Origin of the sequence: Gryllotalpicola koreensis, from assembly GCF_039538185.1 — a bacterium.
GTDB lineage: Bacteria > Actinomycetota > Actinomycetes > Actinomycetales > Microbacteriaceae > Gryllotalpicola > Gryllotalpicola koreensis.
Genome location: NZ_BAABBW010000001.1, coordinates 228853 through 283444, shown reverse-complemented (window position 1 = coordinate 283444; position 54592 = coordinate 228853). Strand labels below are relative to the sequence as shown.

Genomic DNA, 54592 nt, shown 5'->3' with positions numbered 1-54592 from the left:
CCGTCGACCGGGGCCGCGGGTGCGACCCACCGCATCGCGTAGCGCTCGTCGAAGGTCTCGGCCGCTCTCTGCTCCGTCACGCCTCCACGCTATCGGGGAGGTCTGACACCGCGCCCTCGCGGCGCAGCAGCGCCGCCTTGATCGGAAGTCCCCAGGCGAAGCCGCCGAGCGTGCCGTCGGAGCGCCGCACGCGGTGGCATGGCACGAACAGAGCGGGCGCGTTGCGACCGCACACCCCGCCGGCGACGCGCACGGCATGCGGATGCCCCATCGCCGCGGCCAGTTCGGTGTACGTCAGCACGGTGCCGGCGCGGATGCCCCGCAGCAGCCGCCAGCCCTCCTGCATCAGCGGGGTGCCGAAGTGGCGCACCGGCACGTTGAGGATTCCGTCGAGCTCGCCGGAGTAGTAGGCATCCACCCGCTCCGCCCAACGCGATGCGCCGGTCGTGATGTCGCCCGGCCGGGCGCGCACAGGAAGTCGCGCGATGAGCTGCGCGGCATCGTCGGTCCAGCCGGAGGACACCACACGATGCTCTTCGTCCTCGAGGATCATGAACGTCCCGTCCGGCGTCGCCTGCGTCGCGAGCGTGAACCCGTTCACCGCTCCTCCGTCACCCGCGCCATGCCCGCCACGCTACGCGAGGTCGCGTGACATGCCGGGCTCACCGGGCTCGTCGGCGGCTCGTCCACACGATGCCGAGAGCGGTCAGCGAGATCGCGACGGCGATGCCGACCACGTACCCGGCCACGCCGGCGTACCCGCCTGTCGTCGACGAATGCGGGTCGAGGAACGGATACGGATACCACCAGGGATCGCCGTTCAGCGGATTCGTCACGAGTGGTCCGCGGATGAGCGTGTAGACGACCCACAGGACCGGAAACCCGAGCACGGCGAGCACCGCCCGCCAGCCCAGGCCCCTGTTCCATGGTGCGAAGAGCACGTCAACGAGCAAGAACAGCGGTCCGATCACGTGCAACACCTCGTTCGACCACCACACGGTCGTCCCTTGTGGGAGCGGGATATTGCGCAGCAGGGCGTTGTAGACGATCCCGGTCAAGATCATGTAGGTGGACGCTGACGCCAGCGTGAGCGCGAGCGCCTGGGATGTGGGGTTCCGCGGTCGCCGGAGGCCGAACCGGGCCGCAGCCCACAGCAGCGCGATCACCGCGGCGATGTTCGAGAGGATCGTGAAGAAGCTGAAGAAGTTCGCGATCGTCGTCGAGACGTCCCGACCGTCTGAGACGGCCCCGCCGATCGTCACGACTGCCTGCGTGACGATCGCCGCGACGATCAGCAGCGCGACAACGGCGCGCACCCCAGCCCACACCCGCACCCGGCTGGGCACCAGGACCGCACCGGATGCCATGAGCCGATCATGGCAGATCGATGCCGCGGTTCTCAGTGCAGGTTTCGGTCGGAGACTCCATCGGCGTCGTTCCTTTCCCGCGGCACGGCCCGGTCGTCGCTCGTGCCATCAGGGCTCTGCGCCGCCCAGCTCAGCAGGAGGCGCAGCTTCTCTTCGGAGGGCGAGCCGGGGTCGGGGGTGTACGCGCACAGCGTCTGCCCGCCGGAATCCGGGATGTCGAGGCTGTCGTAGTTGAGCGTGAACGCGCCGACCGTCTCATGGAAGAACTTCTTGGTGCCGTGCGTGTGCTTGAAGAGCCGGTAGTCGGCCCAGTAGCGGGCGAACTCCGGCGAGGCGAGCGTCAACTCGCCGACGAGACGTTCGAGGGCCTCGTCGGGGTTGCGGGGGTCGTGCGCCGCGCGCAGCGACGCGACCGTCGTGGCGGCCACCGCCTCCCAGTCGGCGTAGCGCTCGCGCGCCTCAGGCGCGAGGAACAGCCAGCGGGCGATGTTGCGCTCGGCGGGCGGCATCGCGTTCCAGTCGGTGAGCAGGGTGCGCATGGCGGCATTGCTGGCCAGGATCTCCATGCGGGGTCCCTGGATCATCGCCGGATTCGGCATCTGGTCGATCAGCGCGCGGATGCTCGGTCGAGCGACCGCTCGCACCGCCCGCTTCCGGCTGGGGCGGCGGGACTTCGGCGCGACGAGCGCCCGCAGGTGTGCGCGCTCGAGTTCGTCCAACTGCAGGGCGTCCGAGAGAGCGTCGAGCACCTGGTCGGAGACGACTCCGACGCGCCCTTGCTCGAGCCGGGCGACGTAGTCGACGCTGACGCCGGCGAGCGCCGCGACGTCCTCGCGCCGCAGGCCCGGGGTGCGCCGCGGAACGAGCGAGCCGGGCAGGCCGACGGATGCCGGATCGATCGCCGCCCGTCGCGACGTGAGGAACTCGCGCAGTCCGGTCGGCATCGCCATGTCTCCAGTGTCCTCCCGCACCCTGTGACCGGCCCCGCCTACCGCGTACTGCCAGTACCAGGCACGCGGTGCGCGCTCAGCCCTGTGAGACCGGCCGCGGGCTTGTTGAAGTGGAGGAGAAGCATTCGGAATCGAAAGGAACCCCGCCATGACCCTGTCCTCCGACCTCAATGGCCGCGTCGCCGTCATCACCGGCGCCTCCTCCGGCATGGGCGAGGCCACCGCGCGCCTGCTGGCGACCCGCGGGGCATCCGTCGCCCTGCTCGCGCGCCGCGCTGACCGGCTCGATGCCATCGCTGCCGATATCCGCGCCGCGGGCGGCACCGCGATCGCCGTCCCCGTCGACGTGTCCGACCGTGATGCGCTGAAGGCGGCCGCGGCGCGCGTCAAGGACGAGCTCGGGCCGGCCGGGATCGTGTTCAACAACGCCGGGATCATGCTGCCGAATCCGATCCTCGACCACCGCGAGGCCGAGTGGGCCACGCAGATCGACATCAACGTGCGCGGGGCGGTCGCCACCATCGGCGCCTTCGTCGACCAGCTCGTCGAGACCGCCGCCGGGGGGCATCCGGCCGATCTCATCAGCACCTCGTCGATCGCCGCGCACAACCTCTTCCCCGAGTTCGCGGTGTATTCCGCCACCAAGGCCTTCGTCGCCCACCTCAGCCGCCACCTGCGCATGGAGCTCGGCGGCAAGGGCGTGCGCGTGGCCGACATCGCCCCGGGCGGCGTTGCGACCGAGCTCATCGAGCATGTCACCCACGACGCCGTGCGCGCGCACATGGCCGCCACCACCGAGGCCGCGGCCGACCTGCGCGGTGAGGACATCGCCGAGCTCGTCGGATTCCTCGTCGCGCTGCCGCCGCACGTGAACCTTCAGGAGGTCATCGTCATGCCGACCGCGCAGGCCAGTTAGCAGGGGCGGGGCCGGACCCTGTTGGGTGCTGCAGGTTCCGACCCGAGCCGGCGGCATGCGGCCCGCCGGTCACGAACCGGGAAGGAGCGGGGCGATCTCGGCGGCCGATCTGCCGGTGTGCAGGGCGAGGGTCTCCGCGATGAGCTGAGGGAGCGGCGGCCACGGCAGCCGACCGTGCTCGTTGTAGAGCGCGACGAGTCCGTGCAGTGCCATCCAGAGCAGCAGGCCGGCGCGCCATGCCGCGGCATCCGTCACGGCCTCGCCGTCGTGCGCTGCACGTGCGAGTGAATCGCTGACCGAGCCGAGCAGTTCCTCGCCGGCGCCGCGTGCGGAGAGCGGCACGATCTCGGCGGGCATGCCGCCGCCGAAAAGCGTGCGGTACTCGCCGGGATGCTGGATGCCCCAGTGCACGTAGGCCACACAGCGGGCGACGAGATCCGCGAGCGGCTCGGCCGCCGACTGGGCCGCCGACTGCATCGTCTCCGCGAGCTCGTCGTAGCGCTGCTGCAGCACGTGCTGGATGAGCGCGCCGAGGTCGGGGAAGTGGCCGTAGATGCTGGCCGGCGCGATGCCGACCTCGCGCGCAACCTGGCGCAGGGTCAGCGTCTCGGGTCGATCCATCGTGGCGAGCAGCCGGGCGGTGGCGGCGATGAGCTGCTCGCGCAGCATCGCGCCCTGGCCCCGGGGATTCCGGCGCCGCGGTTCCGGCTGAGCGCTCGACTCCATTTTGACAAGCATAGGCAACAGGTGTTCACTCACTTTAACCAACACCTGTTTAGTTAGGAGACGCGATGCGGATCGCAGTACTCGGTGCAACCGGCAAGGTCGGGCATCTGATCGTCGAGCAGGCCCTTGAGCGCGGGCATCAGGTCATTGCCCTGGTGCGGGCGCCGCAGAGCTATCGACAGCCGCCGCAGGGCCGGGTCGAGGTGCGAGGAGCCGATGTCACCAGGTCTGCGGAGTTCCCCGCGCTCGATGACGTCGAGGTGGTGATCTCGGCGCTCGGCATCAGCAAGGGAGATGGGCCGGGCACGCTCATCGCCGGGGCGCGGGTGCTCGCCGGCGTCCCGACCCGGGTGCTGTGGCTCGGCGCACTCGGCTCCGGAGCCTCGATCGGTGCGGGCGGCGGCCTGTACCAGGCGGTGATGCGGATGTTCGTCGGCAAAGAACTCGAAGAGAAGGGCGAGGCCGACGCGATCGCCCTCGGCGGCGGCGCGACCGTCTTCCACGCCCCCGATCTGTGGAACGGCGGCATCAGTGCGGCGCGGCGCAACGTGCCCCTGCGCGACTATCCGAAGCCGATGCTGCCGCCGCACGCCTCGCGCGCGACCGTCGCGGCGCTCATGCTCGACGAGGCAGAGAGGCCGTCGCGTGGCGCCCAGATCCTCGTGCCGGTGGCGGGTTCCTGATGCGCGGCTACGTCGCGCTCGAGGAGGCGATCGGGATCGCCGGGCTCGCCGCGCGCCGTCGACAAATGTAGGTTCCGGTCCCACTTGTCATGAGAGACCCGCGTGATTCCGCATATCCGCGCCTACAGTTGGCAGGTTTCCGTCCGGCTAACTTGTCGCGGTCTCCGCGGTCTCCGCGGTCTCCGCGGTCTTCACGGCCGTTGGGCGCCTTGGCGATTGCCCGCTTTTTGCCCGCGAACACTTCGACCTGAGCGCGCCCCAACCGCACGGCGAGGGCGGGTCCATCCCGGGCCGCGCTGTCCGACACCCAACAGCTCGTGAGGTTCAAGCGTCTTTCGCGCACAAACGGGAGGGACTGCGAGATTGCTTGTTCTCGGGCGCTCACTCTCAGGTTCTCGGCCGTACCTTTGTGCGGTTTGCAGCTCGGGGTCGAGGACCCCAATCCCGGTGCGCGCGCTGGGCGCTACCGGGAATGAGCCGGAACAGTAGCCGCGGAACCGCGCCGGCGAAGACGTAATCACGTCTGTCGAGGCGCGGCGCGTACCGGCTGTCGCCCTGGGACGCCTTGTCCGCGGAGCCGAGGCTGAGCGCGAATGCGCACCGAACGTCGAACTCGACGGTGTCGGTCTACGGTCTCGGCCTGACTTCCGGCATCACATCCCCGGTATCGGGAGAAACTCGATAGCCTCGATCGTGCCGACAGCGATGCCGCCGTCGATGACGGCGCTGAACTCGCGGGAGATCGCTACCCCGATGTATCGGTGCTGATTGCCGAACAGGCTGCGCAGTACGGCGTTCTGGGCGCCGAGCATGATGTTGACACCCACATCGTAGGTGATGACGAGCACCGGGATGATGGGCTACACGTGGCCGAGCGACAGCAGATACCAAGCGTGGACCGCGAAGACGAACTGCACGACGCAGCCGAACCGGTTCGAGAGCGCCCTGGCGATCGAGATCACCAAGATCCCGAGCCCGGCGCCGATCGCGCGTAGGTTACGGACGGAGTTGCCATTGGACTTCCGGGTGATTTCAGGACTCCGGCGACCCCGATCGTCCCATTCGTCACGCCTTGCCCGTTGCTAAGCCAGAAGCGCGAAATAGGTGCGCAGTGCGGTCGAGCTCCTCGACGTACGCGTGGTGTTCTCGGGGACGCCTGCCACGGCGCGTCCCGTTGTCGGGTGGAAGGCGCGCATGGTGATCGTGCCGCGCGTTGCTTCTTCCGAGCAGACCGAAATTGCCTTGCGCCCGCTTGATGCCGGGCTCGCCGCGCAGTAGACGTGACCTGCGTGAACAGTGCGGCGCCAATCGCGCCGCCGTCGGACGGCAGTCACCAGAGCGTTGCCGAAGTCGGCTGCGGAGGCGTAACGGGCGTCGGGGTCGGCGTTCATTCCGCGCCTCACAACGGTCGCGACGGTTCGCGGCACGTGAGGGGCAACTGCGGAGATATTGCGCAGCGCGCCCGAGGCGATCAACTTCTGCTGCTCCGCTCTGGGGAGCCTATGGTCAACCGGGTACTCACCGGACAACAAGTAGAACACCGTCGCCGCGAGCGAGTACACGTCGGACCGGATGGAGCAACGACCATCGTCCGGTGCCGTCTCCGGGGCCAGGGTGCACCAGCTGCCCTGTCGCGGTGCTTCGCCATTCGGGTCCAGGATGCTACAGAACGCGACGTCGGACACGAGGATCCTGTCCTCGTCTCTAAGCCCGTTGGCCGGTTTGATATCGCGGTGGACCATTCCGGCGGCATGGATCGCGTCGACACCGGCGGAGAGTTGATGTCCAAAGCGCACCGCCGTCAAAACGGAGAGCCCGACAGGTCGGGCGTCGGCCTCGAGGTCGCCGTGCGGAAGCAGCGGTGTGGTGATGAAGCGAAGGTCGCTGTTCGTGACGACGTCAGCGTTCAGCACCGGCACGATGAACCTACTTCGTAACTGCTCCAACCGCTTTGCCTCGTCCCACGACTGTGGTCTTCCGCCGTCTGGACGCAGCAGCTTGAGCGCGACTTTCTTGTCGAGGTACCGGTCATGCGCCTCATAGACATCGCCGTCCGAACCGAGCTTGCGGCTGAGCTCGTACCGGTCGTTGATCGTCGTTCCGGGCGGCAGGGCGGTTTTGGTCACCCAGCAACGCTAGTGTCGACCAGTGAGTGTTCTGGGCGTCGTCGTCGTTCCTGGTGGCAAGAATCCGCGCGTCCATGGCGTGGTCTTGGAAGGGACGGTCGCCGATCCCCGTGTGGTCGATACCTTCGAGCTCCGTACCGGGGCGACGGAGCCGTCCGAGCAGGCCGTGGATCTCGCGCGGCATCTCAGCCCGAAGCTCGACCGCGCAGGCTATGAGCGGGCAGGCATTCGGGTGGCGGGCACGACGCCTGTGCCGCGTCGGAGTAAAGCTGCGTTCTCGCGGGCTCACTGCGAGGGCGCGATTCTTTTTGTGCTGCGGGAAGTGTTGCGCGAGCCTGTTGTCATCGTCGAACCAGTTGCCGCGGCGCGCGTGATTGGCCTGACGAAAGCAGAATTGGAGACGCTGGTTGACCGGCTTGCGTCACAGGGCGTGAACGGCGACGCCGTTCTGGCTGGGCTCGCGGCCCTCGCAAGTCTCTGAGAAAGCGCTGCACACGAATAGCGAGTCCACGCCCTCAATGGTCCAGCGCATGTCGGCGTCCGTCAGCGAGTTGATGACGACGGCGACCAGCCATTCCGGTTGAAGAGTGTCCCTGATCCGCCGAGCGGCGTTGGCAACGAGGGTGCCGCTGGCGATGTTCACATCCAGGACGACGGTGCGAGACGAGCGGCCACCGCGAATGGTGGGGTCGAGCATCATCGCTGCGCCGAGGACGCGCTCGGCTGACGGGCTGGCGGCTTCAACCGTGAACCCGTGCCATCCAGCGACACAGTCGAGGAACAAGCGTGCGGAAGCGGAGAGCGCGTCGGGGCTGTTGAGCGCCAGGACATTCCTGTCGCCGGTACGCATCAGTTCAGCGAGATCCATCAGCCCTCCTTTCGCGCCACACTATCCGCCCTCGCCTGGACTCGTGGCATGGGCGGCGCCGTGACTGCGTTGGCGGCGTAAATGAAGGCAGCAAGGGCGTTGCCAGGGGTGACGCTCGCGCGGGTGCCGTGGCGGGTAGATTCGCCGGCGCGACGGCCGATACCTTCGTCAGCGATGAGAACCACGCGGCACGAGGCGAGCAGCCGGGCATCGCGGAACCGTCGTAGCCGCTTTCTGGTGTTGCCCGGCTTGCCCGGCGGAGTTCAGTGGTGCTCTTCGATCGCGGCGCTCAGCTGTTCTCTGGGCTTTCGACGATCTCCAGGGAAGTGAAGAGACCTTGGGAGACCCCGAACGTCCACTGCTCGCGGTCGTGCTGGATTCTGCCGGCGACAATGCCGGGGTGGATCCCGAAGCCGGCCGCGAGCGCGACGGCGTCTGCGGGCGTCTCTATTTCATCGAGTCGGCGGGCGGCAGACGCGGGGATGAGGGTTGTGGAGGCGAAGGTGTTTGCCTCTCTCTCCTCGTCCTGGCGCCCGGCACCTTCGCCCAGTTTGTCTTCGACGAAGACCTCCTTTTTGCCATGGAGCAGGACGTGGCCGAGCTCGTGGAATAGGGCGAACCAGAAGTGGTCGTTTCGCTTGTGGCGGGCACTGAGCTGGACGACGGCTTTCGTCGGGGACAGCCACCGGGTGGCGCCGCTGGCGTGTGCGCCTTTGACCGAGGGGATGAGCACGACCGCGACGCCGACCTGGGCACAGCGCTTCTGGATCTCGGGCCAGAATTCTTCCGGTTGCAGCACAGTCAGGTTCCGCAGCTCGGGGATGAGCCGGCGAAGCGCAGCTTTGTCGTAGGGCGCGGTGTCAATCTTGGCTGCCTCTAGCTCCCCGAGGCGCAGCCAGGCGGCAACTGCCGCAGCGTCGGCGGTGAATGCCGAGGACTGGAGGAATGACGCGGTCGGTTGTGCCCACGCCTCCTCCCACGCGCTCGGAGAGGAGACTCCGAAGAAGGTGAGTACCTCGCGAAGCTGGCGGGCGGGCTCGCGTGCGGTGACGGTGACGATGCCGCGGCGTCGCAGGTCTGCGATCGGCATGCGCTTGAGCCAGCTCGTGTTGGCGGCCAGCGCCTTCAGCTCCGTGTCGCGGCTGAGCCAGTCGCGGTATGCGGACTCCAGCGCGTTCCACAGGCTCGCGGGTACACCGGTGGCGCGCTCCAGTTTGATTGCCGTCTCATGCGTGAGCGCGGCGGTCCCGGCGACCAGCTGATTGACGTGCTTCACGGAAAGTCCGGTGCGGAGGGCGAGCTCGGTCTGGGACAGTGGGATGGCCTCAAGGGTTTCCCGCAGGGTGGCGCCGGGGCTGCTGACCTCGTCCGGCTCGTATGGCGCCCAGGCGTCGGTGCGGGCGGGTTCCTGCTTCATGGTTGTGGTCTTCTCTCGCGGCGATCGGCTAGTGATGGTCGGTGATCTCGAGGACCCGGACGGCTTTGACGGCCCCGAGATCGATGCCCCCGTCTTTGCGATGGGGAACCGGTTCGTCGGCTACTTCGAAGATCAGCCGGTACGTGCCGTCAAGGTCCGCCGAGAACCGCTTGTCGCGGTCGTCGACTTGACGGCAGTGCGCCTGCGGCAGGGCGCTGAACTCTCTCAGATTTCCCGCCGCTGACAGCTGATCGAGGCGGAGCTTCACCTTCAGAGCTCTCTGGGGTCCGAACTCCTTCACTTGCGCAGTGCGGGTGCTGCAGCGCTGCGCAAGCTTCGCGGAGGAGAAGCCAACTCTCATCGACCCCTCCTCGTTTGTTCCACTATACCAAATCGGTGTGTTAGATTGTTTTTTGAACCGATTCGGTTCATAAAATGTGTTTCATTTCCTTTATCGCGCCGTTGGCGCAGAGAGCGGGTTCCAGCAATGGCTACCACAGCAGACGAGCACCACCCGGGAGGCGCACCCGCCCATCCCGCCGGTCCCGGGGGCGAGCACCCGGGGCACGAATTCACTTTCATCGTCAACGGCCAAGAACAGCACGTGCGCGAGCCGCGCGTCTCGTTCGAGGGCGTGGTGAGGTTCGCGTTCCCCCAGCCGCCGTCGCCGCAGACGGTCTTCACGGTCTCCTACCGCGATGCTCAAAGCCACCCCAGCCAGGGCGACCTCTTCCCGGGCGAGGCAGTCACCATCAAGCAGCAGGGCACGGTCTTCGATGTCTTCCCAACTGGTAAGTCGTAGCCACGACCTGCAGCGCCTGGTCGATGAGGGGTACGGGGTGCGCATCCAGGGCGGCCACCTGCTGCTGGAGCACATCCCCTACCTCGAGTCCGACGGCACTGTGGCCCACGGCGTGCTCATCTCGGAGTTGAACGTGTCCGGTGATGAGACGCAGCCGCCGAGCCCCCACACGGCACACTTCACGGGGATCCCGCATGAGGGCCCCGGGCGGGAGATGGACCTGATCATCCATAGCGTCGTCGACCAGGAGATGGTCGGTGGTCTGCGGGTGCGCACCTACTTGTCCAGCAAGCCCCCCAGCGGGCAGTACAGCGACTACTACGCGAAGATGACCCAATACGCCAAGGTGATCAGCGCACCGGCTCGTGCCGTGGACGAGACCGCCACAGCACGCACCCACGCGCCCGTGATCGTGGATGAGGGGCCCTTCCGGTACATCGACTCCGCCTCCGGCCGCGCCGGGACGGCCGCTCTGGCAGACCGGCTCGCCGGCGGCCCGGTGGCGATCATCGGCCTGGGGGGCACCGGGTCCTACATCCTGGACCAGGTCGCCAAGACGCCGGTGCCGCAGATCCACCTCTGGGATGCCGACGTCTTCCACGCGCACAACGCGTTTCGCGCCCCCGGCGCCGCCTCTCTGGAGCAGCTGAACGCGGCGCCCCGGAAGGTCGACTACCTCGCCGAGATCTATGCGCGCATGCACCGGGGGCTCATCCCGCACCCGGTGTACGTCGACGCGGCGAACGTCGCGGAGTTGACCGGCATGTCGTTCGTGTTCATTGCGATGGATGCCAGCCCAGTCAAGCAGGTCATCATCCACGCCCTGCAGAGCGCGCAGACCCCGTTCATCGACGTCGGCGTGGGCCTGGCGGTGCGCGGCGATCGGCTGGCCGGCATGGCCCGGGTGACCTCGGGATTCCCGGGCCGGCACGAGCACCTGGAGAAGGCGATCACGTACGTCGATGAGGGCGAGAACGAGTACGACCGCAACATCCAGGTCGCCGAACTGAACATGCTCAACGCTGCCCTGGCGGTGATCCGGTGGAAGAAATACGCCGGGTTCTACGCCGATGGCGTCGGTGAAGCACACTCGACGTACACGGTGGCCGGGAACATGCTCACCAGTTCGTTCGGGCAGTCATGACGGCCAGTCACCTGCGTCCGCAATTCGTCGAGCTGATCCCGGCGCAGCTCGCTGAGGGCGTCCTCTACATCTCGACCCAGTACAAGACCGCCGTCCACTTATGCCCCTGCGGCTGCGGCAACAGGTCCGTCACACCTATCAGCCCCGCCCAGTGGGCGCTGAAGTGGGACGGCGCCGAGGTCAGCCTGTGGCCGTCGGTCGGCAACTGGGGGTTCCCGTGCAAGTCGCACTACGTGATCCGCGACGGGCGCGTCCACTGGGCTTCAAGGTGGACCGAAGCGCAGATCGAGCGCGGCGCGCAGCGCGACCGCGCCGATCGGCAGTCCTACTACCGCGCGGTCCGCCGCCCCGCCGAGCCGGACGCCTCCGGCTGGAGGAGGCACCTGCCGGGATTCCTGCGCACCGCTGCGCGCGCCATCCGCTCACACCCAGACGACAGCTGACCGCCCGTCGCGCCGCCTGCCGCGGACGGGGCATCCGTGATCACTCGGCACGTCTGCGGCGCTGCCCCCACAACCGGGAGCAGCGCCGCGACCGAGGAATGTCGGAGGCTGCTGCAAGGATCCGCGTGGCGCGTCCGCTCGGCGCCATGCCCGCGAAAGGAGCCCCATGCCTGCCAGCCGTGAGGACTTCGCTGACGCGCTGAAAACCCCGACGATCGCGCTGCTGGGCAGCTCCACCCGCCACTGGGTGCTGCCGCTGTTCGCCGAGCACCTCGAAGGCAACGCCAATGGCGTCTCCCCGGAATGGTTCCACGAGCGCGTCGAGGAGGCGGCACGGGCCGCCGTGCAAGCCGGCGACTGGGGCAACGACCGACGCGACCCGGCCGACCGCTGCCGCGAGTGGAAGGACAACAACTGGCTGGACACGACCGTCGACAGCGAGGGCCGGATCCGCTACGCCCTGTCGGAGCACGCGCTGAAGGCGATCGAGATCATCAGGGGCATCGCCGAAGGCCAGTCGGCAGTCACCGCCTCGCGCCTGGGCAGCATCGCACACGCCGTCCACGAGCTGGCCGCGAAGGTCAACCCCGACAAGCAGGCCCGCATCCGGCTGATCGAGGAGCGCATCCAGGAGCTCCAACGGCAGAAAGACGACATCGCCACCGACCGGATCCGAGCCGCGACCGTCGACGAGATGCAGCAAGCCCTCGACGAGGTCGTCTCGATGACCCGCAGCCTTCCAGCCGATTTCCGCCGTCTTCACGCGCTCGTCGAGCAGCGCCACCAGGCCGTCGCCCGCCGCGCTCTGTCCGACGCCCCGACCAAAGCCGAGATGGTCATCGACTACCTGCGCGAGCACGACCTGCTGGAGCAGACCGCCCAGGGCCGCGCCTATCTCGGGTTCACCGACATGCTCGCCAGCGGCCAAGCCCAGATCATCCGCTCCGACATGGATGAGATCCTCACGCAAGACTTCGCCCGCACCCACATGACCGCGGCGCAACGCACCCAGCTCGACACCCTCTTCTCAACGCTGCTCGCCGAGGACTTCAAAGTCCGCGACAGCTATCTGCGCTGGACCGCCACGCTGCGCCGGCTCATCACCCGCAACGTCGACGGCCGCAACCAGCGAGTACTCACCCTGATCGACCAGGCGCTGTCCGCCGGCACCCAATGGGCGCTCGCGGACCCCGGCAGGCGCACCCTTGATGAGGACATCCTTGGCATCGGCCAAGCCACTGTGCACGACGCCGGCGGCCTGCGCCCGTGGCGGGAGACCAGCAGGCAGACCGTCCACATCACGCCAGAGACGATCGACGAGCCGATTCCCATCGCCGACCGGGAGGCGCTGCGCCTGGCCGCCGGTACCTCCCGGCGAGCGGTGGCCCGCACCGTCAACCGCCTGATCCGCAAGAGGCGCCTCGTCACCGGCACGGACGCGTTCGAGGCGACCCGGCCCGAATTCCAGCGCTTGGGCACCCTCGTCAGCCTCCTCGACCTCGCCATCGACTACGGGCAGGTCCAGACCGAGCTCAGCGAGGCTGTACACCTGGAGCGACCCGACGAGCGAAGCCTGAAGGTCGTGCTGCCGCACCTCATCTTCGACCGCGAGATCCACCTCAATGACAAGGGGCGCCCATGAACGACGACAACAGCGACGACGCGCCCGCGGAGGAGCCCGCAGACAGCAGCCGCCAGCTGCCCGAGGAAGCCCGGCGGGTGCTCACCCGCATCCTCAGCCAGCGCTTCATCACGCGCACCCGCGCACACGACGACGAATGGGCGGCGCTCCTGGCCTGGCGCCCGGAGATCACCGACCGGCTCGCCGACCTCTACTTTCACCTGCACATCGACCCCGAGGCGGGCGTCGCGTTCAAGCGCCACACACGCCAGGAAGGCGCCCCCCGCTCGCTCCTGCGGCAGGAGCGGCCACTGTCCCGGGACGCATCCTTCCTCCTCCTCATGCTCCGGCAGGAGGCCGAGCTGTCCGACCCTGACGATGAACACCGCGTGGTCAGCCGCACCCAGTTCGAAGAATTCCTGCGCGCCTACCGCGAAGACGAGGGCCAGGACGAGGCGCGCTTCGCCACCCGCGTCGCCTCCGCTGCCAAAGAACTCGACGAGCTCGGTCTCATCCACCCGGACAAGGACGCCGACTACCTGTACCTCGTCTCCCCCGCCCTTGTCCCCCTGGTCGGGCTGGAGGAGATCGAAGGCCTGCGCGCCGCCTACGAACGCCGACTGCGCGCCGCCGACCCCGACAGCCTCGCCACTGTGGCCGCCACTCACGCGGGGCAGGCCGCCGAGGACGGTCGCGAGGATCCCAGCGGCATGGCCACTGCCGACCACCAGGAAGACGCTGACAAGGAGGACCAGGAGTGACCACCGACGAGGAGAGCGGCCAGTTCCGCATCACACAGGTGCAGATCCTGAACTGGGGGGCCTACCACGGCCGGAAGATCATGCACGTCTCCCGATCCGGCACCGCCATCCTCGGGCCCTCCGGCCGCGGCAAGTCCACCCTGCTGGACGCCATGGCCTCCGTCATCCTCCCCAATCCGCAGAAGTTCAACCAGGCCGCCCGCGACGACGCCAGTAGCCGATCAGAACGCACCGTCTACAGCTACGCCCGCGGCCTCACCGACCGCCGCAAAGACGGAGGAAAAGCCCGCACAGGCACCATCAGCTACCTGCGCCCGCAAGGCTCCCCCGGTTTCGCCAGCGGCGCCGCCATCACCTGGACTCACGACGACGGCCGCCAGGTCACCGCCCTGCGCCTGGCCTGGGTCTCCCCAGACGCCGCCGGACCCGAGCAGATCGCCAGCACCACGATCTACGGGCTCCTCCACCGACACTTCGACCTCAGCGCGCTGAACACCCTTTCCGGCAACCGCGCCGGATCCTCGCCGCTCTCCCTCGGCAACCTCGCCCCGTTCGCCAATGACAGCCGCGACGTGTTCGACCAATCCCAGAAGCGCATCCACGCCCGCATGCGCACCTCGCTCGGCCTCGGCCGTACCGAGGACTCGCAGAAGAACGCGCACGACCTGCTGCACCTCGCGCAGGCCTCCAAAGGCATCTTCAACATCGACACGCTGTTCAAAAACCATATGCTCACCACCCCGCAGGCACCCCGCCGGTGGGAGCACGCCCTCGCCTCCTACCGCGAGGCCTCCAAGCTCTACGACGAGTTCGAGCAGGCGCGCCGCCGCAAGGAGACCCTGGAGCCGCTGCCAAAATTCGCCGAGCAATACAACCACGCCCGCACCTCCTACAGCGCGAAACTGGCGATCGTGGCCGCACCGGACGACGGATCGCCCAGCCGGCTGCAGGTCTGGCATCGCAGCAAGACACTGGACTGGGCCGAGACCCAGGCCCGCACCGCCCGCGACGAGCTCACCCAACTGACGGCGAGCCTGCACGCCGCCCGCGACGCCGAAGCAGCCGCGAAGGACGAACTCGACGCCGCCCAGGCGGCGCTGCTCGCCGCCGGCGGCGACCCGACAGGCGAGCTGAAAGCCCGCCTGCAGGCCGCCCGCGAGGATCTGGAGCGCACCGACCGGCAGCGCGCCGTCGTCGCCGCCAAGCTCGCAGCGTTCAACCTTGCCCTGCCGGACGACAGCGACAGCGCGCTGCGCCTCACCCACGACGGCGGCGCCCTGCTGACCGAGCTGGAAGGCCACCGAGACGCCCTGGCCGCCGCAGCCAAGGACGCGGTCCTGGCCGCCGGGCAGCACGCCACCGCATACCGGACGGCCGAGAAAGAACTCGCCGGGCTGTCAGAAACCAGCAACGTCCCCGGCGAGGATGACAAGCTCCGCAACGACATCGCCGCGCGCACCGAGATCCCCACACACCGGCTGAAGTTCGCCGGCGAGCTCATCGAGATCCGGCCGAAATACCGAGACTGGGAGAAAGCCGTCCTGGCCGTTATCGGCGGCCTCGCCCAAGACCTGATCGTCGACCGCAGCGACCTGCCGGCCGTGCGCCGCGACGTCAACCGGAACGACCTGCGCCGGCGCATCTCACTGGCCGAAGCCATCCCCGACCTGCCCATCCTCCCTCCTCAGCCGGGCACCATCCCCGAGCTGCTGGAGATCGCCGACTCCCCCTATGCCGGATGGCTGTCCGCACAGCTCAACGACCGGTTCTCCTACCGCTACGTCGAGGACGACACGCAACTGGAAACCCCACGACCTGTCGGCATGACTGGCGCTGTCACCCGCGCGGGCCTGCGCACCGCAGCCCACGGCCGCTATGTCAAAGACGACTCCTACCGCCGCTACAAGTGGATCGGCTGGGACACCAGGCAGCTGCGCCACGAGATCGAGCAAGAACTCGCCCAGCGCAAAATAGACCTCGCCAGCGCCCGCACCCGCGAAGCCGACGCCCAGACCGCCTACGAACAGGCCCGCACGCGCGCACACACGCTCCGGAGCCTCCTCGAGGACACGAACTGGGAGGACCTAGACCGGCGGAAGGCCGAGCGCCGCACGAGCGCTCTTGCCGCCGAGCTTCAAGCCGCCGACACCCCCGAGAACGCCGCACGCGCCGCCCGGGTTCAAGACGCCCTGGCCGCTGCGATCCAGGCCGGCACCCGTGTGAACAAGATCGCCGAGGACCGGCAGGCGAAGGAGGCAGCCTGGGGGCTCCTAGAGACGGCCAAGGACCTCTGCGCGCGGCTCCTCGAGGCGGGCGCGCCGCTGACCGCGCACGAGCGGCACGAGCTGTCACCGCTGCCGTTCGCCGCCCCCACCTGGGCGCCCAGCGCCAGCGACGCCGCGATCGAGAAGGCGCTGGAGAGCAGTCTCGCCCAATCCGCCGCGGCGCTGCGTGCACAACTCGAGCAGCACCAGCGCGACGCCGACTATGCCGAGCGCTCACTGCTGTACGTCATCCGCACCTTCCGCAGCCTCGACGACCAGGCCGCCCGCATGATCGACGAGAGCATCAACGCCGTTCCCGCGCTCATGAGCATCCGCCAGCGGCTCATCAATGACGACCTGCCCAGCGCCAAGAACCGGTGGCTGAGCATGGCCAAGAAGGAGATGAACAAGGACCTGCGCAACCTCCTGACGGAGATCGAGGAGGATCGACGCACGATCCGCCGAGGCCTGGACCCCATCAACGCGGTCCTTGCCGGCATCCCCTTCCGCAACGGGTCAGTGCTTGCCATTGAAGCTGTCGAGCTGCCCACTCCAGAACTTACGCACCTGCGCGAGACCATCACCGCGCACACCAACAACACCGTGGGCGTCCTGGCTGCTCTCAGCGACGACGCGAAGACCGAGGCCGATTTCCTCACCATGCGCACCGAGCTCAAGCGCCTCGAAGACTCCTCCCGGACATCCGAAGCGTGGCGCAACCGCGTCTTCGACGCCCGCCACCACTTCGAGTTCCGCGCCGCCGAGACCCAGCCCGACGGGGAAACGCTCATCCACGACGGCGTGGCAGGCATGAGCGGCGGGGAAGGTCAGCAGCTCATCGCGTTCATCCTCGGCGCCGCCCTGCGCTACCGCCTCGGCGAAGGCGAGGAGCGCGTCCCCACCTACGCCTCGATCATCCTGGACGAGGGCTTCGTGAAATCCGACTCCGACTTCACCGGCCGCTCCCTGCGCGCCCTGTCCGCACTTGGCTTCCAAGTCCTCATCGGCGCACCCCGCGAGAAAGCCCCCGCATTCGAAGACCACATCGAATCCGTCGCCTATATCAGCACCGATCCCGCCAACCCTCGCGGCGTCCACATCTACGAAATGACCATCCAGGAAGCCCTCGACCGCGGCGCAGAAGACGACGACGAGCCCGAGGCGGCCTGATGAAGACGCCCGAGGACCTCCAGCGCGCCCTCGCCAAGCGGTACGACAACGAATGGCGAGACTGGCTCGGCGCCCCGCCGCTGAAACCGTTCAGCTGCACCCTCGGCTGGCCCGGCAGCGCCGGCCTCATCCGGGCGCACATCGAGCAGCACGACGACGACGTCGCCGCCTGGGCGCGCACCTGGGCCGCCTGGTCGGCCGCCCACCCCGAGGCTCTGCTGCGCACCCGCGAAGTGCGCACATCGTGGGGCGCCGAGCGGATCTACACGCACGTCGAGCTTCACGGCGCGCATGCACTCGCCGCGCTCACCGCCCGCACGCGCGACCACTGGGCATGCGCGAGCAGACGCTACCCGCAACTGACCGCGCTCGGCTGCTCGCACCGGCAGCTGAGCCCGATCCTCTCGCGTCTCATCGACCTCACCGACGCCGACTTCGAGCTGCTGCTTCAGGTCGTCACCTGGTTCACCGCCAACCCGCGCAGCGGCAAGACGCTACGTCAAGTGAACGTACCGGGGCTGCACACGAAATGGCTCGCTCGCCACCGCGGCCTTGTCACCGCGCTCCTTCACCGCGACGCGGAAGCCGCACCGGCAGACGACGCCGACGCGGACGAGCTGAGCGACGAGGTGCTCGACCAGCTCGGCCTCAAACCCCTGCCGGTGCACGTCGACGTCATCCTCGCCGACCCGCATGACCGCGCGAAAATCGGCGGCATCCGCCACGTCAACGCCCCGATCAGCGAGATCGCCGCACTTCCCCTCCGCCCCGAGCGCGTCCTCATCGTCGAGAACAAGGAGTCCGCACTTCCGATCGGCGACCGCATTGGGCTCGTGATCATCCACTCCCTCGGTAACCACATCAGCGCCTTGGAGCAACTGCCGTGGATCCCCTCGGGCGGCGTCTGGTATTGGGGCGACCTCGACCGTCACGGGCTCACCCTGCTGTCTCGCGCCCGCGCAGCGCTGCCGCGCCTCCAATCGGTTCTCATGGATTCCGACACACTCCGCGCCCACCGCGAGCTCATCAACGACGACGGCACGTTGAAATGGGATCCCCCGTACGAGACCCTGACCGCGACCGAGCGGGAGTCGCTTCACCAGCTGACCGCCTCCGAGGTCCCGAAACGTTTGGAGCAGGAGCGGCTCCCCTGGGCAGCGGTGGAGGCCGCGCTCCAGAAGGCGCTCGCCTGAGCACCCAAGCGGCGGTGCAGCGGTGCCGCCATCGATGGCCAGCGGGCGAGCCTGGGGCTAACGCACGCGCAGATCCGGAGCCGTCGCCGGCAGGATGTCGCTCAGCGGCGCCTCGAGCACCTGCGCGAGCGCCAACAGCGACCTGATCGTCGGGTTCGCCGCTGCTCCGGGCCGGGACTCCCCCTTCTCGTACTTCTGGTAGGTGTAGCGGGTAAGCCCGGCGCGATATGCGACCTCCTCCTGGCTCAGGTCACGCGCGAGACGCAGGCGGCGCAGATTGGTGGCGAGGTCGGCGGCGTAGCGGCGCCATGCGCCGTCGTCATCACTCCCACGCTTGACCACCTCCTCAGCGTCGCGACCGCACGCAGCCTGTATGGCCTAATCGGTATGGCATAATTCAGGTGGCTATACGAAACAATCAGTTCTCGACCACGGCGCCTCCGGCGCTTACGGCTTTGCACGTGTGCCGCTGCCCGCAGAAGCTCCGGCCGAGACTGGAAGTCCAGCATCCTCGGCCTGATTGTCGAGGTGCCGTTGATCGTCGACCCACGCCCTATCTGGTGGAGAGCCGCCCCGGATCCGCCGCCTACCGCCTGGACAGCGGTGTCCGAGACCCTCACCGGCGAGGACACGGCTGACGAATGGGGTCTCGCCGCCGCGATCTTCATCGCCCGCACCCGGCGCAAGACCGGACGTGGGCCCACGTTCTCGGAGCTGTTCACCTACCTCTTGCCGGATACGTCGGGGTTGCCGGCACCGTTCCCGGACGGTTACGCGTATCCGCAGCGGCGCCGGCTCGCGGGCGAGTTCCGTCTGTTCGCGGCGATCGAGTGGAAACGGCGCGGGTGGGTCAGCTGGGAGCCCGGCGTCACCCGCAGCCTGCGCGTCGGGCGGGTCTTCCGGGAGCACTCGCGTGCTCTCCAACAACAGCGCGCCGCCAAGGAGCGGCGATGAACACGATGTCGGAGGATGCGGGCAGGATGACGGGCGTGTTCGACTTCGACCCGTTCGCGTTCGTGACCTCCGACACGCACTTCAGCCACGCGCGCATCAGCGAACTCGCCGGCCGCCCCTTCGCGACCGTCGAGGAGATGGACGAGGCGCTCGTCGCGCGGTGGAACGCGCTCGTCGGACCGGGTGACGCGGTGCTGCACCTCGGGGACCTCGCGCTCGGCCCGATCACGGAGTCGCTTCCGATCACCGGGCGGCTGAACGGCCGGAAGTTCCTGGTGCCCGGCAACCACGACCGCGTCTCCACCGCCACCCAGACCAAGACGGCGATCGAGAGATTCCGGCCGCTCTACGAGGAGCAGGGGTGGACGATCCTGCCCGAGATCCTCGACGGCACCCGCAACGGGCGCCGCCTGCGGGCAAGCCACTACCCCTACCGCGGCGACTCCCAGGAGCTCGAGCGCCACCAGAGCAAGCGCCCCGTCGATGACGGCACCCCGCTGATCCATGGGCATACCCACGCCCGCGACCGCGGAGGTCTGGGCAACCAGTTCCACGTCGGCGTGGACGCGTTCGGATACGCCCCGATCCCGTTCACCCTGATCGACGACTGGCTCGCAGGCCTGGCAAAAGGGGGTGCGTGATGAATGATTCCGACCGTGGGCCAGAAGAGACGGGGCGGTGCCTGGCGACGCTGTATCTGGATATCGATGGGGTGGTCAGCCCTGTGCCGGACCACCGGCATGCGACCAGCTACCGGTTCCAGCCGTTGCTGTGGCCAGACCGGCGCGGACTCACCATCGGATTGCGCCCGACCGAGGATGAGCGGGAGATCAGCGTGCCATGGTCGCCCTCGCTGATCACCGCGCTCGACGAGCTGCGGGAGGAGTTCCGACTGCGGCTCGTGTGGGCGACGTCCTGGCTGTCCGGTTTCCCGCGTGACGGCATCCGCGTCCTCACGGACGAGATCGACGGGCTGCGCGGCGGCGTGGAGCCCGAATGGCCCGACGTCGATGACGAAGACGACGAGGAGCTCGACGAGGATGCGCCGCCGCCGTTCCGGCCGCACCCCAAGCTCCTCCTGGTGCTCGCAGACCAGGAAGCCATCGGCGGCATGCCCTTCATCTGGATCGACGACGACGGCAGGCCCAATTACAGCGACATCGGCACCGATCGCGGGGGCATCTTCGGCAACGTGAAACGCCGCACCCGCGGCACACCGAGCCTGCTCATCGCACCGAACCGGCACCGCGGCATCACCCCGGCGCACATCAACGGAATACGGGAGTGGCTGGCACGGCTGCCCGCGAGCTGACTTCGCACCGTCTCGAATCGCCAGGCGGAGCCTGTCTGAGGAGCCGGTTTGCGGGATGCTGCATGTGCGCCGCGCTCAAGATGTCAGTCCCAGCACGCGAAGCAGCCTGGCCGAGCGATGAACGAGTTCGTCAAGACGGTCCGGTCGGCTCGTGTACGACCAGCGCACTACATCCAGCGCGTGCAGCACCGCCAGCTCGGCAAGCACTGGCGCTGCCTGAGCATCAGTCAGGCCGGCGCCGCCGAGGGCAGAGGACCAAGCGGCTTCGCTGACAGGTGACTCAGGGTCGCCCAGCAGCCGCCAGCGGTTGATTTGGTCGAGGTCTCCCCAGCAGGTTGGGCCGCTGTGAGCGGATCCCCAATCGACGACCGCATACCGCTCATTGACCAAGAGATTCCGCGTCGACAGATCGCCGTGGACGAGGCCCTGACTCAGTCTTCGCGCGCGCAAGCTAGCCAACACATTTCTGAGCTTGGAGCGATCCGGCTCTCGGTATATTCCGAAATCGACGAGCGGATCGTCACCTTCGAGGGCGGCGAAGTTGTAGCCCAGGTGCGCATCCCACGCCTCCGCGGGATTCCGACCGAATCGTGTGAAGAATGCGTCGGGGGCCGTCGCGACGTCGACTTCTGCCAAGGCGGCTGCGATCCGGCCGATCTCTCGCCAGGCGTGGAGGTCATTGGCAGCCGCGACCGTGCCTGGCAGGTGACCGACCACGAGGTACGACAAGCCGTCGGCGGTGCCGCGCGCCACGAGCGGCGAAGTATGGATGCCCGCTTCCGCCGTGGCCGTCAGACACCACGCCTCGACATCGAATGGGTCCACCAACATCCGCGTGTCGTCCTTCGCGAAGCGCACAACTACGTCGCGCCTCCCGCCCCGTACCCGGACCACGTGATTCTGATTGCCGCCATCCAACTCGGTGGCCTGCTCCACGGATATCCCCAATGAGCGCGCTATCGCTGCGGAGCGCTGCAGGACATCCATGGCCTGAAGCTACTCGCAGCCGGTGCTGGAGACGTTGAGCGACAGGTTCCGAGCAGCCCGCGCAATACCTCCGACTGCCGCGCTACGCTAGCCGAAACGACTCAATGTTGCGTCGACCAACAGAATCTTCCCCGAAGTCTTTGACTCCAGCCAAGGCTCCAACTCCGTGCGCATCGCGACATTGATTCCCACCTCAGGGCGACTCCTCCGCCTTGATCAGCGCGACGGTCGCGCGCTCACCGTCGCCCACCGTCACGCCGACGCCAGCGGCTCGCTCGACGACTGTGTAGGAGGTGGCGAGCGTCTCCTGGGCGATCAGCGCCTCGTGCGCCGTCGCCGCAGCCTGCACACCCGCGCCGCCGGCGAGGGTGAGCGCGATCCGGTCCTCGACGTGGAGGCCGGCGTCCTTGCGCGCCTGCTGCACGGCGCGGACCAGGTCGCGGGCCAGGCCCTCGGCGGCGAGCTCGGGCGTCACCGCGGTGTCGAGCACCACGAAGCCGCCCGCCGGCAGCATGCCGACCGCCCGGTTTGCGTCGGTCGAGCCGGCGACCGTCTCCAGGGAGTACTCCCCATCGACCAGCGCCAGGCCGCCCGCGGTGACTGAGCCGTCCGGCGCGACCGACCAGTCACCCGACTTCGAGCCCCTAATCGCCAGCTGGACGTCCTTGCCGAGCCGCGGACCGGCCGCTCGCGCGTTGACACTCAGGCGCTGCTCCACGCCGAATCCCTGGGCTTCCTCGGCCTCCGCGTCGAGCAGCCGGACGCCCTTGACGTTGACCTCATCGCCGATGATCTGCGCGGCGATCTCCTCGAACCCTGCGATCTCCGGGCCGCCGACCACCGTCAGACCGGCCAGCGGGAGCCGGTTGCGGAGCTGACGGGCCTTGCGCAGCGCGGAGGTGGCCGAGCAGACGTCACGGATGGCGTCCATCGCCTCTACGAGGGCCGTGTCGTGCGCCTCGAGGGGCTCGGCGTCTGCGCCGGGCTCGGCCGGGGGGCTCCACTCGGCGTCGCTGGGCCAGTCGGCAAGGTGCACCGAGCGCTCACCGGTCAGGCCGCGCCAGATCTCCTCGGTGGTCAGCGGCAGCAGCGGCGCGGTCACCCGGCAGACGACCTCGAGCACGGTGTAGAGCGTGTCGAAGGCGGCCTGCTCCTCGTTCCAGAACCGGTCGCGCGATCGGCGGATGTACCAGTTGGTCAAGACGTCGAGGAAGCGCTGGGTGGCCTCGCAGGCGTCGGCGACGTAATAGAGGTCCAGCGCCTCGGTCATCTGGCGCACGTAGTCCCGGGTCTTGGCCAGGATGTAGCGATCCAGCGGGTCCGTGCTCGCCGTCGACCACTGGGCCTCGAGCCGGGCGGCGTTGGCGTAGAGGCTGAAGAAGTGCCAGCTGTTCCACAGCGGGATCATCACCAGGCGCACCGAGTCACGGATGCCCTGCTCGGTCACAATCAGGTTGCCGCCGCGCAGGATCGGGCTCGACACCAGGAACCAGCGCATTGCGTCGGCCCCGTCGCGGTCGAAGACCTCGGAGACGCCGGGGTAGTTGCGCAGCGACTTCGACATCTTGTTGCCGTCCGAGCCCAGCACGATCCCGTGGCTGATGCACGACGAGAACGCCGGCCGATCGAAGATTGCCGTGGCCAGGATGTGAAGCATGTAGAACCAGCCACGCGTCTGACCGATGTACTCGACGATGAAGTCCGCCGGGAAGTGACCACCGACGAAGTCGCCATTGGGCCCAGCGAACCAGTCGGAGTTCTCGAACGGCACGTGGCTCTGGGCGTACGACATCGACCCGGAGTCGAACCACACGTCGAGCACGTCGGTGACCCGGCGCATTGTGGACTTCTGATCGTCAGGTCGCGGGTCATCAGGGTTGGGCCGGGTGAGCTCGTCGACCCAGGGACGGTGCAGGTCCCGCTCGCCGTCGGCGTTGGTCGGCAGCGCGCCGAAGTCGCGCTCGATCTCGGCGAAGGAGCCGTAGACGTCCAGGCGGGGGTAGGCCGGGTCGTCGGACTTCCACACCGGCACCGGGCTGCCCCAGAACCGGTTGCGGGTGATCGACCAGTCGCGCGCATTGGCGAGCCACTTGCCAAACTGGCCGTCCTTGATGTGCTCAGGCACCCAGCGGATCTGCTGGTTGAGCTCCAACATCCGGTCCTTGAACTTCGTTACCTCGACGAACCAGCTGCTCACGCCCTTGTAGATCAACGGGTTCCGGCAGCGCCAGCAGTGCGGGTAGGAGTGGGTGTACGTCTCGCGGCGCAGCAGCACCGTCCCGCCCGTGACCGCGCCGTTCTGCTCGCCGCGGGTTGCGGCCTTGAGGTGGTCGATGATGTGCAAGTTGGCGTCGAAGACCAGCATCCCGGCGTACTCGTCGACGGGCGCGGTGAACCGACCGTCCTTGCCGACCGGCATCACCGCCGCGATGCCCTCGCGGTCGGTGACCTCCTTGTCGATCTCACCGAAGGCCCCGGCGCTGTGCACCAGCCCGGTGCCGTCGGTAGTCGTAACCGCCTCGTCGGCGGCGACCACACGGAAGGCATTCTCGTGGCCCGCGTAGTAGGAGAACGGCGGCGTATAGGCCACTCCGAGCAGGTCGGCGCCGGTTCCGCGCCACACGATCTCGGGGTCCTCCCCCAGCTCGCGCTGATAGGCGGCCAGCCGGGCCGCCGCTAGGACGTAGCGGACCCCGTCGACCGCGACCGCGACGTACTCGATCCCGGTGCCGACCATGACCGCGAGGTTGCTCGGCAGAGTCCACGGCGTCGTGGTCCAGATCAGCAGCTTCGCGCCCTCGAGCTCACCAGGGGTCGTGATGCTGAAGCCGACGGTGACCGCCGGGTCCTGGCGGTCCTGGTAGACGTCGTCGTCCATCCCCAGCTCGTGGTTGGACAGCGGGGTCTCGTCGTTCCAGCAGTACGGCAGGACCCGGAAGCCCTCGTAGATCAGGCCCTTGTCGTAGAGCTGCTTGAACGCCCAGATCACCGACTCCATGTAGTCGGGGTTGAGCGTCTTGTAGCCGTGGTCGAAGTCGACCCACCGCGCCTGGCGGGTCACGTAGTCGCGCCACTCGCCGGCGTACTTCAGCACCGACGCACGGCAGGCTGCGTTGAACTTGTCGATGCCCATCTCGACGATCTCGTCGGTCGTCTTGATGCCGTTCAGTCGCATCGCCTCGAGCTCGGCCGGCAGGCCGTGAGTGTCCCAACCGAAGTGGCGCTCGACCCGGTGCCCGCGCATGGTCTGGTAGCGCGGGACGATGTCCTTCACGTAGCCGGTCAGCAGGTGGCCGTAGTGGGGCAGTCCGTTGGCGAACGGCGGGCCGTCGTAGAAGACGAACTCGTTGGCGCCGTTCTCGCCCGCCTCGCGCTGGTCGACCGACGCCTGGAACGTGCCGTCCTGCTCCCAGTAGGCCAGGATCCGCTCCTCGATCTCCGGGAACCGGGGGCTGCTCGGCACTCTGCCGTTCTCGGCGGTCGTGACCTTGGGGTACGTCATCGGCTAGGTCTCCTGCGGTTCGGGCTTGTCCAACCGCAGGGACGACATCACGTGCCGCGGTACCACCCTGCTTGCCCCTGGTCGAGCATGGGGGCCGCTCATTCATGGCTGTGACGGGCCTACCCGCCGGGTTCTACTGGGGCTTCGGTGGTTGACCTTATCGAAACCTGTTCTTCCCGGGGCTCGCCGCTGATAACGGCTCAAACGCCTTTCACTGCGAGAGCCTAGCCGGTCCGCTCCACAGACAGCCATTCCATTAAGAGCGGGCGACACGAATCCATCGGGCGCGCGCCGCGGAGTGAGCCCGTGGCGGCTCGGCAGCGACGACCGAAACCCGCCAGTCTCGAACGCGATGGGCCGCAAGGATGACCGACATGACTGAGACTTGCTCCGCCGCCAACCCGACCCCGCGCTACGAACATGACGTGGTCGAACCGGCGATCCTGTACTGGGGTACGCCCGTGATCCTGATAAGCACGGTCAGCGAGTCGAACGACGTCAACCTGATGCCGATGTCCTCAGCATTCTGGCTCGGGCAGAACGCCATCCTCGGTCTGGGCAAGCGCTCCAAAACCTTTGAGAACCTCATCGACGTCGGTGAATGCGTGCTGAATCTGCCCTCGGCAGACATGGCCGATATGGTCGATCGCCTTGCCTTGACCACCGGGCGCGATCCGGTACCGGCGGCCAAGTACGAAGCGGGCTACCGCTTGGTCAAGGACAAGTTCGCCCGGGCCGGCGTGACACCCGTCCCGTCCGACACCGTGCGCCCGCCACGGGTTGCTGAGTGTCCTGTGAATATGGAAGCGCGGGTGGTAGCCACATCGCCGATCGCCGACGACGACCCAGCCAACGCTGGTTACACAGCAGCGGTTGAGGTTCATGTGACGCGCATCCACGTCCACCCGCAGATCCGGCTGCCCGGTTACGAACATCGCATCGACCCGGACACCTGGCGCCCGTTGATCATGAGCTTCCAGCAGTTCTACGGTCTCGGTCCTCGCCTCCGTTCGTCGCGACTTGCCAGTATCGACGAGGAGTACTACCGCTGACGACCGCACGGGCTGAGAAAGCCCTGGACGTTAGGGGTGTGACCCACGGTGCGAGCATGAGCGCGCAACAGGAACGCCAGGAGCGTACCGATGATCACCGCGCTCGGGTCCACCAGAAGATCGTTGTTCACACCGACGATATCGGCGGTTTGAGGTCCAGATTCCGTCATGCGCTGTCGGTACCGGATGGCGTGGGTCTGCGCTTCGGTGTTGAGGAAGGTGTCGAACGGCGTTCCCGGTCACGATGTGACTCGTTCAGGGTGAGGAAGCGGTCGACAAGGCGGTGTGCGATCTCAGGTTCGAGGGGCTCGAGCGTGAAGAGCCGGGTGGCGTAGATCGGCAGGAGGACGATCTCCACGAGGTCGAGGGCGGTCAGCGTCACTCGTTCGCCACGCTTGGCTGCACGTGAGAGCATCTGCTCGAGCACGTCGACGCGTTCTTGCAAGAGCTCGCCGGGTGGATGGCCGTCCTGGATAACGCGCAGCAGAGCGACGACGAAGGGCGAGTGTCCAGCCGGGTGGGCATTGAGGGCGTCGACGACACGCGCAGCCCACTGCTGCAGCTCACTGCGAAGATCGCCCGCATCGTCGGGGATCGGACTGTGCTCGTTGAGCTCCTCGACGGCGAGGTCGGCGAGCAGCCCCGGCATCCCGCCCCAGCGCCGATGCAGAGTCGAGCGGTTCACGCCGGAGCGGCGGGCGACCTCTGAAGTCGTGATCGACTCGACGGGCTTCTCGGCGAGCAGTTCGGCGAGTGCGCCGAGCACCGCCGCTCGGACCCGGGCGTTGCGGCCGCCGGTTCGCTCCGTCACGGCATCTATTTGCATGCCCTCACGCTAACACACCAGGTGTTGCAACTAGTCGCCTAGTATGCCTACTCTAAATACAACAGGTGATGCATTTGGAGGGTGCGTGTTGAAAGAGAAGATCGTGCTGGAGAGCTCGCCACGGCGCTGGTGGGTGCTCGGAACGCTCGTACTGAGCCTGCTCGTGGTCCAGCTGGACACGACGATCCTCGGCATGGCCGTGCAGAGGCTCTCTCAGCCGGCTCCGGCCGGGCTGGGGCTGACACAGGGCGAGCTTTTGTGGGCGATCAATTCCTACACGCTCGTCATGGCCGGCGGGCTGCTCACGGCCGGGGCTCTCGCCGACCGCTTCGGTCGGAAGCGGGTGCTGCTTATCGGGATGGTGTTGTTCGGGCTGACATCGGCGTGGTGTGCGTTCGCGGTGAACGGCCCGATGCTCATCGCCGGGCGCACCGTGCTCGGACTCGCGGCGGCGCTGGTCACCCCGACGACGCTCGCGATCATCACGAACACGTTCACCCCGCAGGAGCGCCCCAAGGCGATCGGCATCTGGTCCGGCGGCGTCGGTGTCGCGGTCGCGGCCGGACCGATTCTCGGCGGGCTGCTGCTGGACCACTTGTGGTGGGGATCGATCTTCCTGGTCAACGTGCCGGTCGTCATCATCGCCCTGATCGCGATGGCTGTGGTCGTGCCGGAGTCCCGCAACCCCCGCCCGGGGCGGTTCGACATCCCCGGCATCGTGCTCTCACTGCTGGGCATGGTGCTGCTCGTCGACGGGATCATCGAAGGCGGTGACACCGGCGACTGGACCAGCCCGAACGTATGGGGCGTCGTACTGGCCGGAGCCATCGTTCTGGCCGGTTTCCTGCTCTGGGAGCGGCGCGCCGCGGATCCGCTGCTGCCTGTCGGCTGGTTCCGGGTACGCGAGTTCTCCGGGTCGATCACGGTCATGACGCTCGCGTTCTTCGCGATGCTCGGCGTAACTTTCACCGTCACGTTCTACCTTCTCAGCCTCCGCCGGCTCGACGTGCTCGCTGTCGGGCTGCTCATGCTTCCCCTCGCGATCGCCCAGCTCGTGTTCTCTTCGCAGACGCCCAGGCTCGCCGCCCGGTTCGGTGCACGTGCCACCGGGGCGTTCGGGATGCTCGCCCTCACTGCGGCGCTCCTGCTGTTCGCCACTCTCGACAGCGGCACCTCGCTCTGGATCGTCGAGGTCGCGATGTTTCTCATCGGCGTCGGTATCGCGTTCATCATGCCCTCCGCGTCCGCGGCCATCATGGGGTCGGTTCCCCGAGAACGTGCCGGCACCGCATCCGCGGCCAGCAACGCCTTCCGGCAGATCGGCGGGGCACTCGGCACGGCCGTGCTCGGCGCAGTCCTCACCAGCACGTACCGGACACGGATCACCGGTCATCTCGATGCGATCCCCGAGGGTCTGCGCAGCACGGCGGCCGCCTCCATCCAGGCCACCCAGGGCATGCTCGACTCGCTCGGGCTGAGCGGTGCCGGTGCTTCCGCGATCACGACGGCCTCCGACCAGGCCTTCATTGCCGGGTTCCACGCATCATCTCTCCTCGGTGCCGCCATCGCCCTCCTCGGAGCGATCATCGCTGCCGTCGCCCTCACACCGAAAAGAACGGGCTCCTGGCCACCGAATGTGGGCCTGCGTGCGAACGATTCGACGCATCGCGATTGTCCCTGAGCGCGTGAGCGAGCGGACACGCGAGGTCACGCCGCGTCGTCGCGCCGACGCTGTGCCGCCAGCATCAGCATGGTGATGACCAGCGCGCCTGTGCTCACCGCCGCACAGACGAGCAGTGAGACGCTCATCCCGTCCAGAAACGCCTCGCGCGCCGCAGCCACCGCAGCATCCGCATGCAGTGCGCGGGCAGCAGCTACACCCGTTGCGGCGCTGGACCGGATCGTCGCGGCAGTGCCGGACGGGAGATTCGCATGGTCGATACTGTCTCGATAAGCGGTCGTGACGACGGTGCCGAGGACCGCAACGCCAAGGGCGCTGCCGATCTGGCGGAGAGTGAGCATGAGAGCAGAGCCGGAGCCTGCGCGTGCGGCGCTCAGCGTGCGCATGGCAACCGCGGTCGTGGTCGTCATGGCCAAGCCGATGCCCGCGCCGAAGACCGTCATCCAGGTTGCCAAAACGACATACCCACTTGCTGTCGTCAGACCGCCGGTGACGGCTCCGGCGGTCATCAGGGCGAGGCCGACGATGACAGGCGAGGTGGGCCGAACGCGAGAGGCGAGACGACTGGTGATCAGAACCCCGACCACAAGGCCGCCGACCATCGGGAGGAGTCTGAGCCCGGTTCCGAGGGCATCGACACGTTCGATGTTTTGCAGGTACTGAGGGACGTTGAAGAACACCCCGAACATGGCGAAGCTCACAATCGTGGCGAGAAGCGTGCCCAGCACGAAATCCCGCGATCTGAACAGGGCCATATCGATGAGTGGCTCGCGACGTCGCTCTACCCACCGCTCCCAGATCACCAGCACGGCGAGAGCAAGGGCTCCGGCCGCGATCAGCGGAATGCTGAACAGATCGCCCCACCCCACGTTGCCGGCGTTGATGACGCCGTAGCTCAGCCCCACGATCCCAATGGCGGTGAGACCGATCCCGACGGCGTCCAGTCGAGACCGCAGCCCATTTCGCGATTCCGGGATGAGGAGGGCGACCGCGACGAGCGCGAAGAGAACGACGGGCACATTGAGGAGAAAGATCACGCCCCAGTCGAAGTGCTGCAGGAGCACTCCGCCCAGGATGGGTCCAAGGGGAAAACCGACAAGATTGGCGCTGGTGACGATCGCAACCGCCGTCGGTCTCTCTTCGGGGCTGAACAAGACGACGACCTGCGACATGCACAGCGAGATGAGAATCGCGGCGCCGACACCGAGCAGTGCTCGCGCCAGGATCAACATGCCCGTCGTGGGTGAAAGCGCGCAGAGTAGTGAACCGGCAGCGAAGACGATCAGCCCGCCCACCAGCACGCGCTTGCGGCCCCATCGGTCGCCCAGGAGTCCCGCGGGCAACAGTGCAATAGCCATGGTCAAGATGTAAGCGTTGTTGATCCACTGCAGGTCGGCGGTCGAGGCATGCAGGTCGACCGCGAGAGTCGGCAGAGCCGTGTTCAAGATCGTGCCGTCAAGGCCGACGGTCAGCACGACGAGTGCTGCGGCGGTGAGGGCCCACCACCTTCGCTGATTGCTCATATTCAGTTCGGTTGCGCTCGCGCTCATGGAGATACTCCCAGTGTCTTAGTTGCCTCGAGTTTCGCATAAGACACTGATAGTGTCTAGATGTCGAAGGGATGTCAGTGGATGACGAAGCAGGCGGCGATCGACCCGAAACAGCGGCGACGAGGAGCGGAGCTGCACCGCGCGATCGAGGACGCCGCATGGGCCGAGCTCGTACAGCACGGGTACGACGGCTTCACCATGGACGGAGTCGCCGCCAGAGCCGGCACGAGCAAGCCCGTCATCTATCGCCGATGGCCGAGCCGCGCCGCCCTGGTCATCGATACGGTCACACACCACCGATCACAGTCAGCCCCACCATCGACGACCGGGCGCCTCGGCGAGGATCTGATCGCCTTGCTGGCTCACCTCGCGGCGCCCTTCAACGGCGAAACCGGACCGGTCCTGCGCGGGCTCATGATCGATACACTCCGCGACCCCGAGTTGGGGGGGATGGCACACGACCTTCTCGATGACAGCCCCGAAGCGGCGGGAATCACTACCCTTCTGGGTCGCGCGGTCACGCGTGGCGAGGTCGCCGCCGAACGGCTCACACCGGTCGTGCTGTCCCTGCCCTTGACCCTGTTGCGGCACGAGGTCCTGGTCAACGGCATCCCGATCTCCCCTCGATTCATCGAGCGGATCGTCACCGAACTCCTGCTGCCGCTTCTGACATCACCCATCGACTCCCGGTGCAGATGACATCGGACGAATCCGCGGCGCTTCCTCTCAACGCGGCCCGGTGCCCGAGGAGAGGCTCCGACCTCCGCGCACTAGCATCGACGGAACTCGTTGTCGGCAAGCGGATCGGCGAGGGCGCGCGGTGATTGCAGGCATCCTCATCGTTACAGGCAAATCCGCACGACACTTCGGCGCACACCGCACTCGCCCTGACAGCACGGCGGAGTTGATGCATCAACCGATCGGTGGATGCGTGAGGCGTCTGCAGAGCCGTGCGAAGGGCTTCGGACGCGCACTGCTCGTCGATGCCTCGGACTCGGTTCCGTGAGCGCGGGCGGTGCATGGTCGTAACGGCGCATCTCACGCACTGTCGGGGCGAAGGCTTTGATCCAGCAGGCGCACGAAGTTTCCGGTGGGGTCGAGGAAGCCGCAGTCGCGGACCCCATCGGCTCGGGTGATCGGCTCCTGAAGAGGCTCTGCGTGGCGATGGATGAGCCTTTCGAAGGTACCGTCGAGATCTTCGGTGACAAGCGCGATGCGCCCGAGAGATACCTTCGCGGCTAGCGCGAGGAAGATCTGTACATCCCCGGCGGACAAGCCAGGATCGTCGACAAGCATCTGCAGAATGAGGCGTGCGTGCCCATCGTGTGCCTTCAGAACGAGTCGGCTGGCGTCTCGGGGCGGCGTCGCGTCTGTGTGAATGAGGGTGAGCCCAATCCCATCGCAGTAGAAGGCGAGTGACGCGTCGGCATCGAGACAAGGAAGGAACGCCTCCTGGAGTGCAAGAACCATGGCGCTGGTCAGGCGTCGGGCGTGTCCGCGGCCCAGAGGAAGCCGTCAGGGTCGGTGAAGGCAGGGCCGTTCGATACGACGCGGAGCCGGTGTGATCCATAGCCGGCCGGGTCGACGCCGAACTCCTTGGCCAGGCCGGCACGCTTGTAGAGTCCGAGCGTCACCGCGCCGTCGCCGGGTTCGAACTCCACGTACTTGTTGCCGTAGGCCTTCGCCACGACAGCGCCGGAGCCGAGGTAGAACTCCTTGCTCCTGCCGACATGCTCGACACCGAGCAGGACGACGACCCGTTCGATGACGAGGGTTTCAGAATCCTGGTGCACGGCCGCCTTCTTCCGGTCTGTGGTGGCGACCTTGACGATCGCGCCGTCGGGGGTGCGGACCACGCCCGAGTAGCCGCCCCAGAATTGCTTGGACGGTTCCTTCACGCTCGCAGCGCCGGCACGGATCGCGCCGGCGACGAGGCGGTCGACGTGTGCCGGCGCGGGAACGTCGAGTCCGAGGGTAAAGCCGCGGAAGCCGGCGCTGGGCTCCTGGTCCTGGTGCACGTGGACGCGGTCACCGAGTGCGGGCGCCGCCTCGTAGAACGCTGCGGCGGCGTCGGCTTCCGGGGCGCCCAGGCTGATGCGGTGGATGGAAAGCATGTCATTCTCCAGTCGAAGTTCGTCCTCGCGGTCGGAATATCCCGACAGCTTGTTGACGGCCCGCGCGACGGGAGTGTGACAGGACTCAGCTGCGCTCGATCAGTCCGGACACGAGGGCGTTGATGCGCCTCGTCCGTGTCCTGGCCCCTTTGGCCTGCTCGACCACGCGGATGTGCTGGCGCTGCTGACTAACGGTGAGGCGGTCGAACGCCGCACGTGCGGCCGGCTCTGCCTCCAAGGCCGAGGTGAGGTCGGTGGGCTCGGCGGCGGTGATCGGCTCCTCGTCCAAGACCACCTCCACGGTGACCTCCTGACCGACCTCCACCCCTGTTGCGGTGCGATTCGCGATGCTCAGTCCGATCAGGCTCCGGCCCCGCATCACTGCCACCCGCGTGCGCCACGTGTGCCCGCCAAGGGTGACGACCACACGGGGGCGCTTCCCGCCGCCCAGGCTCGCGACGCCGGCGGCGGGAATCTCCAGCCCCCGCATCGGCTCGGGTGGTTCCACGATCGTCTGGAAACGCATCCTCACTCCTCGCCGGTCAACGGAACGATCCGCATCGCCGCCACCGCGTCACGATCGGCGACGAGGTCGATGGCCTGCACTCGGCCGCCCGCCATTTGGAACAGGAACACCACACGCGGTCTGCCGTTGACCATCCATGCGACGCTCGGCTCGCCGGCCACCAGCACAGCCGCCGCGCCCTGCGCGGCGCTCAGAAAGGCCTCCACCACCTCGTGGTTGGCCGCCACGACGCGCCTTTCCGGCTCCGCCTCCGCCGCGCCGCGCACTTTTCGTCGAGCCCTGCTGGCGAGCTGACGCACCGCCGTGTCGGATCGGCCCAGTACCTCGGCGATCTCGGGGAACGAGTGCCCGAAAGCGTCGTGGAGGACGAAGGCGACACGTTGATCTTCTCAGGGAGTAACGATGATCTTCTTGCCGAGCGACGATGCTTGGGCCGCCCACGCCTCACCGGCCTCGTCGAGGCGGTAGGTCACAGTCGGCACGGTCAGGGAGCCTGTGAGAGAAAGGGTTGCGATCCGGGTGTAGCTGGTGAGCAGGTCGGCTGGGTTGGCGCTGGCGCCGCTGAAGCCGATCAGGGTCAGGTGGCCGCCGCGGAGCCACTCCATGCGGAAGGGCAGTCCGTCGCCGCCGGCTGACCCGACGTTCAGGTAGCGCCCTCCCGGTTTCAGGCACCGGAGTGCTGGCTCTGCCCACTGCCCCCATACCGGATCGACAACGAGGTCCACCGGTCCTCCGAGGCTGGCGAGCTGGTCTGGCAGCGGCTCGTCGCCGAGGATCGCGACACCATCGGCGCCTGCCAGTTGTGCGAGGCGGTCAGGGTGTCGGGCGGCTGCGATGACGCGTTCTGCGCCGGCGTGCTTAGCGAGCTGAACGAAGGCTGTTCCGAGCGGGCCGGTGGCTCCAAGCACGAGCACGCTCTCACGGGCCGTGAGCGCAGCTTTGGCGAGGGCGAGGTCGGCGGTAGTGCCGACGACGCCGATGGCGGCGGCCGTCTCGCTGTCGAGGCCGTCGGGCACTGGTACGCACGCGGCGCGGTCGACCACTTGAAGCTCGGCCAGCCCGCCGTTCCGGCCGGGGACCAGGCCCGCCGCCAGGAGTGCTCTGACTCGAAGGCCGGCGTCGGGGCCGTTAATGATGGTGCCAACGCTCTCGCATCCGGGGATGTAGGGCAGTTGTGGTTTGCCGGCGCGGTGGTGTCCGGAGGCGATTTGGAGGTCGATCCCGTTCAGCGCGGTCGCGTGAACCTGGATCACGACCTGGCGGTCGCTGGTTGATGCGGGGTCCTTGACCGTCTGCAGGCGGGGCGCAGTGTCGAGGGTGTCGATGACCGCGGCTCTCATCGCTGGCCGTCCTTTTGATCGAGCGACGCTGACTTGGTGAGACCAGTCGGGGCAGAAGTTGCGACGCTCACATCGAGCAGTGGGAGCAGTCCCGCGGCGACCGTGGCTGGCTCGGTCGTGTGTGGGATATGGCCGCTGTCGACCAACAGCAGCGTCGAGCCCTTGATCAGGTTGTGGACGGTCTGCGCGGCACTGACCGGTAGGACCGGGTCTTGGCGACCCCAGACGACGAGGGTCGGGGCGCTGATCTGCTTCGCGTCGCCGCGGAGATCGTGGCTGGGCAGGTTGAAGCTGCCCCACATCTGCGAGGCGGCCGCGAGTCCCGCCGGGGACCGGGTCATGGCGATCGCATTCGCGCGGGCGCGCTTGTCGGCCTCGGTGCGCGAGCGCGTGTAATGCCATGAGAACGTAGGGTAAATCGAGCGTAGGAACCAGGGCCTGCTCATCAACGAGCAGAACACGCGCGCGAAAAGGGTCGGCTTCTCGAATCCGCCAGCGTCGATCAACACGAGGGCAGTGACCAAATCTGGTCGCTGGATCGCGAGACGGGCAGCGACGTTGCCGCCGATCGAGTTGCCGGCCAGGACCGCTCCCTCGGGAGCCAGCTGGGCGACGATCTCCTCGACCAGCTGGGTGAGTCGTAACTCGGACGCAGGTTCACTCCAGGCCGGGGACCCGCCGTGCCCGGGCCAGTCGACGGCGATGCTGCGAACGTGGTCTGGCAAAAGGGCGCGCAGGTCGTCGTAGTCGTGACGGTCATGCGCCCCGCTGGGCAGAAAAACGATGGTCGAGCCTGAGCCCTGGGAGTCGTAAGCGACGTCGCCTACCGACGTGGAGATGATTGGCATGGGCGCAACTCTATCACGGTGACTGACCGGTCGGTCGTTTATTTTTCCGCGTAGACTGAGGCGCGATGACCACGAACAGCCAGCCCTCCGGAGCGCCGCAGACGCGCGAGGCGCTGCTCGACGCCGGTGCCGCGCTGGCCGAGGAGCACGGCCTCGCCGGCATCAGCGTAAACATGGTCGTCGCACGAGCCGGCGTCGCCAAGGGAACGTTCTACGTCCACTTCAAGGATCGCGCCGCATATATCGACGCCATGCACGCACGCTTCCACGCCCGCGTCAGCGCGGCCGTGGCAGAAGCGACCGCAGGACTGCCGCCCGGCGCTGAACGGCTATCCCGGGTGGCCGAGACCTACCTCGACGTCTCGCTCCAGAACCGGGGCGCAAAGGCTCTCTCCCTAGAGGCCAGCTCCGACCCAACTAGCCAGACGTCAATGGCGGCACGGCGTGAACGCCTTGCGCAGAGTGGTGTCGCCGACCTTGAGGCGATGGGATGGGAAGACCCCGAAGCCGCCGCCCAACTGCTCGCCGCGATGACCCGCGAAATCTCAGGACTGGAGTTCGACGCCGGGCGCCCCCTCCCAGCATCCCGGCGCAGCCTCAAGCGCTTCCTCGACAGGTAACCGCTTACGTGGGCGCGGTGCCTCATTCCGAAGGCTCAGAAGGACGCTCGCCACTGCGCCGGCGAGGAGTGGTTGAGTCGTTGAGGTAGGTCAGAACTGCACGAACGCGGCGGTTGCTCGCCTCGTCGTGCGCGAGTCCGAGCTTGTCGAAGAGCGTGGTCGTGTATTTGCTGACGGCGCTGTCGCTGAGGTGCAGCGAGGACGCGATCGCCTGGTTGGACAGTCCCTCCGCCATCAGCGAAAGCAGTTCAAGCTCGCGCTCGGTGAGGCCGGAGAGGAGGGAGTCCTTGTCTGGGCGATGGAGAAGCTTTGAGACCACCGTCGGGTCGAGCGCTGTGCCGCCGGCGGCGACCCGTTCGAGGCTGTCGATGAACTGTTCGGCGTCGAATACGCGGTCCTTGAGGAGATACCCGACGCCACCGGTGGCGTCGGCGAGCAGCTCACGCGCGTAGAGCTGCTCGACGTGCTGAGAGAGCACGAGCACTGGCAGTCCCGGGGCTGCGTCGCGTGCAGCCAGGGCGGCGCGCAGCCCCTCGTCGGTGTTGGTGGGGGGCATCCGCACGTCGATCACCGCGACGTCGGGCCGGTACCTGAGAAGCGCATCGAGCGTCTCGGGCCCGCTTGCCGCAGTCGCGACGACTTCATGCCCGAACGCGTCGAGCAGGTGCGCGATCCCCTCGCGCAGCAGGTATTGGTCTTCGGCGATGACTATTCGCATGGCACCGTCACCCTCACTCGGGTCGGCCCGCCGGGCGGCGAGTCGACTCTCAGCGTTCCTTCGAAGGCGTTCAACCGCCGACGGACTCCGTCCAGCCCGCCGCCTGCACGCACATCGGCGTCTCCGATGCCGTCGTCAGCGATTTCCACCTCGAGCGTGTGAGTCATCTGCTCGATACGGATGCTCGCTTCGGTCGCGCCGGAGTGCCGTGCGACGTTCGACAGAAGCTCGGCCGCCGCGAAGTAGACCGCGGCCTCCAACGGTGAGGGCAGACGTGGGAGGTCCCGTGGCGCTGCCACATCGACCAGGACCGGGCTGTCGAGCGCGAGGGCTCGGACAGCGGGTATGAGCCCTCGCTCGATGAGGACGGGCGGGTAGACGCCGTGCACGAGGTCGCGCAGGTCCTGAAGAGACTGCGCAGTCCCCAGGCGAGCCGAACGCAGGAGCTGCCTGGCCCGATCCAGGTCCGTGGCCATGAGCCGCTCGGCGGCCGCCAGATCCAGTCCGACCGCGGTGATCCGGGATTGCGCGCCGTCATGCAGGTCGCGCTCGATTCGTCGGACCTCCGCGTCGTGGGCTGCCATGAGGTCCGCCCGTTGTGCCCGTAGGTCGGCAGGCGACAGCACCGGGTCCGTCGGCGCCGCGAGCCATCTTTGAGCCAGAGGACCGACGAACCGCCACGCGAACGGGGCCAGCGCGAAGGCGACCACCACGAGCAGGCCCCCGGCAACGATCGATGGACCAGTCGCCAGCCGGAACATCAGCGCCGCTGCGACGAGCGCTCCGATCGGAATTCCGCAGACAGGAAGGATCACGGTCGCTGCCAGCGTGGCCCAGCGCACCTCGCGGCGAAAAGCGGGCTCGAGCATCCGCCGCCACCGCAGGTCCTGCTCGGCATCCTCGCGGCTGCGCTCGTACGACGACCCATTCCACCAAAAACCGGTCGAGAGTCGTACCGGCTCGAGAGTGCTGCGGTATCCACATGCCAGCTCCAGCCCCGCCCATTTTGTCAGCATGATGCGGAACAGAACGGCAACGGGATGAGCAAGCATCCCCGTGACCGCGACGATGATGACGCCAAGGGCAAACCAGGACCACAGATTGTTCCACGACCACCGGGTCCCGACCAGATTTAGCGCGGCCAGAACAGGGAGCAGCGCGACCGCCGCAGGGATCACGGCCGCGGTTCCCGCGAATGCAGCGGACCGCGCCAACCCGAGCGCAATGGCGCTGACCGCGCGTGTTCGCGCGGCCCCACTCGGTTCGCTGCCTGTGCTCATCGTGACCATTCTCGACTTCGTCGACTCATCACGCACGACCTGTGCCACGCGCCGAGGAGCCCCGGGCGGTCGCTCGCCACAGCATCACCCCGGCTGGCAGGAGCGCGAGCGCACCGATGCCCTGAACGGCGGCATACCACGAGGGGCAAATTCCCGGGATGAAATCAACGACGACGATCGCAATCGGCATCACCGTCATGATCAGCTTTACGCGGTCCGTCGCTGCACGGCTGCCACGACGAGCACTGCGCAGCAGGACGATCAGAACCGGCGTCAGCACAGCGAGGATCAGCGCACGCACCCACATGAACGTGCTTGTCGAGCCGCCCAGCGCCGCTGTCACGATCAACACCGCCACCACCACGCTGCAGCACACACCATAGATGTAGAGGCACTTCGCCCCGATGCTCAGGGACCGTTCGATCCGCTGCACACGGTCGCTGCTTGAATTCACTTCACTCACGTTCCGACTCCTTTTCGACGTGGAATCCACGCTAAGGACGACGAATCGCCTCCTGAACGGAGCCAAACCCACACCCCGGTAGGGATAGACCTACTGATTTCCGATGGAGTGTGAACCGTCCCCGGTTCTATGCCGCTTCGTTGCGGGGCTCGCTCCCGGGTTCGGGTGAGCTTTCGAGGTCAGCGTAGTAGCTGGTCTCGTAGTCGTCGGGCGGCGTCGTGATCGCCGGTGGCGTCGTGCTCGAGCCGGGGAGTACGACCTGGTGCTCGAGACCGCGGGGCGTCCCACCGACGTTAGGGACCATCGGGATCGCATGTCGGCGAGTTCCGTCAGGATCCGGCAGGGTCGGTAGCGGAGTCCGGGACGAACCGACGCATGGCGAGGTCCTGGTGAGACAGTCGGCGCAGCGCCGCGATCACGGGTTCGTAGAGGGCGGTACCGAGTACGGCGTATTCGATCGCGCCTTGCGCCGGCCCCTCCGGGACGTGGTCGATGTCGTATTCGGCGATGGCTCGGACATGAGCCCCGTAGAGCTCCAAGCGATCATCATCGACCGGGAACCCGGCTGCGGAGGCGGCGGTGAGGGCACGGTCGAGCTGCCCGACGGCTGGATAGTCGGGATCGTAGACCTGTCCGAGTCGCTCCAGTGCGGTTCGGGCAAGGGGATAATCCTGCGCCTGCTCGTTCGAGGACTCGACATAGGGCGGGAGTGCGCCGATCGCGGCGCCCAGGGTGAGGAAGAGGTCGTCGCCTGGGCCCTCGATCAGCTGGATTACCTCGGCGGCCTTCTGAACCGACAGCCCGACCACGTCGGTGAGGGCACGGATGAGGGCGAGGCGACGCAAATGCTCTTCACCGTAGCTCGCCTGGGTCGCGCTGGTCGCCTCGCCGGGCATCAGCAGCCCCTCGCGGAGGTAGTACTTGATCGTCGCGAGCGAGGCGCCCGACCGCTGCACGAGTTCCGAGACGCGCATGTATGCCTGCCTTGATATTGGATTGTTTCACTATCTAATATTGGACACTATGGCTATCCAACCACATTCACTAATCGTCATCGGCGCGTTGCTGCTCGCTCTGGTGACAGTGGAGTCCGGCGGTGTCTTCCTCACCCGGGTGATGCAAGGCAGCGTGGCAGCGAACGCGCTTCAGAAGAGCTTCTTCCGCGCCGGGCACGCCCACGCCGCCGTGCTGCTCGTGCTCTCGATCGTCATCCTCTCTGTCATCGACACGGCAAACCTCTCGGGGGTGTGGGAGGTGATCGGTCGGTACGGGGTCCCTGCCGCCGCAATTCTGATGCCTGCCGGATTCTTCCTCTCTGCCATCGGACCAGAGCCGGCGCGGCCAAACCGCTTCATGGCGTTGCTGTGGGTGGGCGTCTTCTGTGTGACGGCGGGGTTGGTCGTTGCCGGTGTCGGCATCCTCGTCGCTGGAATCTCAGGACTCTAGGAAGGACTCTCCATGGCGCCGCTCGTTGTTCTTCTCGTGGTCACCGGACTCGTCCGGCTGATCGGATGGCTCACCGGCCTCGACGGCATCGACTCGTGGTCTGCGGCCACCGCCTATGGTCTCGCGGTGATGTTCGTCATGACCTCCGGCACCCATTTCGTTCCTCGCAGGCGCGCGGGCTTCGTCGCGATCGTTCCACCCGCGATACCGGCTCCAGGGCTTGTCGTCACTGTGACCGGCGTATTCGAGATCGCGGGCGCGATCGGTCTGCTGATACCGCAGACGAGGGTGCTCGCCGCCGTCTGTCTTGGTCTGCTGTTACTGGTGATGTTTCCGGCGAATGTCTACGCCGCTGGTGCGCAACGTCACCCGAACGCGCCGCACACCCCACTGCTTCCACGGACCGTCTACCAGCTGATGTTTCTGGCCGCGATCATTGTGACGATCTGGGGCAGCTGAGAGAGGCCGCTGCACTGCGGCCCCGAAAACACCACGTCGCATTTTCGCCAGCGCAAAACTCCCGGCGAGGGTCTGCTGAAGGAACTGGTGACAGTTCGGGTTAGGCCGCGAGTGCTATCGACTTGGTCATGATTATTTCGAACTCAACCGGGGTCAAACGGCCCAGGCGGGCCTGCCGGCGGCGCAGGTGGTAGGTCCGCTCGATCCAGATGACGATCGCGATGCGCAACTCCTGTCGGGTCGTCCAGGTGCGGCGGTCGAGAACGTTCTTCTGCAGCAGTGCGAAGAACGATTCCATCGCCGCGTTGTCGCCAGCCGCGCCGACGCGACCCATGGATCCGACCATCTTGTGGCGTGCCAGCTCGCGGACTACCTTCCGGGAACGAAATTGCGATCCCTTGTCGCTGTGAACGACGCAGCCGGCGACTGCGCCGCGCAGTGCCACCGCATTGCGGACGGTGTTGATGACGAGACGGGACTTCATCCTCGAGTCGATGGAGTAGCCGACGATCTTGTTCGAGTAGACGTCCTTGATCGCGCAGAGGTAAAGCTTGCCCTCACCGGTCCAGTGCTCGGTGATGTCCGTGAGCCACAGCCGGTTCGGAGCATCGGCGGCGAAGACCCGCTGGACACGGTCATCGTGAACGGGAGGACCGGCCTTCTTGCCCTTCCCGCGCGAGCGTTTCCCGAACACGGACCACCAGCCATTCGCCGAGGCGATCCGCCACGCGGTCCGATCCGACATCGATTCCCCAGCCGCGCGGGCCTCATCGGCGAGGAACCGATGTCCGAACTCCGGGTCGTCGCGATGCGCGTCGAACAAGGCGTTCGCGCGATACGCCTCGTCCCGCTCCCGGTCGGTAATCGGGTGTTTGAGCCAGCAGGAGAACGGCTGGCGGGCGAGCTTCAGTACCCGGTACGACACCGCCACGGGGATCCCGTCAGCAGCGAACTCGACAACGAGCGGGTAGATCATTTTCCCGGCAGATGAGCCTGCGCGAAGTACGCCGCCGCACGGCGCAGAACCTCGTTCTCCTGCTCGAGCAGCCGGTTCCGCTTGCGCAGCTCGCGCAGCTCCGCGTTCTCTGCCGCGGTCGTCCCGGGCTTGGCGCCGGTCTCGACGGCAGCCTGACGCATCCAGTTCTGCAGGCAGGTCTCGCTGATCCCGAAGTCCTTCGCGATCTGACGTAGCGGGACCCCGGGGTCGCGGCTCTCGGCGACGCGCACGACGTCGTCACGGAACTCACGCGGATAGGGCTTGGGCATGGTGCTCACCCTTCCAGCGGCGCCTCACGGCACCACAGCTCAGATGTCACCTATTCCTTCAGCAGACCCGGATGAGGCACGTCGCGGTGGGTTGGTCACGGTAAGTTGTTATTCGTCATCACGTGCCTCGTGTGGTGGCGAACAGAACGAGGTACGCGTGTCCCCCCTCGCAGCGCTCGACCCTGGGCCGTTCTGCAGCCAGGATCGAGCGCTGCTACGGGTTACAGGCGGCTATTAGCCCCAGGCGCCGGCGGGCTGTTGGGTGGGCCGGTTGAGCCGGTTGAACAGATTGGTCGTGGCGATCATCAGGAGCAGGCCTGCGAGCGCCTTTTCGTCATAGTGGCGGGCGGCCTCGTTCCAGATCGAGTCCGGCACCGGATCCTCACGGTCCGCGAGGCGCGTGACGGCCTCGGTCAGCGCGAGAGCGGCGCGTTCCTCGTCCGAGAAATACGGTGCGTCCTGCCAGGCTGCGACCGTTGCCAGGCGATCCTCGCTCTCTCCAGCTTTCCGAGCGCCCGCCGCACCGGACTGCACACACGCGCTGCACGCGTTGATCTGACTGGCTCGCAGGTGGACGAGCGCCAGCGTTGCGGGTGCGACGCCAGCCGAATATATGGCGCTCATCAGCGCGCCGATCGCCTTTCCCGCTGCGGGAATGACAGCTCCCGGGTTCTGCATACGTTGGGACATGGATTGTTCTCCCCGATGATGTGTGCCGCGGGCATGCGCGCGGGATGCCGCCGAGCAGTCCCCGCGTGGCCGCGGCTCACGGTTGCAGCGGTGCGGTTGCGCCGCCTGTCGACTGGGTGACGGCCGCGGCTCGAGGAATGTGACAGCGACGGAGGGATGTCACATTCGCGGCGTCACGCACGTCTAAGCTGTGTGAACTTCATGAAGTATGCAGACTTTGAGGCGCAACGCCCCCGGCTGCTCGCGATCGCCGGCCGCATCCTCGGCTCGTCGGCAGACGCCGACGATGTGGTGCAGGAGGCGTGGTTGCGGCTGTCTACCGCTGAGGGTGTCGAGGACCTCCCAGCTTGGCTGACGACAGTCACGACGCGACTGTGCCTGGATCATCTGCGCAGGCGCGGGACGCGCGTTGCCGCCGAGGCCAGGGCGGTCGCGGAGGCGCCCGGACCGGCGGCGGTGGCAACTCCCGAAGACGATGTCGCGATCGCGGAGCGAGTCGGCGACGCGATGGATGTGATGCTCCAGGCCCTCGGGCCGGCGGAGCGCGCGTCATTCGTGCTGCACGACGTGTTCGGCTACGGCTTCCACGAGATCAGCGTGATCATGGGCCGCTCGGACACGACCGTTCGCCAACTGGCCAGTCGCGCCCGACGCAAGGTCCGGGGGGTACCGGAGACGCTCGCCGACCGGAACAACCGAGCCGATAACGCCCGCCTCGTAGAAGCATTCCTCGATGCCGCGCACGGCGGCGACCTGTCCACACTGCTGACATTGCTTGCGCCGGATGCGGTCATGCGCACGGACCTCTTCGGCCAGCGCATGGGCGCCGAAGCCGAATACGACGGCGCGGCAGCGGTCGCGGCGCGATTCAACGCCGCACAGGGGGCGTCGCCCGTCACCATCGACGGCGAACGCGGCGGCGCATGGATCGTTCGCGGCAAGGTGAAGGCCGCCTTCGTGTTCCATATCGAGGACGGACGGGTGCGCGAGGTGGAACTGCTCGCGGACCCGGATGTGCTCAAGACCATGGAGCTGGTCGCAGATGCAGCCTGATCGAGAACAGCACCCTGGAGCCGTGCGATTCTCGACCGTCGTTGAGCCGCCCGAGCCGATGCGGGGGCTTGAAATCCCTGCAGAAATCATCGACATTTTCGACTCCGGCAAACGCCCTCGAGTCACGGTCACCCTCAACGGGCACTCATGGCACACGCGGGTCGCAATCATGCGCGGTCGCTTCCTCATAGGCCTGAGCAACGCCAACCGCAAAGCGGCCGGGGTCGCAATCGGCGACCAGGTTTCCGTAAGCCTCGAACGGGAAGCCGTGCCCCAGGCTGTGACGGAGCCGGAGGAGCTCTCGCGGGCGCTCGATTCCGACCCGGAGACGCGAGCTGCTTTCAACGCGCTGAGTCACAGTCGCCGACGAGCTCTCGTACACGAGATCACGAGCGCCAAAAGAGCCGAGACCAGGCAGCGCCGAATCGCCAGCGCTCTTGCCGCACTCCGCAGCCCTCGCTGAATCCCGGCCGGCTACACCAGCGTGTGCCGAGCGCGACGGAGATGACGCGCGAGCAGCTCGTACAGCCCAGCCATGATCCGGGCCGCCTTGATCGACGCGGCTTCCTGCGCGTCGGTACCGAAGCTGCGAACACCGTATCCAGCAAGGAACGCCAGGCGGTCGGCGTTGGTGCCGAAGTCCGTCAGAGGGAACTCGACGCGGTTCTGTTCGTGCAGGTCCAGCAGGCGGATGTGCCGGAAGTCGCTGGTGATGACGTAGCGGGGCATCTCTGCGTCACTGAGGCTGTCGAGGTAGTCGAGACTTGCTGTTCGGCGGCGGCGAGGTCGCGGCTGCCTGATTTCATCTCGATGACCGCAAGGCCAGGCACGAGCGCGTCGATGTAGCCGCGGCTGGCGTTCGAGCTGCGCGTCACTCACACTTCGTAGAGGGCGGCACGCGACTTGGTGACGCCGTAGACGGCCAGTAGGTCGCGCACGAAGGTCTGCGCCTCGCCTCGTTCATACGCTTCGGATTCCCGCCAGTCGATCGCCAACTGTGCGGCGCGGCGACGGATCTCATTCAGCGAGGGCGGCTTCGGCGCAGCGCGAATCTATCGGCGGCGTTGACGCCAGTGAGTCAACTGCGTGACCCACCAACGGGTCATAGGCCCGTTGATCTATGTGGCGCGCTCCCGGCGTGATGAGTACGAGCAGATCTGATACTTGTTCGCGCGACCGGATACAGCTATTGCCGACGCGACGGCTTCCGCGCGCGGGGTCGCCAACGGCGGCGTCTCATCAAAACGCTTCGACAGGCCGCCTGATTTCTGAGCTTAACTCGACTATGTTGCACGTTTAGGGTGCCCCTGCGCCTCTGCTATGAGAACACCCGGGCCGGGCGCACACAGCGAAGGCTGGAAGAATCTGCCGGTGAGTTCCGTGCCCGCGGCCGACGCCGCCTCGTCCCGTCTGATCTCGGCATACCGCGGGGTGCGCCCCGATGTGACGCCCGTGTGGTTCATGCGGCAGGCCGGCCGCTCGCTGCCCGAGTACCGCGAGCTGCGGGCCCAGCACGCCGAGCGCGACATGCTCAGCATCAGTCTCGACCCCGAGCTCGCGACCGAGATCACGCTGCAGCCCGTCCGCCGCCATGGCGTCGACGCGGCCATTCTCTACAGCGACATCGTCATTCCGCCGCGGCTCGCGGGCGTCGACGTCGAGATCGTCTCTGGGCGCGGTCCGGTCTTCGCGAAGCCCGTGAGGACCGCTGCGGATGTCGCGGCGCTGCCCACCCTGACAATGGAGCAGCTCGCCCCCATCACCGCCGGAGTGCGTCGCACGATCGAGGGCCTCGCCGCCATCGGCGACGGCACGACGCCGCTGATCGGCTTCGCTGGGGCGCCCTTCACAGTCGCCGCCTACCTCGTCGAGGGCGGCCCCTCGAGGGAGCACCTCGCCGCGCGAACCCTCATGCACGCGGATCCGGATGCTTGGCGGGCGCTCATGGACTGGGCGGCGGATGCCTCCGGCCTGTTCCTGCGCGCACAGGTGCTCGCAGGCGCCTCCGCAGTACAGCTCTTCGACTCGTGGGCGGGCTCGCTCTCGCTCGCCGACTACGTGGCGCATGTCGCTCCCGCATCCGCTCGCGCCCTGTCGCACATCGCCGATCTCGACGTGCCGAAGGTGCACTTCGGCGTTGGCACCGGCGAGCTGCTGCCGGCCATGCGCGACATCGGCGTCGACGTGGTCGGGATCGATTGGCGGCTCCCCCTCGACGAAGGCGTGCGCCGCCTCGGTGGCACGGTGCCCGTGCAGGGCAACATCAACCCCGCCCTGCTCGCCGCACCGTGGCCGGTGCTCGAGGCGCACGTGCGCGACGTGCTGCGCCGCGGCGAGGCCGCACCCACGCACGTGCTGAATCTCGGCCACGGGGTGCCCACCGAGACCGACCCGGCTGTGCTCACGCGCATCGTGGAGCTGGTGCGCTCTATTCACATCGATCGGCCCGCGGAACCGGGTCGATGACCGTCCTCAAGCACCTCATCAACGACGACCCCACCCGCGTCGTCATCATCGGCGGCGGCCTGGTCGCGGCGCGGGAGCTCGCACGACCCGGCTTCGAGGTGGTCCCGCTCGAGGCATCCGGTCGCCTCGGCGGCTCGGTGCAGCGCCTGGATCTCACGCTCGCCGACGGCGAGCAGCTGACGGTGGATGCCGGCGCCGAGAGCTTCGCGACCCGCGGCGGCCATGTCGCCGCGTACCTCGACGAGCTGCACCTGGGCGACCAGGTGGTGCAGCCGAACCCCGCCGGCGCCTGGCTGCAGCTGCCGGGGAAAGCGGTGCCGATGCCGAAGGGCGGGATGCTCGGCACCCCCGCGGTGCCCCTCGCGAGTGACATCATCGCCGCGATCGGCTGGCGCGGTGCGCTGCGCGCCTACCTCGATCGCCAGCACCGCACGCAAGCCGATCCCCTTGTGAAACAGCCGCCTCGTTCTTCGTAGCGGAAGTGGGACTCGATCACGTCGGTGAGGGCGGTGACCAGGATGCGTAGTTCGGCGAGCTCGAGGTCGGCTGCCATGACGCGGGCGTGTTCGTCGATGAGTTGGAGGGCTTGGCGGATGGCGCTATGCTCCGTGTCGAGCTTGGACAGCACGGTTGTGAGCGCTGGGTCGACGGCGCCCAGGCTCGGGAACAGATCGGTGTCCTCGCGGCGGTGATGCAGGTGCAGGGCGACGCAGTATTGCCGGTAGTTCAGTCCGGCCTAGGTGCCGGCGGATCGGGGCAAGGTCGACCGGTGCCGTGTCGTCGGCATCGAGCGTATGTCTGAGGTCTTCCAGGAGCTGCCGGAAGTAGTCGTGCACTTCGGTGAGTCGGCTGCGAGTGCCTGGACCGGCCGGGTGTGGCCCGGCGGGTCGGTCGTGTTCGTAGGTGTCCACGCGCAGGCACGGTGGCAGGCGCGATCGAGTGTCGCTCACCGGATGGCGCCTCGGACTCGGGGCGCGATGTCGGTGGCGAAGCGGGTGATGGTGTCGCGGTCGTCGGTGAACACGAGGAAGCCGCTGATGCCGTGCTGGACGGCGATCCGGATGAGCTGGTCGGCCCAGGCGCGGTCGTGGCCTGGGGGCGAGGCGGGGATGTTGTAGAGGCGGCGGATCGTGTTGGGGTCGCGGCCGGCGTTGCGGGCGGCGGCGTCAATGCGAGCGTTGGCGCCACCGAGCACTTCTGGGGGGATGCGGGTGGCCGAGGGGATCCAGCCGTCGCCGAGGCGACCGACGAGGCCGAGCATCCGCGGTCCGACCGCGCCGATCCACATCCCGATCCGGTGCGGATGGGGTGGGCCGGGGGTCGCGTCCCGAAGGTGGTAGTGGCGACCGTCGAAGGTGACGGGCGGGCCGGGAACGGTGAGGGCGCGGATGACCTGGACGGCTTCGGCCAGCGCGCCGATCCGGTCGCTGACCGGCAGGTCGCGGCCGCCTTCGCCATGGATGGCGTGGCCGTGGCCCCCGGCGCCGAGGCCGAGCTCGACACGGCCGCCGCTGAGCGCGTCGAGCGAGGCGGCGGCACGCGCGAGCCCGGCCGGCGGTCGCAAGGGCAGGTTGGCGACGTTGGGCATCACCGTAATCCGCTGCGTGCGGGCCGCGATCCAGGCCAGCAGGGTCCAGGCGTCCAGGAAGCCGGGGTGGTACTGGTGATCGGAGACACTGACCACGTCGAGGCCCGCCTGCTCGGCGTGGACGGCCAGGTCCAGGGTGCGCCCGGGGTCGGTGGCGTCCGGGGTGAGGACGACGCCGAACACCAACTCGTGGCCGTAGCCGGTCACGAGGCCGCCTTCCGGGGTGCGCCGAGAAGGGCGGCGAGGGCGGCCAGGACGAGCGCTGCGGCCGAGACCGCGAAGGCGATAGGGTAGCCGGCCGGGTCCGGGTAGGGGGTGCCGTCCAGGAGCCGGGCGGTGACGATAGCGGCGGCGACCTGGGCGCCGATCGCGCCTCCGATGGTGCGCACGATGGTGTTGACGCCGGTGGCCTCGCCGGTCTCGTGCGGCTCGACGGCGGCGACGACGACGTTGGCGAGCACAGAAAAGGCGAAGCCGATCCCGATGCCGATGATGCCCGCGCCGGTGGCGATCGCCCAGGCCACGTCGCGACCCGCGGCGAGCAGCCCGAAGCCGGCGGCGGAGATGAGGCAGGCGATCACGAGGGTGGTGGTGTAGCCGATGCGGGGTCCGAGGCGTCCGGCGACGGGTCCGGCGAACAGCATGGTCACGGCCATCGGCAGTAGGTAGAGGCCGGACTCGCTGACGGTCGCGCCGAATCCGTACCCGGCGCTGGCGGGGGTCTGCACGAACTGCGGGACGAGGGTGAACGCCCCATACATGCCGAAGCCGATGACGAGGGCAGTGAGGTTCGCCGCGGCGACCGGGCGGCGGGCCAGCACGCCGAGGTTCATCAGCGGTGCGACCGCGCGCCGCTCGATGAGCAGGAACACCACGAACGCGGCCACGGCGAGGATGACGAGCAGCACCGTCGCGAGGGGTCCCCAGGTGCGCGCCTGGCTGATGCCGAGCAGGAGCGCGACGAGCGCGACCGAGAGCACGCCCGCGCCAGCCCAGTCGATCCGGCCGCCGTTCGCCTGGTGGGCGGCGGGGATGAAGGCGAGGACCGCGGCGGCGGCGATGGCGACGAGGATGAGCGAAGCCCAGAACAGCGAGGGCCAGCCGAAGGCGTCGATGAGGGGCCCGGGGACGACCAGGCCCACGCCGAAGCCGATGCCGAACACCGCGCTGATCGTGCCGATCACGACCGGCACCCGCTCCCGGGCGAACAGCTCCCGGACCAGCCCGAACGCGAGCGGGAAGGTGCCGGCGCCGAGCCCCTGCACAGCGCGGGCGGCGATCAGCACGCCCAGCGAGCCGGACAGCGCGGCCAGCAGCGAGCCGAGAGCGAGGATGCCGAGGCTGACCAGCAGCAGGCGCTTGCGGCCGAACATATCTCCCAGCCGGCCCAAGACGACCGTGCCAACCGAGGAGGCAACCAGGAACGCGCTGATGAGCCAGGATGCGGCGCCGGCATCCGCGTTCAGGTCGTGCTCGAGCGCCGGCAGGGCCGGGACGATCAGGGTCTGCAGCAGGGAGAACGACAGCACCGCCAGCAGCAGCGCGACGAATGCGCCCCCGGTCGAACGCGACGATCCCGTTTCTTGTGTCATACCGTAATCATTACATGAAGATACGATTACGTCACGTAGAGTGTCCGATGTGATGTCGAAGCGCCCGCCTACCCTGCTCGGACTGCCCTCCTATCTCGCCGGCCACGTCTCCCGGATCGGCAACACGCAACTCGTCGCCATCCTCGCCGAACGCGGGCTGCGGCTGCCGCACTTCGCCGTGCTCTGCGGGCTCCACGACCTCGGACCCACCGCCCAGGTCGAGCTCGCCGACCGGCTCGGGCTGAACCCCAGCCACCTGGTCGGCTACCTCGACCGCCTGGAGGAGGCAGGGCTCGTCGCCCGCTCCCGCGACAGCGACGACCGGCGCCGCCAGATGGCCGAACTCACCACCACCGGCACGAAAACTGCGGTCGAACTCATCACTCACGCCATCACCAGCGAACGCGCCCAACTCAGCGCGCTCACCGACGCAGAGCTGAACACCCTCACCGCACTCCTGGCCCGTGTCGTCACCACTGACGACGACGGGTCTGTCAGTTAAACAATGAAGATGTTTCTGACGGCTTCGGCCGGCTCAGAAACATCTTCATTGTTATTCAGACAGTCCCCCTGACGATTGACCAGGAATCGGCAAATCTCAACAATCTCCTGGGCAGAAATAGCCAACTAGCAGTCACGAGACCCCGCGTTGATTGCATGGGCTGTCGATGAGTGGAGCCTATCTGGGTCGTGGAAAGCAGGCCGTTGCGGAGCGATCCTCGCCTGCTGGAGCCGCCCCCTCGGCTCCACTAGACGGTCCGCCCTTAGGCGCCGAGCGCGGTGATGATGTCGGCGATTGTGCCGGTCTCGGCGATTCGGGGGAAGGTGTGGGTGAGGGCGTGGTCGTGCGCGGCCTGGTCGGGGTCGGTGATGCCGTCGGCGGCGATGGTGACGTGGAGTCCGTGGTCGTAGGCGGCGCGGGCGGTGGATTCGACGGCCTGGCTGGTGGAGACGCCGGTGAGGACGAGCTGGGTGATGCCGCGCGTTTCGAGGTCGTCGAGCAAGCTGGTTCGGCCGAGGGCTCCCCAGCTGCTCTTGGTGATGGTGTGGTCGCTCTCGTCGGCGCGCAGCTCGGGCAGGAGCTGGGTGTACTCCTCGGGCAGCGTGATGCCTGCGGGGTCGCCGGCGTCGGTGCGTCCGGGGGCGGTGCCTGTGACCCGGACGATGATCACGGGGCGGGACTGCGCGCGGAACGCGTCGGCCAGCTCGGCCACGCGGGCGGCGACGGCGGGCACCGGCTCGATGGTCGGGGCGGCGGCTGCGGCGGCCTGCAGGTCGAGGATGACGAGGGCGGCGGTGTCATCGATAGCGGTGATGGGCATGGTGCTCTCCTTGCGTGGTCGTGCGGGCCCGAGGCCCGGGGTTGCGGTCAGGCGGCAGGGGCGGCGGTGCGCCCGAGCGTGCGGTCGAAGATCGAGATGCCGAGGAGGACGAGGCTGCAGCCGACCATGATCCAGGCGATGGTCGCGACGCCGGTGTCGGTGACGCTCGTGCGGTAGACGATGCCCGTGACGGCGGAGGAGGCAATGGACCCGAGGTAGCCGAAGGAGCGCATCAGGCCGGATGCCGTGCCGAGCTGCTCGGCGGTCGCCTGGCTGTAGAGGGCGAGCTGGTTGCTGCTGGCCGCGCCCTGGGCGAAGCCGAGGAGGATCGTGACCGCGAGGGTCATGACGAGCCAGGCCGGCGTGGGCAGGAAGAGGGCGGCGATGGCGGCGGCGATGCAGGCGGCGGCCGCGCCGATGACGGGTGCGCGCACCAGGTTGCGGCGCGAGAACGGGACGATGACGAGGCCGGAGACGAGGGTCATCGGGATGAGCAGGAGGCCGGAGCCGAGTTCGGACATGCCCTGGGATGCTTCCAGCCACTGGGTGATGCCGTAGAGGACGACGTAGCCGCAGAGCATGACGAGCCCGAAGCGGATGAGCGTGCGGGTCAGGGCGGCGTTGCGGCCCAGCAGCCGCACGTCGAAGAAGGGGGACTCCGCGCGCAGCTCCCACCAGATCTCGGCCGCCCAGAGCACGACCGTGGCGGCGAGCAGCGCCCAGTTCGGGGTCGGCAGGCTGGAGAGGAAGAGCAGCAGGCTGGTCATCGCCAATGCGAAGCCGAGGATTCCGGTCACGTCGAGGTCGGATGCGATGCGCCGCGCCGAGCGGCGCTCGATGGCCGCGTCCCGGGGTACCCATATCAGCGTCGCGATGAGCGCGATGAGCGCGACCGGCACGTTGACGAGGAACACCGACCGCCAGCCGAGGAACTGCACGAGCACGCCCCCGATCGGGAGCCCGAGAGATGCGGTGGCGACACCGGCGATCATGAGGCCGCCGAGCACCCCGCCCGGCGGCTTCTCGAGTCCCGCCGTGCGCGCGCGGCGGCGGATCAGGACCATCGCGGTCGGGTAAGCGCACGAGGTGCCCAGGCCGATCAGCACCCGGCTGACGATCAGCGCCAGCAGCCCAGGGGCGAGCCCGCCGGCGATCCCGCCGGCCAGGACGAGCAGGATGCCGGTGAGGAACACGCGCCGCGGCCCGAACACCTCGGCCGCCTTCCCCGCGGTGGGCTGCGCGATCGCGCTGGCGAGGTAGAGCGCCGAGACCAGCACCGCCGTCTGGCCGATCGAGACGTGCACGCCGGCCGCGATCGGCACGAGGGCCGTCGCGATCAGCGAGCTGTTGATCGGGTTCAGTGCCGAGCCGATGTACAGCGGCGTGGTGAAGCGCCAGTTGAACGGCTTGCTCAGGGTTGCGGCCGAAGCGGTTGCGGAATCAGACATAGAGGTGCTCCAGGCGCGCGGCGGGCGCGCTCGGCAGCACGCCGTCAGGCGCGCTGGTGGGAAGGAATTGGGTCAGAGGTACTGCGCGACGCGCTCGATCAGCGGCGCCGCGTCGTGGATGAGCCGGATCTCCTCCGGGCTGAGGTGCTCGCGCAGCGCAGCCGCGATGTTCTTGGTCGCCGCATCGCGGATGTCGTGCAGCTGGCCCGCGCCAGCCGACGTCAGCGAGAGCAGGAAGCGGCGACCATCGTCCGGGTCGGGCCGCCGCTCGATGAATCCCCGCGCCTCAAGTGCGGCCACCGTCGAGCCCATCGTCTGCGGAGTCACCTGATCCCACCGGGCAAGGCCTGCGATATTGTCCGGGCCGTTGCGATCTAGACGGGAAAGCACAGACGACTCCGGCGCGCTGAGATCAGAGCTGCGGCTATTGCGCATGCGCCGCTTCACCTGGCTCACAGCCCGGCGCAGCTCACCCGCCGTCGCTTCCACATCGATCTCATCCGGCATGTTTAGAAGGATACTCTTGCAAGATCATCCTTGCAAGTTTCGTCTTCCTAAATGCCTTCAAGAGACTCCCAAGCAACGACGAGCGCCGACAAGTTCGTGGCCAACTCCACTTTGCTGTGGCGTTTGACGAGCCATCTCTGGATGTCGCGGCCAATGTACCCATCAAGCGCCCTGGCGGCAGGTGCATGGGCGCGCACGGTCGCAGGCAGAGTCCAGTTTCGAGCTCATCTCTGTGATGAGGCAATGTGTGTGTTTGCGACTGACTGACCGCGCCTTTCAGCGGGGCTGACGATAGCCAGCCCCGCCGTGTTGCAGATACGGCCAAAGCGCTCGAACGCGAGCTTCGTGCTCGTGCCCGGCTCGTTGGCACGGAGTTCGGTCGCGCCCCGGGTTCGGTGGAGACGGGAGTTTCTTGACGCTACGCCGCGCCGTCGGCGCTGCCGCCGCGTACGACGCAGGAGGCGTTGTTTTCCCAGCCCCAGCCGTCTCCGTTGGAGTCGGCGTAGCTGCTGCTGGTGCAGTACGGGTAACCGTTGGGCGCCGTGCTGCTCGAGGAGCCAGTGGAACTGCTCGAGCCCGATGCGGCGGTGTCGGCGCTGCCGCCGCGTAGGATGCAGGAGGCGTTGTTCTCCCAGCCCCAGCCGTCTCCGTTGGAGTCGGCGTAGCTGCTGCTGGTGCAGTACGGGTAGCCGTTCGGCGCCGTGCTGCTCGTTGAACCCGATGAGCTGGACGAAGCGCCGGTGTAGACCGTGGCTACCTGCGGGGCGCGCGCCTTCAGACCATCGGTGCCGTTGATGAAGCGTTGGCCCCACGACGTCAGTGAACTCGCGTCGAAGTTGTTCAGCATGTCGAGCGCGGTGTCAGAGCCGCTATTGCCAGACCAGGACCACCCGAGCATGCCGACGCCCTCGCTGCGCGTGTAGCTCATGATGGTGTCGGCGTCCGGGTTGCCATCGGAATGCGTGTTGGCGAATTCGCCGACGATGAGTGCAAGCCCGCGGCTCGTGAACGAGTCGATGTACGACGTGACCTCGCTAGAGGTGGTGTATGACCCATACATGTGGACGTCGAAAACGACGTTGCTGTCAGCTGCCGCGACGGTTGGCGCGTTGTCGCGCATTGTCCCGGACCAGTCCTGCCCCCAATTCGGTGCGTCGACGAGCAACGTGTTCGCGATACCGGCGTTGCGCAGTGTGTGAATCGCCGCGATCGTGTCTGACGCCCACGAGCTGTAATTGTTGTTGCCGTATGGCTCATTGCCGATGTCGACCATGGCATAGGCCTCCTGCCCCTTGAGCGTCGAGGCGATGCTCACACCCAGTATTGGGCGGCCGTGGCGAGCGAGTATGCGCTGGTGTCGTCCCCGTAGCCGGTCGTGTCATGGTCCTCGAGGATGCAGACGAGGTCGTTTTGTTTGCACGACGCGATCACGCTTGCAACATCGGTGGCAGAAGTAGTTCCGTACCGCCCGCCACTCAGCACGACGCGCACCGTGTTGGCGCCGGCGGCGCGAATGTCTGCAAACGACGAGGTCTCGTTTGGGTACCACTGGTAAGGATCGTTGATTCCTTGCGGGATGAATACATTGCCGTTGGCGTCGTAGATGTGGCCGCCGCTGACCGAGAATCCGGTGTTGGCTGCATGCGCGGGGAGCGCAGAGAGGATCAATCCAGCGACGAGCGCTGTCAGGATGGCGGCCAGGCCTGCCATGCTTCGTTTCATCGGTAGTTCTCCTGACTGCGGGCATAGCGCCCGCACCTGGGTTGAGGTCGAACTGTCGGTTGACCTCGGTACAGGGCCGGGTGCTGATGGCGAGCACCCGGCCTTGGCTCATGTGCGGCCGGCTCGTCTTCGCGATGCCTGCAGACGAATGTGGGCCGGGCTCGGCCGGCGATTGCTGCTGCCGCCGATCTGAAGAGGGTGGCCGTGGAGCTGGGGAAGACCACCCGCAAGCCGTCGTAGTCCCCATAGAGCGTGCCGTCGTCGGTGAGGGCGGTCAGCAGCCAGAACTGGAAGCCGGACAGAGAGGGCGATTGCACGGCATCCACCCAGGTCTGGTACGACGCGTCTCGTGTTGCCTCGTCAGCGCTGGCTGGGGACTGCCCGATCGGGAGGCCGAACTCCCCGAGTACGACGGGCTTCCCGATCTTCGCAGCCGCGGCGGCGTGATCGGTGATCCACTTGGTGCCCCAACCGACGGGATCGGCAGTCTCGCCCCAAGTGACCGGGTAGAGATGGAAGGTTCCGTAGTCGATAGCGGGCAGCGAGGTGAGCTTCACCCAGTCGTTGCCCTCGTACCCGCCATACGGGTAATCGCTGGAGGTCTTGTCGAGTCCGAAGCCCTCGTCGCCGAGTGCGACGAGCTGATTGGGGGCGAGTCGCTTGACGAGCCGGCTCGCGGAATCCGCCCACTTCAGCAGCGGTGCGCCGCCTGTGTCTGCAAAGCCCGTTCCGGCCGAGCGGTTGCGAGGCTCATTGGCGAGCTCCCGGGTCATGATCGTCGGGTCGTCGCGGTAGGCGAGGCCGGTGTA

General features: G+C 67.6%; 62 protein-coding genes and 1 pseudogene (2 of these 63 running past the window's edge). 24 read left to right on the top strand and 39 right to left on the bottom strand.

The genetic code is table 11. The annotated features are described in order from the left end of the window. The 4 genes from ABD708_RS01330 to ABD708_RS01315 form a co-directional block, all read right to left on the bottom strand. A protein-coding gene (locus tag ABD708_RS01330) for a GNAT family N-acetyltransferase (RefSeq protein ID WP_344751476.1) crosses the window boundary here: on the bottom strand, positions 1-80 show its 5' end (the start). The gene continues 1252 nt to the left of window position 1, outside the view; only the first 80 of its 1332 coding nucleotides appear in the window; it begins with the start codon at positions 78-80; its stop codon lies off the left edge, out of view. Next, positions 77-601: a methylated-DNA--[protein]-cysteine S-methyltransferase gene (locus tag ABD708_RS01325; protein ID WP_344751475.1), complete on the bottom strand. Its 525-nt coding sequence runs from the start codon at positions 599-601 to the stop codon at positions 77-79. The genes ABD708_RS01330 and ABD708_RS01325 overlap by 4 nt, the downstream gene beginning before the upstream one ends. 61 nt (positions 602-662) lie before the next feature. Continuing rightward, entirely contained in the window at positions 663-1367 is a 705-nt protein-coding gene (locus ABD708_RS01320) for a Pr6Pr family membrane protein (RefSeq protein ID WP_344751474.1), read from the bottom strand. A gap of 32 nt (positions 1368-1399) precedes the next feature. Continuing rightward, the gene (locus tag ABD708_RS01315; protein ID WP_344751473.1) at positions 1400-2317 is read right to left on the bottom strand and encodes a helix-turn-helix transcriptional regulator; all 918 of its coding nucleotides are present in this window, start codon (positions 2315-2317) and stop codon (positions 1400-1402) included. A gap of 148 nt (positions 2318-2465) precedes the next feature. Between ABD708_RS01315 and ABD708_RS01310 the strand changes: the two genes are divergently transcribed. Next, positions 2466-3233: an SDR family oxidoreductase gene (locus ABD708_RS01310; RefSeq protein WP_344751472.1), complete on the top strand. Its 768-nt coding sequence runs from the start codon at positions 2466-2468 to the stop codon at positions 3231-3233. A 69-nt stretch (positions 3234-3302) separates the two neighbouring features. Here the strand turns inward: ABD708_RS01310 and ABD708_RS01305 are convergent, their stop codons facing one another. Further along, complete coding sequence (locus ABD708_RS01305; RefSeq protein ID WP_344751471.1) at positions 3303-3959, bottom strand: TetR/AcrR family transcriptional regulator; 657 nt, start codon at positions 3957-3959, stop codon at positions 3303-3305. Positions 3960-4024: 65 nt separating this feature from the next. On the opposite strand from ABD708_RS01305, the gene ABD708_RS01300 reads away from it, so the two are divergent. Then, a complete protein-coding gene (locus tag ABD708_RS01300; protein WP_344751470.1) occupies positions 4025-4642 on the top strand; it encodes an NAD(P)-dependent oxidoreductase in 618 nt (205 codons plus the stop codon). Between the two features lie 653 nt (positions 4643-5295). On the opposite strand, the gene ABD708_RS01295 is transcribed toward ABD708_RS01300, so the two are convergent. Further along, a complete protein-coding gene (locus ABD708_RS01295) occupies positions 5296-5490 on the bottom strand; it encodes a hypothetical protein (RefSeq protein ID WP_344751469.1) in 195 nt (64 codons plus the stop codon). Positions 5491-5724: 234 nt separating this feature from the next. Next, a complete protein-coding gene (locus ABD708_RS01290) occupies positions 5725-6768 on the bottom strand; it encodes a serine/threonine-protein kinase (RefSeq protein ID WP_344751468.1) in 1044 nt (347 codons plus the stop codon). A gap of 22 nt (positions 6769-6790) precedes the next feature. On the opposite strand from ABD708_RS01290, the gene ABD708_RS01285 reads away from it, so the two are divergent. Continuing rightward, on the top strand, positions 6791-7249 hold the full coding sequence (locus ABD708_RS01285; protein WP_344751467.1) for a hypothetical protein: 459 nt from the start codon (positions 6791-6793) through the stop codon (positions 7247-7249). On the opposite strand, the gene ABD708_RS01280 is transcribed toward ABD708_RS01285, so the two are convergent. The 3 genes from ABD708_RS01280 to ABD708_RS01270 form a co-directional block, all read right to left on the bottom strand. Continuing rightward, entirely contained in the window at positions 7190-7636 is a 447-nt protein-coding gene (locus ABD708_RS01280; RefSeq protein ID WP_344751466.1) for a hypothetical protein, read from the bottom strand. The genes ABD708_RS01285 and ABD708_RS01280 overlap by 60 nt on opposite strands. 289 nt (positions 7637-7925) lie before the next feature. Continuing rightward, positions 7926-9053, bottom strand: a complete 1128-nt coding sequence (locus ABD708_RS01275) for an ImmA/IrrE family metallo-endopeptidase (protein ID WP_344751465.1) — start codon at positions 9051-9053, stop codon at positions 7926-7928. Between the two features lie 28 nt (positions 9054-9081). Continuing rightward, positions 9082-9321 (bottom strand): hypothetical protein, encoded by a 240-nt coding sequence (locus tag ABD708_RS01270; RefSeq protein WP_344751464.1) that lies wholly within the window; start codon positions 9319-9321, stop codon positions 9082-9084. Between the two features lie 219 nt (positions 9322-9540). On the opposite strand from ABD708_RS01270, the gene ABD708_RS01265 reads away from it, so the two are divergent. From ABD708_RS01265 to ABD708_RS01235, 7 genes are all read left to right on the top strand, one after another. Then, positions 9541-9855: a multiubiquitin domain-containing protein gene (locus tag ABD708_RS01265; RefSeq protein WP_344751463.1), complete on the top strand. Its 315-nt coding sequence runs from the start codon at positions 9541-9543 to the stop codon at positions 9853-9855. Further along, on the top strand, positions 9830-10999 hold the full coding sequence (locus ABD708_RS01260) for a ThiF family adenylyltransferase (RefSeq protein WP_344751462.1): 1170 nt from the start codon (positions 9830-9832) through the stop codon (positions 10997-10999). Before ABD708_RS01265 ends, ABD708_RS01260 begins: the two co-directional genes overlap by 26 nt. Beyond that, positions 10996-11442 carry a ubiquitination-like system serine protease family protein gene (locus tag ABD708_RS01255; protein ID WP_344751461.1) on the top strand — a complete coding sequence of 149 codons (447 nt, stop codon included), beginning with the start codon at positions 10996-10998 and terminating at the stop codon, positions 11440-11442. Before ABD708_RS01260 ends, ABD708_RS01255 begins: the two co-directional genes overlap by 4 nt. Positions 11443-11608: 166 nt before the next feature. Next, the gene (locus ABD708_RS01250) at positions 11609-13084 is read left to right on the top strand and encodes a DUF3375 family protein (RefSeq protein WP_344751460.1); all 1476 of its coding nucleotides are present in this window, start codon (positions 11609-11611) and stop codon (positions 13082-13084) included. After that, complete coding sequence (locus tag ABD708_RS01245; protein WP_344751459.1) at positions 13081-13824, top strand: DUF4194 domain-containing protein; 744 nt, start codon at positions 13081-13083, stop codon at positions 13822-13824. Before ABD708_RS01250 ends, ABD708_RS01245 begins: the two co-directional genes overlap by 4 nt. Beyond that, positions 13821-17258 (top strand): ATP-binding protein, encoded by a 3438-nt coding sequence (locus tag ABD708_RS01240; RefSeq protein WP_344751458.1) that lies wholly within the window; start codon positions 13821-13823, stop codon positions 17256-17258. Before ABD708_RS01245 ends, ABD708_RS01240 begins: the two co-directional genes overlap by 4 nt. Further along, the gene (locus ABD708_RS01235; protein WP_344751457.1) at positions 17258-18451 is read left to right on the top strand and encodes a Wadjet anti-phage system protein JetD domain-containing protein; all 1194 of its coding nucleotides are present in this window, start codon (positions 17258-17260) and stop codon (positions 18449-18451) included. The genes ABD708_RS01240 and ABD708_RS01235 overlap by 1 nt, the downstream gene beginning before the upstream one ends. A 57-nt stretch (positions 18452-18508) precedes the next feature. On the opposite strand, the gene ABD708_RS01230 is transcribed toward ABD708_RS01235, so the two are convergent. After that, positions 18509-18793, bottom strand: coding sequence for a helix-turn-helix domain-containing protein (locus ABD708_RS01230; RefSeq protein ID WP_344751456.1), 285 nt, complete (start codon positions 18791-18793; stop codon positions 18509-18511). 261 nt (positions 18794-19054) lie between these two features. Here ABD708_RS01230 and ABD708_RS01225 point away from each other — a divergent pair, with 261 nt between their 5' ends. Genes ABD708_RS01225 through ABD708_RS01215 form a run of 3 tightly spaced genes read left to right on the top strand, consistent with a single transcriptional unit; the run spans position 19055 to position 20717 of the window. Beyond that, positions 19055-19405 carry a hypothetical protein gene (locus ABD708_RS01225; protein WP_344751455.1) on the top strand — a complete coding sequence of 117 codons (351 nt, stop codon included), beginning with the start codon at positions 19055-19057 and terminating at the stop codon, positions 19403-19405. Continuing rightward, positions 19402-20046 (top strand): metallophosphoesterase, encoded by a 645-nt coding sequence (locus ABD708_RS01220; protein ID WP_344751454.1) that lies wholly within the window; start codon positions 19402-19404, stop codon positions 20044-20046. The genes ABD708_RS01225 and ABD708_RS01220 overlap by 4 nt, the downstream gene beginning before the upstream one ends. Next, positions 20046-20717 (top strand): HAD domain-containing protein, encoded by a 672-nt coding sequence (locus ABD708_RS01215; protein ID WP_344751453.1) that lies wholly within the window; start codon positions 20046-20048, stop codon positions 20715-20717. Before ABD708_RS01220 ends, ABD708_RS01215 begins: the two co-directional genes overlap by 1 nt. A gap of 75 nt (positions 20718-20792) precedes the next feature. On the opposite strand, the gene ABD708_RS01210 is transcribed toward ABD708_RS01215, so the two are convergent. Continuing rightward, complete coding sequence (locus ABD708_RS01210; RefSeq protein WP_344751452.1) at positions 20793-21704, bottom strand: aminoglycoside phosphotransferase family protein; 912 nt, start codon at positions 21702-21704, stop codon at positions 20793-20795. Between the two features lie 193 nt (positions 21705-21897). Then, entirely contained in the window at positions 21898-25206 is a 3309-nt protein-coding gene (ileS, locus tag ABD708_RS01205; RefSeq protein ID WP_344751451.1) for an isoleucine--tRNA ligase, read from the bottom strand. Positions 25207-25571: 365 nt separating this feature from the next. Here ileS and ABD708_RS01200 point away from each other — a divergent pair, with 365 nt between their 5' ends. After that, the gene (locus ABD708_RS01200; RefSeq protein ID WP_344751450.1) at positions 25572-26258 is read left to right on the top strand and encodes a flavin reductase family protein; all 687 of its coding nucleotides are present in this window, start codon (positions 25572-25574) and stop codon (positions 26256-26258) included. On the opposite strand, the gene ABD708_RS01195 is transcribed toward ABD708_RS01200, so the two are convergent. Together ABD708_RS01195 and ABD708_RS01190 are read right to left on the bottom strand one after the other, a co-directional pair. After that, positions 26249-26428, bottom strand: coding sequence for a hypothetical protein (locus ABD708_RS01195; RefSeq protein ID WP_344751449.1), 180 nt, complete (start codon positions 26426-26428; stop codon positions 26249-26251). The two genes, ABD708_RS01200 and ABD708_RS01195, sit on opposite strands and share 10 nt — an antisense overlap. Next, positions 26425-27084, bottom strand: a complete 660-nt coding sequence (locus ABD708_RS01190; protein WP_344751448.1) for a TetR/AcrR family transcriptional regulator — start codon at positions 27082-27084, stop codon at positions 26425-26427. The genes ABD708_RS01195 and ABD708_RS01190 overlap by 4 nt, the downstream gene beginning before the upstream one ends. 85 nt (positions 27085-27169) lie before the next feature. Here ABD708_RS01190 and ABD708_RS01185 point away from each other — a divergent pair, with 85 nt between their 5' ends. Then, entirely contained in the window at positions 27170-28765 is a 1596-nt protein-coding gene (locus ABD708_RS01185; RefSeq protein WP_344751447.1) for an MFS transporter, read from the top strand. A gap of 26 nt (positions 28766-28791) precedes the next feature. Here the strand turns inward: ABD708_RS01185 and ABD708_RS01180 are convergent, their stop codons facing one another. Then, positions 28792-30315, bottom strand: coding sequence for a DHA2 family efflux MFS transporter permease subunit (locus tag ABD708_RS01180; RefSeq protein ID WP_344751446.1), 1524 nt, complete (start codon positions 30313-30315; stop codon positions 28792-28794). Positions 30316-30396: 81 nt separating this feature from the next. Here ABD708_RS01180 and ABD708_RS01175 point away from each other — a divergent pair, with 81 nt between their 5' ends. Beyond that, positions 30397-31014, top strand: a complete 618-nt coding sequence (locus tag ABD708_RS01175) for a TetR/AcrR family transcriptional regulator (protein ID WP_344751445.1) — start codon at positions 30397-30399, stop codon at positions 31012-31014. A gap of 339 nt (positions 31015-31353) precedes the next feature. On the opposite strand, the gene ABD708_RS01170 is transcribed toward ABD708_RS01175, so the two are convergent. The 7 genes and pseudogenes from ABD708_RS01170 to ABD708_RS01145 all read right to left on the bottom strand — a co-directional run bounded on the left by ABD708_RS01170 (position 31354) and on the right by ABD708_RS01145 (position 35143). After that, complete coding sequence (locus tag ABD708_RS01170; protein ID WP_344751444.1) at positions 31354-31785, bottom strand: VOC family protein; 432 nt, start codon at positions 31783-31785, stop codon at positions 31354-31356. Between the two features lie 8 nt (positions 31786-31793). Beyond that, entirely contained in the window at positions 31794-32429 is a 636-nt protein-coding gene (locus ABD708_RS01165) for a VOC family protein (protein ID WP_344751443.1), read from the bottom strand. Between the two features lie 85 nt (positions 32430-32514). Beyond that, positions 32515-32955, bottom strand: a complete 441-nt coding sequence (locus ABD708_RS01160; RefSeq protein WP_344751442.1) for a YdeI/OmpD-associated family protein — start codon at positions 32953-32955, stop codon at positions 32515-32517. 2 nt (positions 32956-32957) lie between these two features. Continuing rightward, complete coding sequence (locus ABD708_RS01155; protein ID WP_344751441.1) at positions 32958-33182, bottom strand: hypothetical protein; 225 nt, start codon at positions 33180-33182, stop codon at positions 32958-32960. Between the two features lie 51 nt (positions 33183-33233). Next, positions 33234-33332 (bottom strand): annotated as a pseudogene (locus ABD708_RS19415) (sigma factor-like helix-turn-helix DNA-binding protein); the annotation flags it as partial. 12 nt (positions 33333-33344) lie between these two features. Further along, positions 33345-34295 (bottom strand): quinone oxidoreductase family protein, encoded by a 951-nt coding sequence (locus tag ABD708_RS01150; protein ID WP_344751440.1) that lies wholly within the window; start codon positions 34293-34295, stop codon positions 33345-33347. Next, positions 34292-35143 (bottom strand): alpha/beta fold hydrolase, encoded by an 852-nt coding sequence (locus tag ABD708_RS01145; RefSeq protein WP_344751439.1) that lies wholly within the window; start codon positions 35141-35143, stop codon positions 34292-34294. Before ABD708_RS01145 ends, ABD708_RS01150 begins: the two co-directional genes overlap by 4 nt. A gap of 65 nt (positions 35144-35208) precedes the next feature. On the opposite strand from ABD708_RS01145, the gene ABD708_RS01140 reads away from it, so the two are divergent. Further along, positions 35209-35763: a TetR/AcrR family transcriptional regulator gene (locus ABD708_RS01140; protein WP_344751438.1), complete on the top strand. Its 555-nt coding sequence runs from the start codon at positions 35209-35211 to the stop codon at positions 35761-35763. Between the two features lie 22 nt (positions 35764-35785). Here ABD708_RS01140 and ABD708_RS01135 read toward each other — a convergent pair whose 3' ends face one another. From ABD708_RS01135 to ABD708_RS01120, 4 genes are all read right to left on the bottom strand, one after another. Beyond that, entirely contained in the window at positions 35786-36481 is a 696-nt protein-coding gene (locus ABD708_RS01135) for a response regulator transcription factor (protein WP_344751437.1), read from the bottom strand. Beyond that, positions 36472-37761 (bottom strand): sensor histidine kinase, encoded by a 1290-nt coding sequence (locus tag ABD708_RS01130; protein WP_344751436.1) that lies wholly within the window; start codon positions 37759-37761, stop codon positions 36472-36474. The genes ABD708_RS01135 and ABD708_RS01130 overlap by 10 nt, the downstream gene beginning before the upstream one ends. Positions 37762-37789: 28 nt before the next feature. After that, positions 37790-38224 carry a hypothetical protein gene (locus ABD708_RS01125; protein WP_344751435.1) on the bottom strand — a complete coding sequence of 145 codons (435 nt, stop codon included), beginning with the start codon at positions 38222-38224 and terminating at the stop codon, positions 37790-37792. Between the two features lie 329 nt (positions 38225-38553). Then, entirely contained in the window at positions 38554-39198 is a 645-nt protein-coding gene (locus ABD708_RS01120; RefSeq protein WP_344751434.1) for a MerR family transcriptional regulator, read from the bottom strand. Between ABD708_RS01120 and ABD708_RS01115 the strand changes: the two genes are divergently transcribed. Continuing rightward, complete coding sequence (locus ABD708_RS01115) at positions 39197-39670, top strand: hypothetical protein (protein WP_344751433.1); 474 nt, start codon at positions 39197-39199, stop codon at positions 39668-39670. The genes ABD708_RS01120 and ABD708_RS01115 overlap by 2 nt on opposite strands. Positions 39671-39682: 12 nt before the next feature. Continuing rightward, positions 39683-40129, top strand: a complete 447-nt coding sequence (locus ABD708_RS01110; RefSeq protein WP_344751432.1) for a DoxX family protein — start codon at positions 39683-39685, stop codon at positions 40127-40129. A 100-nt stretch (positions 40130-40229) separates the two neighbouring features. On the opposite strand, the gene ABD708_RS01105 is transcribed toward ABD708_RS01110, so the two are convergent. After that, positions 40230-41395 (bottom strand): IS3 family transposase gene (locus tag ABD708_RS01105; protein ID WP_344752165.1). Its coding sequence is split into 2 segments (ribosomal slippage): positions 40230-41108 and positions 41111-41395, totalling 1164 coding nucleotides; the frame shifts between segments, so codons are not numbered across the junction. Between the two features lie 234 nt (positions 41396-41629). Beyond that, positions 41630-42073, bottom strand: coding sequence for a carboxymuconolactone decarboxylase family protein (locus tag ABD708_RS01100; protein ID WP_344751431.1), 444 nt, complete (start codon positions 42071-42073; stop codon positions 41630-41632). 213 nt (positions 42074-42286) lie between these two features. On the opposite strand from ABD708_RS01100, the gene ABD708_RS01095 reads away from it, so the two are divergent. Then, on the top strand, positions 42287-43138 hold the full coding sequence (locus ABD708_RS01095; RefSeq protein WP_344751430.1) for a sigma-70 family RNA polymerase sigma factor: 852 nt from the start codon (positions 42287-42289) through the stop codon (positions 43136-43138). Between the two features lie 22 nt (positions 43139-43160). Continuing rightward, the gene (locus ABD708_RS01090) at positions 43161-43601 is read left to right on the top strand and encodes a YdeI/OmpD-associated family protein (protein ID WP_344751429.1); all 441 of its coding nucleotides are present in this window, start codon (positions 43161-43163) and stop codon (positions 43599-43601) included. 11 nt (positions 43602-43612) lie between these two features. On the opposite strand, the gene ABD708_RS01085 is transcribed toward ABD708_RS01090, so the two are convergent. After that, on the bottom strand, positions 43613-44017 hold the full coding sequence (locus ABD708_RS01085) for a type IIL restriction-modification enzyme MmeI (RefSeq protein ID WP_344751428.1): 405 nt from the start codon (positions 44015-44017) through the stop codon (positions 43613-43615). Positions 44018-44458: 441 nt separating this feature from the next. Between ABD708_RS01085 and hemE the strand changes: the two genes are divergently transcribed. Together hemE and ABD708_RS01075 are read left to right on the top strand one after the other, a co-directional pair. After that, on the top strand, positions 44459-45604 hold the full coding sequence (hemE, locus tag ABD708_RS01080) for a uroporphyrinogen decarboxylase (RefSeq protein WP_425553229.1): 1146 nt from the start codon (positions 44459-44461) through the stop codon (positions 45602-45604). Then, positions 45601-46080, top strand: a complete 480-nt coding sequence (locus ABD708_RS01075; RefSeq protein WP_344751426.1) for an FAD-dependent oxidoreductase — start codon at positions 45601-45603, stop codon at positions 46078-46080. The genes hemE and ABD708_RS01075 overlap by 4 nt, the downstream gene beginning before the upstream one ends. Here ABD708_RS01075 and ABD708_RS19410 read toward each other — a convergent pair. From ABD708_RS19410 to ABD708_RS01065, 3 genes are all read right to left on the bottom strand, one after another. Next, positions 46014-46274, bottom strand: a complete 261-nt coding sequence (locus tag ABD708_RS19410) for a hemerythrin domain-containing protein (RefSeq protein WP_425553240.1) — start codon at positions 46272-46274, stop codon at positions 46014-46016. The genes ABD708_RS01075 and ABD708_RS19410 overlap by 67 nt on opposite strands. Positions 46275-46550: 276 nt before the next feature. Further along, positions 46551-47399 carry an LLM class flavin-dependent oxidoreductase gene (locus ABD708_RS01070; RefSeq protein WP_344751425.1) on the bottom strand — a complete coding sequence of 283 codons (849 nt, stop codon included), beginning with the start codon at positions 47397-47399 and terminating at the stop codon, positions 46551-46553. Next, positions 47396-48784 carry an MFS transporter gene (locus tag ABD708_RS01065; protein ID WP_344751424.1) on the bottom strand — a complete coding sequence of 463 codons (1389 nt, stop codon included), beginning with the start codon at positions 48782-48784 and terminating at the stop codon, positions 47396-47398. Before ABD708_RS01065 ends, ABD708_RS01070 begins: the two co-directional genes overlap by 4 nt. 52 nt (positions 48785-48836) lie before the next feature. Between ABD708_RS01065 and ABD708_RS01060 the strand changes: the two genes are divergently transcribed. Continuing rightward, on the top strand, positions 48837-49286 hold the full coding sequence (locus ABD708_RS01060) for a MarR family winged helix-turn-helix transcriptional regulator (RefSeq protein ID WP_344751423.1): 450 nt from the start codon (positions 48837-48839) through the stop codon (positions 49284-49286). A 262-nt stretch (positions 49287-49548) separates the two neighbouring features. Here the strand turns inward: ABD708_RS01060 and ABD708_RS01055 are convergent, their stop codons facing one another. The 6 genes from ABD708_RS01055 to ABD708_RS01030 form a co-directional block, all read right to left on the bottom strand. Then, a complete protein-coding gene (locus tag ABD708_RS01055) occupies positions 49549-50106 on the bottom strand; it encodes an isochorismatase family protein (protein ID WP_344751422.1) in 558 nt (185 codons plus the stop codon). 47 nt (positions 50107-50153) lie between these two features. Then, positions 50154-51554 (bottom strand): MFS transporter, encoded by a 1401-nt coding sequence (locus ABD708_RS01050; protein ID WP_344751421.1) that lies wholly within the window; start codon positions 51552-51554, stop codon positions 50154-50156. A gap of 72 nt (positions 51555-51626) precedes the next feature. Next, on the bottom strand, positions 51627-52061 hold the full coding sequence (locus tag ABD708_RS01045) for a MarR family winged helix-turn-helix transcriptional regulator (protein WP_344751420.1): 435 nt from the start codon (positions 52059-52061) through the stop codon (positions 51627-51629). 418 nt (positions 52062-52479) lie between these two features. Beyond that, the gene (locus ABD708_RS01040; RefSeq protein WP_344751419.1) at positions 52480-53376 is read right to left on the bottom strand and encodes a cellulase family glycosylhydrolase; all 897 of its coding nucleotides are present in this window, start codon (positions 53374-53376) and stop codon (positions 52480-52482) included. Continuing rightward, a complete protein-coding gene (locus ABD708_RS01035) occupies positions 53373-53771 on the bottom strand; it encodes a cellulase family glycosylhydrolase (RefSeq protein ID WP_344751418.1) in 399 nt (132 codons plus the stop codon). The genes ABD708_RS01040 and ABD708_RS01035 overlap by 4 nt, the downstream gene beginning before the upstream one ends. 8 nt (positions 53772-53779) lie before the next feature. Further along, positions 53780-54592, bottom strand: partial view of a cellulase family glycosylhydrolase gene (locus tag ABD708_RS01030; protein ID WP_486326946.1) — the 3' portion only. It continues 63 nt past the right edge of the window; the window shows 813 of its 876 coding nt (coding positions 64-876); its start codon lies off the right edge, out of view; its stop codon occupies positions 53780-53782.

Bases quoted from the DNA above. Each gene is read 5' to 3' on its own strand.
- ABD708_RS01305 (WP_344751471.1), bottom strand. From the start codon at position 3,959: ATGGAGTCGAGCGCTCAGCCGGAACCGCGGCGCCGGAATCCCCGGGGC.
- ABD708_RS01150 (WP_344751440.1), bottom strand. From the start codon at position 34,295: ATGAGAGCCGCGGTCATCGACACCCTCGACACTGCGCCCCGCCTGCAG.
- ABD708_RS01300 (WP_344751470.1), top strand. From the start codon at position 4,025: ATGCGGATCGCAGTACTCGGTGCAACCGGCAAGGTCGGGCATCTGATC.
- ABD708_RS01095 (WP_344751430.1), top strand. From the start codon at position 42,287: ATGAAGTATGCAGACTTTGAGGCGCAACGCCCCCGGCTGCTCGCGATC.
- ABD708_RS01215 (WP_344751453.1), top strand. From the start codon at position 20,046: ATGAATGATTCCGACCGTGGGCCAGAAGAGACGGGGCGGTGCCTGGCG.
- ABD708_RS01220 (WP_344751454.1), top strand. From the start codon at position 19,402: ATGAACACGATGTCGGAGGATGCGGGCAGGATGACGGGCGTGTTCGAC.
- ABD708_RS01265 (WP_344751463.1), top strand. From the start codon at position 9,541: ATGGCTACCACAGCAGACGAGCACCACCCGGGAGGCGCACCCGCCCAT.
- ABD708_RS01210 (WP_344751452.1), bottom strand. From the start codon at position 21,704: ATGGATGTCCTGCAGCGCTCCGCAGCGATAGCGCGCTCATTGGGGATA.
- ABD708_RS01260 (WP_344751462.1), top strand. From the start codon at position 9,830: ATGTCTTCCCAACTGGTAAGTCGTAGCCACGACCTGCAGCGCCTGGTC.
- ABD708_RS01075 (WP_344751426.1), top strand. From the start codon at position 45,601: ATGACCGTCCTCAAGCACCTCATCAACGACGACCCCACCCGCGTCGTC.
- ABD708_RS01245 (WP_344751459.1), top strand. From the start codon at position 13,081: ATGAACGACGACAACAGCGACGACGCGCCCGCGGAGGAGCCCGCAGAC.
- ABD708_RS01135 (WP_344751437.1), bottom strand. From the start codon at position 36,481: ATGCGAATAGTCATCGCCGAAGACCAATACCTGCTGCGCGAGGGGATC.
- ABD708_RS01060 (WP_344751423.1), top strand. From the start codon at position 48,837: ATGTCGAAGCGCCCGCCTACCCTGCTCGGACTGCCCTCCTATCTCGCC.
- ABD708_RS01190 (WP_344751448.1), bottom strand. From the start codon at position 27,084: ATGCAAATAGATGCCGTGACGGAGCGAACCGGCGGCCGCAACGCCCGG.
- ABD708_RS01280 (WP_344751466.1), bottom strand. From the start codon at position 7,636: ATGGATCTCGCTGAACTGATGCGTACCGGCGACAGGAATGTCCTGGCG.
- ABD708_RS01045 (WP_344751420.1), bottom strand. From the start codon at position 52,061: ATGCCGGATGAGATCGATGTGGAAGCGACGGCGGGTGAGCTGCGCCGG.
- ABD708_RS01100 (WP_344751431.1), bottom strand. From the start codon at position 42,073: ATGCAGAACCCGGGAGCTGTCATTCCCGCAGCGGGAAAGGCGATCGGC.
- ABD708_RS01065 (WP_344751424.1), bottom strand. From the start codon at position 48,784: ATGACACAAGAAACGGGATCGTCGCGTTCGACCGGGGGCGCATTCGTC.
- ABD708_RS01050 (WP_344751421.1), bottom strand. From the start codon at position 51,554: ATGTCTGATTCCGCAACCGCTTCGGCCGCAACCCTGAGCAAGCCGTTC.
- ABD708_RS01180 (WP_344751446.1), bottom strand. From the start codon at position 30,315: ATGAGCGCGAGCGCAACCGAACTGAATATGAGCAATCAGCGAAGGTGG.
- ABD708_RS01235 (WP_344751457.1), top strand. From the start codon at position 17,258: ATGAAGACGCCCGAGGACCTCCAGCGCGCCCTCGCCAAGCGGTACGAC.
- ileS (WP_344751451.1), bottom strand. From the start codon at position 25,206: ATGACGTACCCCAAGGTCACGACCGCCGAGAACGGCAGAGTGCCGAGC.
- ABD708_RS01165 (WP_344751443.1), bottom strand. From the start codon at position 32,429: ATGCTTTCCATCCACCGCATCAGCCTGGGCGCCCCGGAAGCCGACGCC.
- ABD708_RS01140 (WP_344751438.1), top strand. From the start codon at position 35,209: ATGACCACGAACAGCCAGCCCTCCGGAGCGCCGCAGACGCGCGAGGCG.
- ABD708_RS01315 (WP_344751473.1), bottom strand. From the start codon at position 2,317: ATGGCGATGCCGACCGGACTGCGCGAGTTCCTCACGTCGCGACGGGCG.
- ABD708_RS01200 (WP_344751450.1), top strand. From the start codon at position 25,572: ATGACCGACATGACTGAGACTTGCTCCGCCGCCAACCCGACCCCGCGC.
- ABD708_RS01320 (WP_344751474.1), bottom strand. From the start codon at position 1,367: ATGGCATCCGGTGCGGTCCTGGTGCCCAGCCGGGTGCGGGTGTGGGCT.
- ABD708_RS01175 (WP_344751445.1), top strand. From the start codon at position 30,397: ATGACGAAGCAGGCGGCGATCGACCCGAAACAGCGGCGACGAGGAGCG.
- ABD708_RS01170 (WP_344751444.1), bottom strand. From the start codon at position 31,785: ATGGTTCTTGCACTCCAGGAGGCGTTCCTTCCTTGTCTCGATGCCGAC.
- ABD708_RS01255 (WP_344751461.1), top strand. From the start codon at position 10,996: ATGACGGCCAGTCACCTGCGTCCGCAATTCGTCGAGCTGATCCCGGCG.
- ABD708_RS01250 (WP_344751460.1), top strand. From the start codon at position 11,609: ATGCCTGCCAGCCGTGAGGACTTCGCTGACGCGCTGAAAACCCCGACG.
- ABD708_RS01275 (WP_344751465.1), bottom strand. From the start codon at position 9,053: ATGAAGCAGGAACCCGCCCGCACCGACGCCTGGGCGCCATACGAGCCG.
- ABD708_RS01195 (WP_344751449.1), bottom strand. From the start codon at position 26,428: ATGACGGAATCTGGACCTCAAACCGCCGATATCGTCGGTGTGAACAAC.
- ABD708_RS01145 (WP_344751439.1), bottom strand. From the start codon at position 35,143: ATGCCAATCATCTCCACGTCGGTAGGCGACGTCGCTTACGACTCCCAG.
- ABD708_RS01160 (WP_344751442.1), bottom strand. From the start codon at position 32,955: ATGCGTTTCCAGACGATCGTGGAACCACCCGAGCCGATGCGGGGGCTG.
- ABD708_RS01055 (WP_344751422.1), bottom strand. From the start codon at position 50,106: ATGCCCATCACCGCTATCGATGACACCGCCGCCCTCGTCATCCTCGAC.
- ABD708_RS01310 (WP_344751472.1), top strand. From the start codon at position 2,466: ATGACCCTGTCCTCCGACCTCAATGGCCGCGTCGCCGTCATCACCGGC.
- ABD708_RS01120 (WP_344751434.1), bottom strand. From the start codon at position 39,198: ATGCGCGTCTCGGAACTCGTGCAGCGGTCGGGCGCCTCGCTCGCGACG.
- hemE (WP_425553229.1), top strand. From the start codon at position 44,459: ATGAGAACACCCGGGCCGGGCGCACACAGCGAAGGCTGGAAGAATCTG.
- ABD708_RS01115 (WP_344751433.1), top strand. From the start codon at position 39,197: ATGTATGCCTGCCTTGATATTGGATTGTTTCACTATCTAATATTGGAC.
- ABD708_RS01130 (WP_344751436.1), bottom strand. From the start codon at position 37,761: ATGAGCACAGGCAGCGAACCGAGTGGGGCCGCGCGAACACGCGCGGTC.
- ABD708_RS01035 (WP_344751418.1), bottom strand. From the start codon at position 53,771: ATGGCAGGCCTGGCCGCCATCCTGACAGCGCTCGTCGCTGGATTGATC.
- ABD708_RS01110 (WP_344751432.1), top strand. From the start codon at position 39,683: ATGGCGCCGCTCGTTGTTCTTCTCGTGGTCACCGGACTCGTCCGGCTG.